This is a genomic window from Thioclava indica (genome assembly GCF_000714545.1).
GTDB lineage: Bacteria > Pseudomonadota > Alphaproteobacteria > Rhodobacterales > Rhodobacteraceae > Thioclava > Thioclava indica.
Map to the genome: position 1 here is coordinate 1 of NZ_AUNB01000022.1, position 49,957 is coordinate 49,957.

A 49,957-nucleotide genomic window follows, 5' to 3' on the forward strand; every position below is an offset into this window, starting at 1 on the left:
CAAGCCAAGGGCCGGATGAATTTGGCGTTTTGCCCAACAAGCCGCTGCAAATGCCCGAAAATCTTAGCCAGCTTCCGACCCCGACACCCGGCGGCAAGAATCTGACCGATCCGACCCCCGAGGCTGATGCCGTCGCCGCCCTTGGTGGCAATCGGAACAGGCTTGATTTGACGGGCACGGTGCCCGGCTCTGATCGCGCGCTGGTTTCGGCGGTCTCACGCTATGGCGCGCAGGCTGGCATTCGCAAGACGCTTGCCAGCGAAGATCTGGAGTATCGTAAGAAGCATGACGGTCGTTTGCTAGAGCGCCTGTTCAGTATTTCGGTCTATTACAAAGCCTATAAACCGATGGAACTGAACCAGACCGCAGAGCTTGAACGCTGGCGTCGCGCCGGGGCCCAGACCCCCGCAGCGCCGCCCTCGGGCGAGGCGCAGGAAAACAGCAAGTAATCCTGCGACGAAAGATCGGTGATCACGTCACCGTCAGCCCCTTTCATCGACGCGCATGTAAGCCTATCTTGTCACCAACTGTATTTGGTAAGGAGTTGGGCATTGCGCGCATTACTGGTCGCCCTGCTGTTCATGGCAGGACTGAGCCCGGCAATCGCCGGAAATGTCTCAACATTCGAGTTACCCAATGGCCTGAAGGCGGTCGTGATCGAGGATCATCGTGCCCCGGTCGTGGTGCATATGGTTTGGTACAAGGTCGGATCGGCTGACGAGCAGCGCGGTAAATCCGGCATCGCACATTACCTTGAACACCTTATGTTCAAGGGCACCGACACGATGGCGCCCGGCGAATTGTCAAAAACCGTCGCGGCGAATGGTGGCTCGGATAATGCCTTTACCAGCTATGACTACACCGCCTATTTCCAGCGCATCGCCGCAGATCGTCTGCCCTTGGTGATGAAGATGGAAGCGGACCGGATGCGCAACCTGCGGATCTCGCCCGATGACGCGAAAACCGAATTGCAGGTGATTCTCGAAGAACGCTCGCAGCGCACCGATTCCAACGCCAATGCGCTGTTTTCCGAACAGGAACGCGCCGCGCAATTCCTGAACTCGCCTTATGGAACGCCGGTGATTGGCTGGCGCAAAGAGATGGAAGGTCTGACGCGGCAGAACGCGCTGGATTGGTATCACGAGTTCTACGCCCCTAATAACGCGATCCTCGTGGTGGCTGGGGATGTGACACCTGACGAGGTCAAAACGCTGGCCGAGAAATATTACGGCCCGCTTAAGCCCACCGAAGACCTCAAACCTCGCGCCCGCCCGCAAGAGCCTCCGCAACGCGCTGCGCGCCATCTGACGTTCAAGGATGACCGGATCGCGCAGCCCTATCTGATGCGCTCGTATCTGGCCCCCGAACGCAATCCCGGCGATCAGAAAACGGCTGCTGCGCTGACCGTTCTGTCCGAGATTTTAGGCGGCAATCAGGCGACCTCGGTTTTGGGTCGCAAACTGATTTATGGCGATGGTACGGCGATCTATGCGTCCAGCTATTACGACGGAATGTCGATTGATCCGACGACGTTTAATATTTCTGTCATGCCCGCCAAAGACGTCACCCTGCCCGAGGCGGAAAAGGCACTGGACAACGCGCTGGCGCAATTCCTGAAAGACGGGATCGACCCTGATCAATTCGCCCGCATCAAAACGCAGGTCAAAGCCTCCGAGATTTATTCGCGCGACAATACCCAAGGTCTGGCGCGCCGTTATGGCGAGGCATTGGCATCGGGATTCAGCGTTCAGGATGTGGAAAACTGGCCCGATGTACTGACCTCGGTCACGGAGGCCGATGTCATGGCCGCCGCCAAAACCCTGTTCCAGGCGCGTGAATCGGTAACCGGCTACGCCGAGCCTGTCAGCGCCACCCCGACGCAAGCCTCGGCCCCGATTGCGCCGCCCGTCACGCAGGAGGTCACGCAATGATCCGCGCCGTTTTTACGCTTCCCGCACGGCTTGTGCTGGCGGGGCTGTTCGCCCTGATCCTCGCGCTGCCCGCGCGCGCGATCGAGATCCAGCAGGTCACCTCGCCCGGCGGGATCAAGGCTTGGCTGGTGGAAAACCACGACATTCCCTTCACTGCGCTCGATATCGCGTTCAAGGGCGGCGCCAGCCTTGACGCGCCGGACAAACGCGGCGCGATCAACCTGATGACCGCCACGCTTGAGGAAGGCGCGGGCCAAATGGACAGCCAGCAATTTGCCGAGGCGCAAGAGGCGCTGGCCGCCCAGTTTGGTTTCGATGTGGGCGACGATTCGCTGGATATCTCGGCGCGGATGCTGACCGAGAACCGTGATAAATCCGTCGACCTGCTGCGCTCCGCCTTGATCAATCCGCGCTTTGAGCAAACCGCGATTGATCGCGTGCGCGCGCAGGTATTGGCGATCATCGCCTCGGATCAGACCGATCCCAACGCAATCGCCGCCAAGACGATGCGCAAACTTGCCTTTGGCGATCACCCCTATGGCAGCTCGCTTAACGGCACGGTCGAGAGCGTTAAGGCGCTGACGCAGGAAGATATGTTTGACGCCAAAGACCGAGTGATGAGCCGCGATCACATGGTGGTTTCGGTGGTGGGCGATATCACCCCGGCCGAACTGGGCCCGATGCTGGATCATCTGCTGGGCGACTTGCCCGCCAAAGGTGCGCCGATGCCTGCTACGATCACGCCCGATCTGACAGGCGGAGTCACCACGGTCGATTTCGACAGCCCGCAATCGGTGGTGATCTTTGCGCAAAAGGGTATCGGGATGAGCGACCCTGATTTCTTTGCTGCCTATGTGCTGAACCAAATCCTTGGCGCGGGCGGGTTTTCCTCGCGGCTGATGGATGAGGTGCGCGAAAAACGCGGGCTGACCTATGGCATCGCCTCCTATCTGGTGGACAAGGATCTGGCCAAGACATGGCAGGGCAGCTTTGCCTCGGCCAACGGGAAGGTCGCGCAGGCGATTTCCGTGGTCAAAGAGCAATGGGCCAAAGCCGCGACCGGCAAGGTCACCGATAAAGAGCTGCAAGACGCCAAGACCTATCTGACCGGCGCCTATCCGCTGCGCTTTGATGGCAATGGCACGATTGCTGGGATCATGACGGGGATGCAGCTGAACGGGATGCCGATCAGCTATATCGACACACGCAACGACAAGGTGAACGCGGTGACCAAGGCCGACATCGCCCGCGTCGCCAAACGCATCCTTGACCCGTCTGCGCTGCGCTTCGTTGTGGTCGGTCGCCCCAGCGGGCTGAACTGAATTCGCTGGGGATAAGGCGCGCGAATCTGTTGGGTTGAGCCGCGCGCCATGCTATCTCTGGTGGTATGAACCAGCATAACCGCAATATAGGCGCGGCTGAGCGCCCCGTTATTCGCCAGCTTGATGACGCTGCCGCCAACCGCATTGCGGCGGGCGAGGTGGTCGAACGCCCCGCCAGCGCCGTCAAGGAACTGGTCGAGAACGCGCTGGATGCCGGAGCCTCGCGCATCGACGTCACCTATTGCGATGGTGGCAAAACGCTGATCCGCGTGTGCGACGATGGCTGCGGGATGACGGGCGATGATCTGCCTCTTGCGCTGTCACGCCACGCCACGTCGAAGATCGACGGCTCGGATCTGCTGAATATCCACACGTTCGGATTTCGCGGTGAGGCATTGCCCTCGCTTGGGGCAGTCGGACGGCTGACGATCACCTCGCGCCCAGACGGGTTTGACGCAGCACAAATCACCGTCACGGGCGGGGCCATCGGCCAAGTGAAACCCGCAGCACTTAATCAAGGCACGGTCGTTGAATTGCGCGATCTGTTCTACGCCACCCCCGCGCGGCTCAAATTCATGCGCACCGACCGCGCCGAGGCGCAGGCGATCTCGGATGTGATGAAGCGGTTGGCGATGGCCGAGCCCTATGTCAGCTTTACCCTCACCGATATTTCGGGCGATAAATCGCGTGAGATTTTCCGCGTTGATGGCGAGCAGGGAGAGCTGTTCGACGCGCTCGCAGCCCGCCTGTCGCGGGTGATCGGACGGTCGTTTTCCGACAATTCCGTGCGGATTGATGCCGAGCGCGAAGGCGTGCAGCTAACCGGCTATGCTGCGCTGCCAACCTATTCGCGCGGCGCGGCGGTGGAACAGTTCCTGTTCGTCAATGGCCGCCCGGTACGCGACAAACAACTGACCGGTGCCCTGCGCGCCGCCTATATGGATTTCCTCTCGCGCGAGCGTCACCCAGCCGCCTGCCTGTTCCTGACCTGCGATCCCGAGTGGGTCGATGTGAACGTGCACCCCGCCAAGGCCGAGGTGCGTTTCCGCGAGGCAGGCACCGTGCGCGGGCTGATCGTGACGGGGCTGCGCCACGCGCTTGCGCAGGCGGGCCATCGCGCGTCCTCAACCGTGGCCGATGCGACGCTGGGGGCGATGCGCCCCGAACCTGCCGCAGGTCAGCCGCCACGCATCTATCAGATGGATCGCCCAAGCCTGGGTGCCGCGCGCGCGTCCTATGACTGGCAGGCCCCCGCCTTTGCCGAAAGCGCCCCCGCGTTCGACTATGCGCCCTCTGCACGTGCCGAGGCCCCCGCCCCGCCAGAACCCGCGCTGACCGAGAAACCGCTCGGGGCCGCGCGCGCGCAGGTGCATGAAAACTACATCATCGCGCAGACCGAAACCGGCATCGTGATTGTCGATCAGCACGCCGCGCACGAACGCTTGGTCTATGAAAAGCTGAAACATCAGATGGCCGAAAACGGCGTGCCCGCACAGGCGCTGTTGATCCCCGAAATCGTTGAACTCTCGACCGGTGATGCCGCGCTATTGCTGGAACATGCCGACACGCTGACCCGGTTGGGCCTGGGCATCGAACCGTTCGGCGGCGCGGCAATTGCGGTGCGCGAAACCCCCGCTGTGCTGGGGGAAATCAACGCCGAGGCGCTGCTGCGCGATGTGCTGGATGAGCTGTCCGATCTTGGCGATAGCCAACTCGTGCAGGCGCGCATCGAGGCCGTTCTCTCGCGCATGGCCTGCCACGGTTCGATCCGCTCAGGCCGCCAGATGCGCGCAGATGAGATGAACGCGCTGCTGCGCCAGATGGAGGCCACGCCTCATTCCGGCCAATGCAACCACGGCCGCCCCACCTATGTAGAGCTGAAACTCAGCGACATCGAAAGACTGTTTGGCCGCACATGATCCAGATCGGAAATATCACGCTGGATCTGAACGATCCGCTTGTGCAAGGCCTGCTTGGGGCGGGCGCGCTGGTCTTGGTGCTGGCGTTTCTGTGGTTTTCCACGCGTCGCAATCTGGCCGAGGCAAACGCCGATCTGGCCGATGCGCTGCCCTATCGCGATGAGGCGCAAAACCTGCGTGAAGCGCTCGCCGCTTCCGAGGCCGCCGCCGAACGTCTGCATGAAGTCGAAACCGAACTGAACCGCACGCGGGACCAGCTAAACGCCGAATACCGCGCGCGCATCGCCAAATCCGAGGCCTATGACAGCCTGCAACGCGAACATCAGGCGCGGCTGGATGAATTACGCGGCATGAAAAAGGAAATCGAGGATCGGTTTTCGACCGTTGCCTCGGGCGTGTTGCAAAAGAACTCCGAGACGTTCCTGAGCCTCGTGAGCGAACGTTTCAAAGCGCATGAAAAGACCGCCCAAGACGAGTTGGACCGCCGCCGCGACGCCATCGAACATCTGGTCAAACCGCTGAACCTGCGCCTCAACGAGTTCGGCGAGCAGATCCAGTCGATCGAGAAAGCCCGCAACGAGGCTTACGGCGCGATCCACCAACAGGTGCGCGCGCTGGCCGAGGGGCAATCCTCGTTAGGCCAAGAAACCCGCAAACTGGTGCAGGCCCTGCGCGCGCCCAAAACGCGGGGCCGTTGGGGTGAGATGCAATTGCGTCAGGTTTTTGAAATGGCCGGCATGAGCGAAAATGTCGATTTTCATCTTGAGCATCACATGAATACCGACGAGGGCGCGCGCCGCCCTGATGCCATCGTGCATATTCCCGGCGGCAAAAGCATCGTCGTCGATGCGAAAACCCCGCTCGAGGCCTATCTCGACGCGCTGGAAGCCGCGACGCCAGAACTTCAGAACGCAGCACTCAACCGCCACGCCCAGCAGGTGCGCCAGCATGTGAAAATGCTCGCCTCCAAGGCCTATCAACAACAGATCGCCGAGACCCCGGATTTCGTCGTGATGTTCATCCCCGGCGAAACCTTTGTCGCCGCCGCCGCCGAGGCCGATCCGGGGCTGATCGAATATGCGTTCCAAAACAAGGTGTTGATCGCCAGCCCGACCACGCTGATGGCGCTGGTCAAGGCGATTGCCTATGGCTGGCAGCAAGAAAAAATGGCGAAAAACGCGGTCGAGGTGCAAAAGACAGCGCAGGATCTGTATGAGCGGATCAAGACTTTTGGCGGCCATATTGACTCTGTCGGGCGCGCGCTGACCCGCTCGGTGGATAGCTACAACAAGGCGGTCGGCTCGCTGGAAAGCCGCGTTCTGCCCTCGGCGCGCAAATTCGAGGCGATGGGCGTGGTGGCCGATGAGGGCCAGTTGGACACGCCCGCGCTGGTCGACAGCCAGCCCCGCCCCCTCTCTGCGCCCGCCTTCACACAGGAAGACTAAGCTTTGCCGCTTGCGAAATTCGCGCGGCGGGGCGAAAATACCCCAAATCGGAGGGACCATGCTCAACATCAGCACGGCAAAAATCGCGACTGTCATCCTGCGCGCGCGCAAATACGATGCGGATGTGCCCAGTTCGGGCCATGCCCGCGAGCTGCGTGCGTTCATCGCGGCGCTTAACGAGGACGAGCAAGCTGCCCTCACGGCGGTGATGTGGATCGGGCGCGAGACGTTTGACGCATCGGAACTCGACGAGGCGGTCAACACCGCCAAGGCCGAAGCCACCGTTCCCACCGAAGATTACCTGCTCGGGATCCCGATGCTGGCCGATTACCTTGAAGACGGTCTCAGCGCTTTGGGTGTCAGCCTCGAAGAGGCTCAGGAAGACATCGACCCCTCGGTCTGACTCCCCAGACGAATACCCGGAACGAAAAAAGCGGCCCCCGAAGGGACCGCTCAGGTTACGTGTCACACTGGGAGTGTTCGACGAATCTCGCTTTAGCCAACCAGGCGATAGCCACCTGATTCCGTCACCAGCAGGCGCGCATTCGAGGGATCGGGCTCGATCTTTTGACGCAGGCGGTAGATGTGGGTTTCCAGCGTGTGTGTCGTGACCCCCGCGTTATAGCCCCAGACTTCATGCAGCAGCACATCGCGCGGCACGACGCCATCGGTGGCGCGATAGAGGAACTTGAGGATATTCGTCTCTTTCTCGGTCAGACGGACCTTTTTATCCTTGTCGTCCACCAACATCTTCATAGCCGGTTTGAACGTATACGGACCAAGCTGGAAGACGGCATCTTCTGATTGTTCATGCGTGCGCAGCTGGGCGCGCAACCGGGCCAGCAGCACCGGGAATTTGAACGGTTTGGTGATATAATCATTGGCACCGGAATCGAGCCCAAGGATGGTATCGGCATCCGTATCGTGGCCCGTCAGCATCAAGATCGGGCATTTCACCCCATGCTTGCGAAGCTTCTTGCACAGTTCGCGACCGTCCGTATCGGGCAGCCCTACATCGAGCACAACCAGATCATACAGCGCCGATTTCGCCTTATCGACGGCATCGTGACCATTCTCGGCCTCAAAAACCTCAAAGTCATCGGTCGCGACCAATTGCTCGGCCAAAGCCTCACGCAGGTCGGTATCATCATCGACCAATAGAATTTTCTTTAACGATGCCATCTTCTTTGCCTCCGATTGCATTTGAGACATAGCTGTTACCCTCTCACGCATATGGCAAGGGTGGTGAAACCTATCTCACGCGCTCGTGTCGAATCGCGCTTGGTTATTTCAATTTGTTACAGTCAGGGCTATCTGAAGGACGATGAAACCAGAATTTACCCTTGGCCCCAGCCCGACCGAACGGCTCAACCGCGCCCGCGCCGATTTGCGCATGGGGGTGCCTGTTGTGCTGGACGGTTACGGGCTTGCGGTGGCAATCGAATCCCTCAGCCCTGAACGGCTGGCTGCGTTGGGCGCGCTCGGCCCGCTCACGCTGGTGCTGACAGCGCGGCGGGCGCAGACGCTTAAGGCGCGTGTCTATGACGAGGATATCGCGCGCATCGCGGTGCCCAAGGATGCGGATCTGGGCTGGCTGCGCGCGCTTGCCGACCCGGCGGATGATTTGCGCGTGCCGATGAAAGGGCCGCTGCAAGCCGAACGCGGGGGCGATCCCGGTTTTGCACGCGCCGCGATCCGGCTTGCGAAATCGGCGCAGCTTTTGCCCGCCGCCTTGATCGTCGCCTTGCCGCACAGCGCACCGCCAGACCTCACGACGATCACCGTGCAGGACGCGCTGCAAGCCGCCGACATTCCGCAAGCCTTCGGCCCCGTCTCTGCCGCGCGTGTGCCGCTGCGCGCCGCCGAGGCAGGCCGCTTGCATATCTTCCGCCCCGATGATGGCAGCGAAGAACATTACGCCATCGAGATCGGCCAACCTGACCGCAGCAAACCGGTGCTGGCGCGGCTCCATTCCGCCTGTTTCACCGGCGATGTGCTAGGCTCGCTGAAATGCGATTGCGGACCGCAGCTTGACGCGGCCTTGACCCGGATGGGGCATGAGGGCGCGGGCGTATTGCTGTATCTCAACCAAGAGGGGCGCGGCATCGGGCTGGCCAACAAGATGCGCGCCTATTCCTTGCAAGATCAGGGCTTCGACACGGTCGAGGCCAATCATCGCCTCGGCTTCGAAGATGACGAGCGCGATTTCCGCATCGGCGCGGCGCTGCTGAAAAAGCTCGGCTTCGGCGCGGTGCGGCTGCTGACCAACAACCCCGCCAAGGTGGCGATGTTGCAAGCCAATGGCATCGACGTGACCGAGCGCGTGCCGCTCAAGGTCGGGATGAGCCGTCACAACGCGGGCTACCTTGCGACCAAGGCGGCGAAATCGGGCCATATCCTGTGATGCGGCTAACGCCCTCGGGGCTGCTGTTTCGCGGCCGCCGCTTTCCGGTGCAAATCGGGCGCGGCGGGATCACGGCAGACAAACACGAGGGCGATGGCGCCACGCCCACCGGCACCCTGCATATCCTGCGCATGCTTTACCGCCCCGATCGCCTACCCGCGCCGCAAGACTGGGCCGAACCCATCGGGCCGCGCGATCTGTGGTGCGACGCGCCGGAACATCCCGCTTATAACCACGATGTGCGCGCGCCCTTCCCCGCCAGCCACGAGACCCTGCGCCGCGCCGATCCGCTTTATGACATCGTGCTGATCACCGACTGGAACTACCCAGATGCGCAACCCGGAAAAGGTTCGGCGATCTTCCTGCATCAGCGCCGCCGCGCGGGGTATCCCACGGCGGGTTGCCTTGCCTTTCGGCGCGATCACCTGATCTGGATCGCACAGCGCATCACGCCCGGCGAGGCGCTCGATATTCCCATTCATCTAGCCAAAAATACTCCGGGGTCCGGGGCAGCGCCCCGGTCCGCCCTGACCGTGCGCGATAAAGCCTAGGAATAGTCCCGCGCGCCGAAAATGGCTGACCCGACCCGCACATGGGTCGCCCCCGCCGCAATCGCGGCTTCGAAATCAGAACTCATGCCCATCGAAAGCTGATCCAGCCCGTTGCGCGCGGCCATCTTGGCCAGCATCGCGAAATGCGGGGCGGGGTCTTCGCCCTCGGGGGGGATGCACATCAGCCCCTTCACCGGCAGATCCAGCCTCTGCGCATCCGTGACGAATCGATCCAGATCATCGGGCAGCACGCCTGCCTTTTGCGGCTCGCATCCCGTATTGACCTGCACGAACAGATCGGGCGAGGCCCCGCGCGTTTGCGCCAGCCCGGCAAGCTTTTTCGCCAGCGAGGGGCGGTCGAGCGTGTGGATTGCCTCGAACAGCTCTACGGCGAGTTTGGCTTTGTTGCTTTGCAGCGGGCCGATCATATGCACCGCGCAGCCGGGGAATTCAGCGCGCCACTCGGGCCACTTGCCCTGCGCTTCTTGCACATAGTTTTCGCCGAACAGGCGATGGCCCGCGCGTAGCACGGCCTCGACCCGATCATCGGGCTGCACTTTGGACACCGCGATCAGCTGCACCGATCCGGGCGCGCGTCCGGCGCGGGTTTCGGCGGTTGCGATGCGGTCTTTGATCTCGGCCAATGCCATTTTGCGCCTCCATATATTGCGCGCAGAAAACACGCTTGGCGCGCAAAAGAAAAGAGCGGGCACAAGGCCCGCTCTTTCATTCGTTCTATCCGTAAGGATTAGAATGCGAATTTCACACCGAAGTCAGCAACGGTTTCTGCGTCGTAACCGTCCCCAACGCTACCGTAGCCGCGCTGGATGCTGCCCTTCAGGACTGCGCCACCGAGGTCATAGTCAGCGCCGATACCGAAAGCGGTGTCGGTGTCGTTGTCATCGGCATCGTTATTGGCAACATAAGCGCGGAACGTGGTCGCACCCATCGTGTAGCTACCGTAGCCGGTGATGGTTTTGCCCATGTCGAGCCCGGTGCTGTTAACACCTTCGTCGGCGTAGTTCAGGCCAACTTTGATCGCGTCGTTGACTTGGTAAGCAGCACCGATGAAGGCGATGTCGTTGCCGTCGATGCCCGAACCGTTCCAGGTACCAGCCGCAGCAACGGTGAGCGGGCCCGAAGCATATGCGAGGTACAGCGACGATTCTGCTGCCACATTAGCAGGCAGCGACGAAGCGGTTTGATCGGGGTTGATGTACGACAGCATACCGCTGAAAGCACCCATCGAGTACGAAGCCGAAACGCCCATGCGGTTGCTTTCAAGAGCCGAGTAAGCGCCGGTGTTGTAGGCGTAGAAAGTGGAGCGGATGTCGCCGTAGGACGAGTCAAGCAGACCGAGTTCCGAATCATAAACCAGCGGAGCCGAGTCAAGCGCGGTGTTTGCGTTGCCAACTTCCATACGGAAACCATTATAGGTCGCATACATCAGCGCAGCATTGCCACGGCTATTCGCATAACCATTGTCGTATTGGGCGCGAATGCGGCCACCGAAGGTCACGCCGCCATCGGTTTCCGTCGAAGCGTCAAGGTTGACGCGCATACGGGTGCTAACGGTGGTTTCCGAATTACCAGTACCAGCTTCGCTGTTGTACTGCAGACCAAAGCGGCCGTAGCCCGAAAGCGTCACATCAGCGGAAGCAAAGCCAGCCGAAAGCACAAGAGCGGTTGTCGCGAAGAGAACCTTTTTCATCGTTTTCCCTCATCTTCATTTAATCTAAAGGTAACCCCCAACTCCGGGGAAGTCCGAACTGGGTATGACGTTGTTTTCCTCTCAAGCGCCCTTCATTGCAACTCAAAGCGCGGGCCGCGCCGCAAACCCCCGCAGGATGGTGCAGACTTGTCACAGTCCTTTTTGCGCCCTGCATGGCCGTGTTTGGCTGGAAAACAGATAAGCACCGGAAAAACCTTGTCGCTCTGGGGGGCATAGGCTAGAGACGAGACAACCATCTTTAGTGAGCCGACAGGGACAGCGCCTCATGATCAGCAGACGTCTTTTGCACATCACCGCAGCTCTGGGTCTTAGCCTGGCACTTACCGCCTGCGGGGGCACCTCTAGCGGCAAGCTCTTTTCGGCAAGCCCGGAAGACGCCGCGAAGGCGAAACTGCCGACGAACGAGGTCAATGCGCGCAAGCAGACCAAGATTTGGGATCTGTTTAGCAACAAAGGTGACCCCAACATCACTGTCGAGGTGAACAAATACCTTTGGCAGGCATCGCTGGACGTGCTGAACTTCCTGCCCGTCCAAGAGGTCGATCCTTTCTCGGGCGTGATCGTGACGGGTTATGGCACGCCTCCGGGTGGTGGTCGTGCGTATATGGCGACTGTTTATGTGACCGATCCGGCGCTGGATGCGCGGTCGTTGAAAGTGTCGCTGCGCTCGCGCAGTGGTCCGGTCTCAGCCGATACGCAGCGCGCGGTCGAAGACGCGATCCTGACCCGCGCCCGCCAACTGCGGATTCGTGATTCGAAGCTGTAAGCAGCCTGCTTTCAGACATCCGGTTTTCAGTATCCCCCGCCCGAGCCTGTCTCTGGCGGGGATATTTATGTCCAGATGACGGCTGTGGCTGGACCTTGCCCCCGCGCGCGGTGTAGCAAGCCTGCGCAGAATATGACCGATGAGGGCCAAGATATGTCGCGCTACGAACCAAGCCAAAGCGAAGCGAAATGGCAAAAAGCCTGGGACGCCGCACAGCTATTCGCCGCGCGCCACGATCCGGCCCGCCCGAAATATTATGTGCTCGAGATGTTCCCCTACCCGTCCGGGCGCATCCACATGGGCCATGTGCGCAACTACACGATGGGCGATGTGGTCGCGCGCTATAAGATGGCGCAGGGGTTTTCGGTGCTGCATCCGATGGGCTGGGATGCGTTCGGGATGCCGGCTGAAAACGCCGCGATGGAACGCGGCGGCCACCCCAAGGATTGGACCTACGGCAATATCGCCGACATGAAGGACCAGATGCGCCCGCTTGGGTTCTCGCTGGACTGGACGCGCGAATTTGCCACTTGTGACCCGGAATATTACGGCCAGCAGCAGGCGATGTTTATCGACATGCTAAGCGCGGGTCTGGTCTATCGCAAGAATGCGGTGGTGAACTGGGATCCGGTCGATATGACCGTGCTGGCAAACGAGCAGGTGATCGACGGCAAGGGCTGGCGGTCTGGCGCGGCTGTTGAGCGGCGCGAGTTGACGCAATGGTTCTTCAAGATCTCGGATTACTCCGAGGAATTGCTGGATGCGCTGGATGGCCTAAAGGATTGGCCGGAAAAGGTGCGCCTGATGCAGGCCAACTGGATCGGCAAGTCGCGCGGTCTGCAATTTGCGTTTTCCACCAAGGGCGCGCCCGACGGGTTTGAGGCGTTGGAAGTTTACACAACGCGCCCCGACACGCTGCTGGGCGCAAGTTTCGCCGCGATCTCGCCCGATCATCCGCTGGCGAAGCATCTGGAACGTCACAATCCCGCGATTGCTGACTTTGTCGCGAAATGCCGGGCCGGTGGCACCACCGAAGAAGCCATCGAGACCGCCGAGAAGCTGGGGATGGATACCGGCATCACCGTGCGCCACCCGCTCAACACCGAGGTCGAGCTGCCCGTCTGGATCGCGAATTTCATCCTGATGGATTACGGCACCGGCGCGATTTTCGGCTGCCCCGCTCATGACGCGCGCGATTTCGAATTCGCGACGAAATACGAGTTGCCCATTGTTCCGGTGTTTGAACCGCTTGAGGGCGACTATCCCGCCGCCGAATTTGTGCCGCTGAAATCCGAGAAGGTCCGCTACATCCGCGGATTCGCGGGCGACGAGGTGCAGACAGGCGAGCAAGGCGTGGCCACCGCCATCGCAATTTGCGAAGAAAACGGCATTGGCCAAGGCGTGACCAAGTTCCGCCTGCGCGACTGGGGCCTGTCGCGCCAACGCTATTGGGGCTGCCCGATTCCCGTGGTGCATTGTGACACTTGCGGCGTCGTGCCCGAGAAGAAAGAAAACCTGCCCGTCGAGCTACCCTACGATCAGGACGGCGCGCCGATTGATTTCTCGATTCCCGGCAACCCGCTGGATCGCCACCCAAGCTGGCGCGACTGCCCCTGCCCGAACTGCGGCGCACCTGCGCAACGCGAAACCGACACGATGGATACGTTCGTCGATTCGTCGTGGTATTACGCCCGCTTCACCTCGCCGCACGCGGCCACGCCGACCGATCTGACCGAGGCCGCCTATTGGATGAATGTCGATCAATATATCGGCGGCATCGAGCACGCGATCCTGCACCTGCTCTACTCGCGCTTCTTCGCCCGCGCGATGGCAAAAACCGGCCATCTGCCCCCCGAGGCAATCGAGCCGTTCAACGCGCTGTTCACACAGGGCATGGTCACGCATGAGATTTACATGCGCGAAGAGATTGCTCAAATAATAAGCGAAGGCGACACGCAACTTGATCCGCCCAAGACAATCAAGCGCAACGTCTACTTCCTGCCGGAAGAGGTAAACAAGACTGAAAATGGTGCATTTGAAATAGCTACCGGCGCCCCAATCGAAGTCATCCCCCCAACGAAAATGTCGAAATCCAAAAAGAACGTCGTCGATCCGATGAATATCATCGCCGCGTTTGGGGCCGATACCGCGCGTTTCTTCGTGATGTCCGACAGCCCGCCCGAGCGCGACGTCGAGTGGACGGCAGCGGGCGCTGAGGCCACATCGAAATTCCTCAACCGCGTGCACCGAATCGCGGATGAGATCGCCAGCTCCGACGCGCCCGCCGATGCGGCCGAGGATGCGGCGCTGCTCAAGGCGGCGCATAAGGCGATTGACGAAGTGACCCGTTCCATCGAGGGCTTCACCTTTAACAAGGCAGTCGCGGCGCTTTACGCGCTTAGCAACACGCTGTCGAAATCCAAGGCAGGTGCAGGTGCGAAACGAGATGCCATGCGCCTGATGGCGCAGTTGATGGCCCCGATGGTGCCCCATCTGGCCGAAGATGTCTGGCAAATGCTGGACGGTGAGGGCTTTGTGATCGCGGCGCAATGGCCCGTGGCGGACCCTGCGCTTCTGGTCGAAGACAGCGTGACGCTGCCCATTCAGGTCAACGGCAAGCGGCGCTCGGAATTGACCGTGCCGAAAGATATGCCCAAGGAAGAGGTTGAAAAGCTGGCGCTGGCGGATGAACATGTCATCAAGGCGTTGGCGGGTGGTCAGCCCAAGAAACTCATCGTCGTGCCGGGGCGCATCGTCAATGTGGTCATCTAATCGCAGAACCTTTTTGCTCACCGGCGGCGCTTTGGCGTTGACCGGCTGCGGCTTCACCCCGGCTTATGGCCCGCAAGGGGGGGCGGCGGCGTTGCTGAACGGTGTCGCGCCGGATGCGCCCGACAGCCCGGATGCGTTCGCGCTGGTGACGCAACTGCAAGAACGTCTCGGCCCGGCCAATCCCAAGCGCTACCGGCTGAGCTACGCGATCCAGACGACCGTAACGGGCCAAGGGATTGCGACCGATGACACCACGACGCGCTATCAGCTTAGCGGCACGGTCGACTACACCTTGCGCGACGCGACCAGCGATGCGGTTTTGCTGACAGGGCGGGTGAATTCCTTTACCTCTTGGTCGGCGACCGGCACCATTGTTGCCAGCCAATCCGCTGAACGAGACGCCCATACCCGCCTGATGACCATTCTCGCCGATCAGATCGTGACCCGTTTGCTGGCACAAGCCTCGAGCCTGCCGCAATGAAACTGGCCGGGGCCGCTGCGGCGCGCTATTTCGCCAAGCCCGATCCCGACCGCGCTGGCCTGCTGATCTATGGAAGCGATGCGATGCGCGTGGCCTTGCGCCGCCAAGAGGTGATCGCCGCATTGGTCGGTCCGCAAGGCGAAGAGGAAATGCGCCTCACCCGGATCGCAGGGGCCGATCTGCGCAAAGCGCCGTCCCTGCTACTGGATGCCATCAAAGAGGTCGGTTTTTTCCCCGGCCTGCGCGTCGCCTTTCTCGAAGATGCGACCGAAACCATGTCGGATGCGATCACCACCGCACTGTCGCAATGGCGCGAAGGCGATGCGCGTATCGTTGTCACTGCAGGGTCGCTGAACGCGAAATCAAAGCTGCGCAAAGCGTTTGAGGCCCATTCCAGCGCCTATGCCATTGGAATTTACGACGATCCGCCCTCGCGCGAAGAAATCGAGGATATTCTGCACCGTGCCGGTCTGCGTGAAATCGGAACCGAGGCGATGACCGATCTCGTAGCGCTATCGCGCGCGCTTGATCCCGGCGATTTCCGCCAGACGGTCGAAAAAATCTCGCTGTATAAATATGGCGACGACACCGCGCTGACCCCGGCTGATGTTGCCGCCTGCGCGCCCTCATCCGTTGAGGCCGGCGTGGATGATGTGCTCGAAATCGTGGCCGAGGGGCGCGCGCCTGAACTTGGCCCGGTGATCCAGCGGCTCGAAAGTCAGGGCGTGCAACCGGTGCTGCTGGCAATCATGGCGCTGCGTCATTTTCGTGCGCTGCACGCGGCGGCCTCGGACCCGCAAGGCCCCGGCTCGGGCATCGCGCGCATCCGTCCGCCGATCTTTGGTCCGCGTCGCGACAAGATGCAGCGGCAGGCGCAAAGCTGGGGCATGTTCAAACTGGAAACCGCGCTGAAAGATCTGGTCGAGGCCGATCTGACCCTGCGCTCCGCCTCGCGCGCGCCGCAAATGGCGGTGATCGAACGCACGTTGATGCGGCTGGCAATGTTGGCGCGACGATGAAAACGGCGCTGGTCATTGGCGGCGGCCCTGCGGGCATGATGGCAGCCGAGGAATTGGCACGCGCCGGGGCCGATGTGACCCTGATCGAGGCGAAACCCACCCTCGCGCGCAAATTCCTGATGGCGGGAAAATCGGGGCTGAACCTGACCAAACAGGAACCGCTTGAGGCGTTCTTGTCGCAGTATTCGCACCCGCAAATCGCCGCCATCGCCCGCGCATTCGGTCCCGATCAGATGCAACAGTTCGCGCGCGATTTGAACGTCGATCTGTTCACCGGCTCAACGGGGCGTGTCTTTCCCAAGGCCATGAAAGCCTCACCGATGCTGCGCGCGTGGATTGCGCGGCTCACGGAACTGGGCGTCACCATCCGCACGCGCTGGCGCTGGCAAGGGTTCGACGGCGCGGCGCTGGTCTTTGACACGCCGGACGGTCGCAAGACCTTAACCCCCAACGTCACCGTGCTGGCGCTTGGCGGGGCGAGTTGGCCGCGCCTTGGATCAGACGGTGCATGGCGGGACTGGCTGATGGCAAAGGGCGTCACGGTCACGCCCTTCCAGCCCGCGAATATGGGGTTTCAGATCGCATGGTCCGATCACATGGCGCCGCATCTGGGCCAGCCCGTCAAAGGCGCGGCACTGATCACGCCCGCAGGTCGCTCACGCGGGGAGTTTGTGCTGTCAAAGCGCGGTATCGAAGGCGGCGGCATCTATCAGATCTCATCAGAGCTACGCGCCGGCGCGCCGCTGCATCTTGATCTCGCACCAGATATCGACGCAGATACCCTCGCCCAGCGCCTTGCAGCAATTCCGGCCAAGCAAAGCCTGTCCAACCGCCTGCGGCGCGGCGCCAAGCTTGACCCGGTCAAACTGGCGCTCGCGATGGAATGGGGCCGCCCCTTGCCAAGCGATCCGCAGGCGCTGGCCGCTCAGCTGAAATCGCTGCCCGTGCCGCTTGGCCCGCCGCGCCCCTTGGCCGAGGCGATCTCCAGCGCCGGTGGCATTGCGTGGAACAGCCTCAACGATGACCTGGAACTCTCCACCCTGCCCGGTCTTTTCGCCGCCGGAGAGATGCTGGATTGGGAGGCTCCGACCGGAGGCTACCTGCTCACCGCCTGCCTCGCCTCGGGGCGTCATGCCGGACGCGCTGCGGCGCGCCGCCTCTTGTCTTCCCCTGATTGAAATATCCCGGGGTGAATGGCCGCAGGCCAGAGGGGCAGCGCCCCTCCCCTTCACGTTTCGCCACCCGTCTGATCCAAAAGCGCGCGCAGGCCAGCGCGATATGTCGGGTAGCGCAAGGTGACGCCCAGATCGCGTTTGATCTTGTCGTTTCGCACCCGCTTGCTCTCGGCATAAAAGCTGCGCGCCATCGGCGATAAATCCGCCGTTTCGAAATCGACAGCGGGCGGCAGCGGCAAACCGAGTAACTCCGCCGCAAAACCGATCACGTCTTGCGGCGGGGCTGGATCATCGTCGCAGACGTTATAGACCGCCCCCGGATCGGGCCGATCAATCGAGGCCAAAAGCACCTGCGCAATATCCGCGACATGGATACGCGAAAACACCTGCCCCGGCTTGATGATCCGCCGCGCGCTCCCGTCGCGCACCTTCTCGAACGGGCCGCGACCGGGACCATAGATCCCCGCGAGGCGAAAGGTGTGTAGCGGCAGACAATGGGCAGCAGCAAGCGCGCCCCATGCCGCCTCGGCCTCGACCCGCGCCTGCCCGCGCTTGGTTGACGGGGTCAGCGGCGTTGCCTCATCCACCCAGCCGCCCGCGTGATCGCCATAGGCTCCGATGGTCGAAAGGTAACCCACCCAATCAAGCTGCGGCGCGGCCTGTGCGATTTGCGCACCCGCCGCCGCCAGCACCGGATCGCCCTGCGGCCCCGGCGCGACCGAGGTCAGCAGATGGCTCACACCCTCTAGCGGCAAGGTGCCGCCTTCCCAGATCACCGGCTCCACCCCTTGTGCGCGCAAGCGTTCGGCCTTGTCAGCCGAGCGCGTCGTGCCGATCACCCGCCAGCCACGCGCCAGCAACAGCGGTGCGAGGGCCTGCGCGCTATAGCCATGTCCGATGGAAAGAAGCGTGGGCATGTCCGCCCCCCTTTGCCGTTTTGTCATCTGACCTAGGTAGAGCTTGCGTGAACGTATCACAACGTCTCTTGAACCTTCGCGCGGGCAATGACAGGCTGGGACATGGAGCTTAACAACAAAATCAAATCTTGGCCCGAGGCTGCTGCGCGCTTGATTGCCGTTGCCGCCGGGCGTGAGCCTGCCGACCTTGTGATCAAGGGCGGCAAATGGGTGAATGTGCATTCGCGTGAGGTGCTTGAGGGCTACGATATTGCCGTCGCCGAGGGGCGCTTTGCCGCCATCGCACCGGATCTGTCATCTGCCATCGGACCCGACACCGAGGTGATCGAGGCAAACGGGCGCTACATGGTGCCGGGCCTGTGCGATGCGCATATGCATATCGAATCTGGCATGCTGACACCGGCAGAATTTGCCGCCGCCGTGATCCCGCATGGCACGACGAGCATGTTCACCGACCCCCATGAGATCGCCAATGTGCTCGGCCTTGAGGGCGTCAGGATGATGCATGACGAGGCGCTGATGCAGCCCGTCAATATCTTTACCCAGATGCCGTCCTGCGCGCCCTCGGCCCCGGGGTTAGAGACGACGGGTTTCGAAATCACCCCCGAGGATGTCGCCGCCGCGATGCAATGGCCCGGTATCGTGGGCTTGGGCGAGATGATGAATTTCCCCGGCGTGGTGGCGGGCGATCCCAAGATGCTGGCCGAGATCGCCGCGACGCAGAACTCCGGTAAAACGGTGGGCGGGCATTACGCCTCGCCCGATTTGGGGGCGGCGTTTCGTGCCTATGTCGCGGGCGGTCCGGCGGATGATCACGAAGGCACCTGCGAGGCCGATGCGATTGCACGGGTGCGTCAGGGGATGCGCTCGATGATGCGGCTGGGCTCGGCGTGGTATGACGTGGAAACGCAGATCACGGCAGTCACTGAAAAGGGGCTTGATCCGCGCAACTTCATCCTTTGCACCGACGATTGTCATTCCGGCACGCTGGTGCATGACGGGCATATGAACCGCGTGTTTCGTCATGCGGTCGATTGCGGGGCCGAGCCGCTGGTCGCGCTGCAAATGTGCACGATCAACACCGCCACCCATTTCGGGCTAGAGCGGGAACTCGGTAGCATCACGCCGGGTCGGCGCGCCGATCTAATCCTGACCTCGGATCTGGCAACCCTGCCGGTCGAGCATGTGATCGCGCGCGGTAAAACGGTGGCGAAAGATGGCAAGTTGCTGGTGGAGTGTCCGCATTATGACTGGCCCGACAGCGCGCGCAACACGGTGCATCTGGGCAAAACGCTGACCGCCAGCGATTTCGAGATCACCGCCCCCGAAGGCGCGAACTCTGTCACCGCCCGCGTGATCGGGGTGGTGGAAAACCAAGCCCCCACGAAGGCGCTGACGGCAGAGCTGGATGTGACGGACGGCCTGGCCCAGCCCGATGCCGCCAAAGACATTGCCCAGATCGCGCTGGTCGAGCGCCACCAAGGCACCGGCGGCGTGACCAACGGGTTCGTCTCGGGCTTTGGCTATAAGGGTCGCATGGCGATGGGGTCGACCGTCGCACATGACAGCCACCACATGATCGTCGTGGGCACCGACCGCGAGATGATGGCCGCCTGCGCCAACGCTTTGGGCGAGATGGGCGGTGGCATTTCGGTCTGGAAAGACGGCGCCGAAATCGCCGCCGTGCCGCTGCCAATCGCGGGGCTGATGTCGGATGACCCAGCCGCCACCGTGGCCGAGCGCGCCGGAAAAATGGTGCAGGCAATGGCCGATTGCGGCTGCACCCTGAACAACGCTTACATGCAACATTCGCTGCTCGCGCTTGTCGTGATCCCCGAAATCCGAATCTCGGATCTGGGACTGGTCGACGTGACGCGCTTTGAACTAACGGAACTCTTTACATGAATGAACCCCTGACGACACTCAGCCCGGACGCGCGCGATCCAGAGCAATTCACCGATGCGGCGGCAGCCGTGAAGCGCCTTGAAGACCTGTATGAAGAGGCCACTGCCTTTTTGCTGGAGAAGTTTAACGACACGCTGGAATCCGGACGCGCAACGGCCCGCTTTCGCGCCTTCTATCCCGAAGTGCGTATTACCGTGCCCTCGCATGTCAAAAGCGACAATCGGCTGAGCTTTGGCCATGTCGCGGTGCCCGGCGTCTATACCGCGACGCTGACCCGGCCTGATTTGTTTCGCAATTATCTGACTCAGCAACTGGGTCTGCTGATGCGCAATCATGGCGTGCCGGTGCAAGTTGGGCCTTCAAATACGCCGATGCCGGTGCATTTCGCCGTCGCCGCGCATCCCGATGTGACCGTGCCCCAAGAAGGGGTGTTGGATTTCAGCCTGCGCGATGTGTTCGACGTGCCCGATCTGGCCTCGATGAACGATGATATCGTGAATGGCATGGCCGACCCGAACCCCGATGGCTCGGGGCATCTAGCACCGTTCACTGCCCAGCGCGTGGATTATTCGCTGGCCCGGCTGTCGCATTACACCGCCACCCATGCCGAGCATTTCCAGAACCACGTTCTGTTCACCAACTACCAGTTTTACGTTGATGAGTTCGAGGATGTCGCCCGTCAAATGCTGGCCGATCCGAAATCGGGCTATTCCAGTTTTGTCGCACCCGGCAATCAGGAAATCACCGACCCGCAAGACCAGATCCCGGGCCTCGCGAAGCTGCCGCAAATGCCAACCTACCACCTCAAGCGGCCCGATGGGCAGGGGATCACGCTGGTCAATATCGGCGTTGGCCCGTCCAATGCCAAAACCGCAACCGATCATATCGCGGTGCTGCGCCCGCATGCTTGGCTGATGGTCGGGCACTGCGCGGGCTTGCGCAATTCCCAAAGCTTGGGCGATTTCGTGCTGGCCCATGCCTATCTGCGCGAAGATCACGTGCTGGACGACGACCTGCCCGTTTGGGTGCCGATCCCGGCTTTGGCCGAGGTGCAAGTCGCGCTGCAAGAGGCCGTGGCCGAAGTAACAAAGCTGGAGGGCTATGATCTGAAAAAGATCATGCGCACCGGCACTGTGGCCACCATCGACAACCGCAACTGGGAGCTGCGCGATCAATCCGGTCCGGTGCATCGTCTGAGCCAGTCGCGCGCCATCGCGCTGGACATGGAAAGCGCGACGATCGCGGCAAACGGGTTTCGTTTTCGCGTTCCCTACGGCACGCTGCTGTGCGTTTCCGACAAACCGCTGCATGGCGAATTGAAGCTGCCCGGCATGGCGACCGAGTTCTATCGCTCGCAAGTGTCCAACCATCTGTTGATCGGCATCCGGGCGATGGAAAAGCTGCGCCAAATGCCCCTTGAGCGCATTCACAGTCGCAAATTGCGAAGTTTTGAGGAAACCGCCTTCCTGTAACGCAGGAAAATCCATGAAATAAGGCGAAAAGGTCTTGCCTTGCTGACTGAAAACGTGTCGAACATTGCCGACCAACCGCGTGATGCGGACGAAATTGACCCCGGCCAAGCGGGGCGAAGAGAGGATTGAATATGTCGAAACCGATGACCAAGACCCAGCTTGTGGCTGCACTCGCCGAAGCAATGGACGCCGACAAGAAAACCGCGTCGGCCGCGCTGGACGCAATGACCGACGTGATCACGAAAGAAGTCGCAGCAGGCGGCGCCGTGACGCTTCCGGGCATTGGCAAAGTCTACTGCCGCGAGCGTCCCGAGCGTATGGTGCGCAACCCCGCCACCGGTGAGCAAATGCAAAAGCCCGCCGACAAGCAAGTCAAGGTTACCGTGGCCAAAGCGCTTAAAGACAGCGTCAACGCCTGATCCCCTCTCGCTTGACGAGGGACACACGACAGACAGGGCCGCTCGCGCAATGACGCAGGCGGCCCTTTTCATTTCCGGCATCACGCTTTGGGGGACGTATGGATCTGCGCGCAATTGGAATGGGGCTGGCCTTTGCCCTGATGTGGTCGTCGGCGTTCACATCGACCCATATCATTGTGGCTCAAGCACCGCCCCTTGCCTCGCTGTCGTTCCGCTTTCTGATCTCGGGTGTGCTGGGCATCGTGCTGGCCCTTGCGCTGGGACAAAGCTGGCGGCTAAGCCGGGCCCAATGGCGCGCCACAATCCTGTTCGGGATCTGCCAGAACGCGCTGTATCTGGGCTTTAACTGGGTCGCGATGACGACGGTTGCGGCCTCGGTTGCCGCGATCATCGCCTCGACGATGCCGCTGATCGTAGGCGCATTGGGCTGGATCGTCTTCCGCGAGCGTCTCTCGCCCTTGGGGCTATTCGGGCTGATCGCGGGGTTTGCAGGCGTCGCGATTATCATGGGCGCGCGGCTGCAAGGCGGGGTTGACCCGCATGGGCTGATGCTGTGTGTGTTCGGTGCGCTGGCCCTTGCGGTGGCGACGCTGACCGTGCGCGGGGCGAGTTCCGGCGGGGGCGGTGTGTTGATGGTTGTGGGCTTGCAGATGTTGATCGGCGCTGCGGTGTTGGCCGTGGCCTCGGGGCTGGCCGAGACGATCTCGGTCGATGTTACGCCCAAGCTTGCGACCGCTTTTATCTACACGATCCTAGTGCCGGGGCTTGCCGCGACCTGGATCTGGTTTCAACTGGTCGGGCGGATCGGTGCGGTGCGTGCGGCGACCTTCCACTTCCTCACGCCGGTCTTTGGCGTGGCGATTGCGGCGGTCGTTCTGGGGGAGTCACTGGACTGGCATGACGCGCTGGGTGTGGCGGTGATCGCCGGGGGTATTCTGGCTGTGCAGCTTTCCAAACAAAAGGTGGTGCGATGAACGGCTGGGGTGAATTTATACTAGCGGGTTTTGCGTTTCTCGCCTCGCATGCGATCCCGTCGATGCCGCGCCTCAAGGGTGCATTGGTCGCATCTCTGGGTGCGCGCGGCTGGACGATTGCGTTTTCCACACTCTCCACCGTGCTGCTGTTCTGGCTGATCTTTGCTGCCGGACGCGCACCCTATGTCGAACTGTGGCCGCAAGACACGTGGGCGCGCTGGCTGGTCAATTTCGCGATGCCTTTGGCGATTTTGCTGGGCAGTTACGGGGTGGGTGCGCCCAATCCCTTCGCCTTTGAAGGGCGCGCCAGCGGGTTTGATCCCGCCCGTCCCGGCGTCGCAGGGCTGACCCGCCAGCCGCTGCTTTGGGCGATCCTGCTTTGGGCGGGCGCACATCTGATTGCCAATGGCGATCTCGCCCATGTTATCTTGTTCGGAGCGTTCACGCTGTTCACCGGCGCAGGGATGCGCGCGCTTGAGGCCCGCAAGCGCCGTGTCTGGGGTGCCCGCGAATGGCAACGCCTCAGCGCGCACACCGCGTTGATCCCCTTCGCCGCGCTGCTGTCCGGGCGCTGGCGGCCCAAAGCCCTGCCCTCGCCGCTGCGCCTGATCGTGGCGGTGGTGGTGTGGGGCGCGCTCTATTACCTGCACGCCCCCGTCATCGGTGTCAGCCCGCAGCCCTAGCGCAGGGTCTGCAACAGCTCCACGGTGGCATAGCCATCGGGCGCAAGCCCCTTGGCCTTCTGATAGGCTACGATCGCCTTGGCGGTGTTCGGCCCGATCTTGCCATCGGTGCCATCGGTATCATAGCCCGCCGCCGTCAGCCGTTCCTGCAGCTCGATCTTCTGCGGCGCGCTCAACGGCTTGCCGGTGCGCGGCCAGTCCCGCACAAACGGCCCCTTGCCCTTGATGCGATCCGCCAGATGCCCAACGCCGATCACATAGCTGTCGGCGGCGTTGTAACGCGAGATCGCCCGGAAATTCCCGAAGATCATGAAGGCAGGCCCTTTCGCCCCCGCAGGCACGAGGATCGAGGCGGCACCGTAATTCGCAATCGATCCGCCCGTCGCCGAGCGCACGCCCATTGCGGCCCATTGCGCAGGCGACTTTTTGGTGCCCTTGCCGGTCAGCCCGTAGTTGAAGCCCGAGGGCAAGATGACCTCAACGCCCCAAGGCTGCCCCTTCGACCAGCCCGAGCGTGCCAAGTAAGCCGCAGTTGACGCCAGCGCATCGGTCGGGTCATTCGACCAGATGTCACGCTTGCCATCGCCGGTGAAATCAACGGCATAAATCTCATACGAGGTCGGGATGAACTGCGTATGACCCATCGCACCGGCCCAAGATCCGGTCATGTGGCGTTCATCGACATCGCCCGACTGGATGATCTTGAGCGCGGCAATCAGCTGCTTGGCAAAGAACTCACCGCGCCGCCCGTCATACGCCAGCGTGGCCAGCGCGGGGATGACTGCGGTGGTGCCACGATGGGCGCCATAGCGGCTTTCCATGCCCCAGATCGCGACGACGACCTCTTTATCGACGCCGTATTTCTTTTCGATGGCGTTCAACTGCGAGCCATATTGACTTAGCATCTGTTTGCCGTTTGCGACCCGCTCAGGCGAAACGGCGCTATCAAGGTAATCCCAGATCGACTTGGTGAATTCCGATTGGTAGCGGTCGCGCTCAATCACCTTGGGATTATAGCGCACATCTGCCATCGCGCGGTTCCACGTCGCCTCGCTGATACCATTCGCCATCGCGCGCGATTTGAACCCGCGAAGCCACGCCTCAAAGCGCGCCTCGGTCGCGGGATCGGTGGCGGGGATCGCATCAGCCACGGGCGTTGCCCCTTTGGCCATCGGTCGCGGCGAGGATTCGGGCGGGCCTGCGCAGGCCGCCAGCCCGGAAAACGCCACGAAACTCAGAGGGATAAGATAGGAAAGGTTTGCCATGTTCTGCCCGAATGTTTGCCATTTCGAAGCAGTCTAACAGGCGCAGGGCGCGTTTCAACGGAACTCGTCGCGCCGGGCGGTTTATTGCAAAGGCTTTTTCTCATCGCCGTAATAAGGTGTCATCTGCGCGACGATCACCGAGTTTTCGGCCAAAGCGCGATCCATCAATTCGCGTTCCTCATCGGGAATCTCATGGCCCTGCTCTTCGCGCTCGGCAATCGTGCCGTAGCCCGTCACATCCAGCGGCGCCAGATCGGCCTGCTTGAGGATCGCCACGGTCTCGCGCACCGCCTCGGCCTCATCCACGCCACTCGCATAGCATAGCAACCCCGCGCCAGACGCGCCCTTGGGCAAGCCATCATTGGGCGCGCGGCCGACCTCGACCAGCAGGGTATAAACCTGCTGGCGTGAGGGTTTCTTGGCGGGTTTTTCCGACTTATCGGTCATCAGTCACGCAGCAGATCATTGATGCCGGTTTTCGAACGGGTCTGGGCATCAACGCGCTTCACGATCACCGCGCAATACAGGTTGATCCCGTTTTTCGACGGCATCGTGCCCGACACGACCACCGAATAGGGCGGCACTTCGCCATAGGTCACATTGCCGGTTTCGCGATCCACGATCTTGGTCGACTGGCCAATATACACGCCCATGCCCAGAACCGAGCCCTCGCGGATGATGCAGCCTTCGACCACTTCCGAACGCGCGCCGATAAAGCAGTTATCCTCGATGATCGTGGGGCCGGCCTGCATCGGCTCCAACACGCCGCCGATGCCAACGCCGCCCGAGAGGTGCACGTTCTTACCGATCTGCGCGCAGGATCCGACCGTCACCCAAGTATCCACCATCGTGCCGGTATCGACATAAGCGCCAAGGTTAACGAAAGACGGCATCAGCACCGCGCCCGGCGCGATATAGGCCGAGCGGCGCACGACCGCGTTGGGCACCGCGCGGAAGCCCGCAGACTTCCACTGGCTTTCGTCCCAACCGGCGAATTTGCTGTCGACCTTGTCATACCAGCTGCTGCCCTGCGGGCCGCCCGACTGCATTTCCATGTCTTTCAGACGAAAGCCCAGCAGAACCGCCTTTTTCGCCCATTGATTGACATGCCAATTGCCGTCTTCCTGCTTTTCAGCGACACGCAACTCGCCGCTATCCAGCGCGTTCAGCGTGTCTTCAATCGCGTCGCGCGTCGCGCCTTTGGTCGTGGGCGTGATTGTGTCGCGGGCTTCCCAAGCGGCTTCGATAGCCGTTTCCAGCGCGGCGTTGGACATGTCGGTCTTCCTCTTTCAGGTGGCCTTTATCGAGATCACGCTATAGTTGGTCAAAGCCCAACGCGCAATGAGCAGGACACCCATGAAAGACGATCCGACGCACCCGTTCCGCCGCTCGCATGAAGATGCGAAGACCGCCAAAAGCATCCCCGACACCCCCCAGACCCGCGCACCCGCCTATCGGCTGGCCTATACGGATGTCGATTTCATGATGCGCGAAGAGTTGCGCCCCGTGCGTTTGCAGCTTGAACTGCTCAAACCGCAATTGATCATGGACGAGCGCGGCATCGAATCGACCATCGTGATGTTTGGCGGCGCACGCATTCCCGCGCCCGCAAACAAGGACAGCGCCAAGACGCCCTATCTCGCCGAGCTGTCGCATTACTACGAAGAGGCGCGGCTTTTCGCCAAGGCGATGACCCAGCGCTCGATGCAGGAATATGGCCGGGAATTCGTGATCTGCACCGGCGGCGGCCCCGGCGTGATGGAGGCGGGCAATCGCGGCGCTCATGAGGCGGGTGGCCAGTCCATCGGGCTTAACATTGTGCTGCCCCACGAACAGGCCCCCAATGAGTTCGTGACTCCCGATCTATCCTTCAACTTCCACTATTTCGCGATCCGCAAGATGCATTTCCTGATGCGCGCCAAGGCGATCTGCGTCTTTCCGGGCGGTTTCGGCACGCTGGACGAAATGTTCGAGGCGCTGACACTGATCCAGACGAAGCGGATGGCGAAGATCCCCTTCATCCTGTTTGGTCGTGACTTTTGGTGCGAGATCATCAACTGGGAGCGGTTGAAAGAGGCAGGCACGATCTCGCCCGAAGATCTGGACCTGGTGAGCTTTGTCGAAACCGCCGAGGAAGCCGTGGCTGTGATCGACGGTTGGGATTACGAAAACTGCTCCTGAGGCGGGGGCTTATAGCCCCGCCTCGGCCGCGATCTCGGCGCGCGACTTGCGCGACCGCTCGGTTGCGGATTTTAGCTGGCCACAGGCGGCCATGATATCCTCGCCGCGCGGGGTGCGGATCGGGCTGGCGTAACCGGCCTTGTAGATGATGTCGGCAAAGCTCTCGATGCGCTGATAGTCCGAGCGTTCATACGGCGCGCCGGGCCATTCGTTGAACGGGATCAGGTTGATCTTGGCGGGGATCCCCTTGATCAGCTTGACCAAGCGGTGCGCATCTTCGTCGCTGTCGTTAACCCCTTTGAGCATCACATATTCAAACGTGATCCGTTCGGAGTTGGACAGGCGGGGATATTCGCGCAGCGTATTCAGCAGCGTCTCGATGTTCCAACGCTTGTTGATCGGAACCAAGCGGTCGCGCACCTCGTCGGTGGTTGCATGGAAAGACACCGCCAGAAGGCAGCCGATTTCCTCGGCGGTTTTGGCAATCTCTGGCACCACACCTGACGTGGACAGCGTGATGCGACGGCGCGACAATGTCAGCCCCTCGTTATCCATCACGACCTGCATCGCGTCGCGCACGTTCTCGAAATTATACAGCGGCTCGCCCATGCCCATCAGCACGACATTACTGATCAAACGCGTCTCGTTCTTGGGGGTATTTTGCTCGGGCCACTCCCCCAGATCATCGCGTGCGACCATCACCTGACCGACGATTTCGCCCGCCGTCAGATTGCGCACAAGCTTTTGCGTGCCCGTGTGACAGAACGAACAGGTCAGCGTGCAACCGACCTGACTGGAAATGCATAGGGTGCCGCGCGAGTCTTCGGGGATATAAACCGCCTCGACCTCATGCCCGCCCGCGATGCGCAGCAGATATTTGCGCGTCCCGTCATTCGAGACCTGTTTCGTGACGATCTCGGGCAGAGTGATTTCAAACTTTTCCGCCAACATCGCACGGTAATCTTTGGCGAGATTGGTCATCAAAGCAAAGTCGCGCACGCCCCAATGATATATCCATTGCCAGATCTGCCCCAGCCGCATTTTCGCCTGCTTTTCGGGCGTTCCCGCTTCGATCAATGCATCGCGCAATTGCGCACGCGTTAAGCCGACAAGATTGATCTTGCCGCCCTCGGGCAATTTGCGCGGGATGGTGTGCACGTCTTGCGTGATCGGTGCGTTGGGCTGGGTCATGGCGCGTTTCCTTGAAATCAAGGGCCTCATATAGGGGATTCGTGCTCACGCGTGTAGCGGAAATCAAAAAAATAACGCCCCGACCAGCGGTCAGGGCGCATCGAACCGTTTCGCAACGCTTACTTACAGCGCGTCGCGGCCTCGTCTGTTGCAGCGGTAAAGCCCATCAACGAGAATGTATCTTTGGTCTGCGTGCCCCGGCCCGAACGACCGGTGAGTGTCACATCGCTACCCGCTTTAAGCGCGGCGATCACTTTGGCATCGTCAGCCGGCGATCCGGCCCACGCGCCTTCGCCATCGGTGAAGAGCGTGAATTTATTTCCACCCACATCCAGCTCGACGGTCGAACCCGACGCGAAAGGATATCCGCCACGGAACGAAATTTCGGGCGCTTTGCCGGGGCGATAGGTCACAAAAAGCAAGATGTCGCCACGGCGCACTTGCACGACTTTGCCCCCCTTGGTGTTAACCGTTTTCTTCGGCTTCGACACGCCCCAACACTCCTTGGGATTGTCGTCGACGAAGACACTCCAATCAGTCTCAGCCGCAACGCGGTTGGTGCTTTCCTGTGCAACCGCGCTATGCGTCACCCCAAACGTGAGCCCAATTACGGTCACGACCCGCAGACACATATTTTTCATGCTTACAGCCTCCAGCTGCCATTTGCCTCTACATCGCCCGGGCTGATCACCCTTTTCTTGCTGGCGGATGCGTTTTCCACTCGATAACACCTGTTTAACCGATAAATGCCTAGAGGGAAAACCCCTGGTTGGCGAGAAATCGCGCATAGGATGAGGAGTGTGAAGATGACAGCGGCACCGATGATCGAATTTTGGCGCGGAGGGATGCTGGAATCCTTTCACTCGGGTCACGCTGTCGTCTTTGGGCCCGACGGTATCGAAGCGGCTTGGGGCGATCCGGAAGCCGTGATTTTCCCCCGCTCCTCTGTGAAAATGATCCAAGCCTTGCCCTTGGTCGAGAGCGGTGCGGCGGACGCTGCGGGGTTGAGCGAACGCCAACTGGCCTTCGCCTGCGCCAGCCATTCCGGCGCGGCTTTGCATCGCGATGCGGCGGCCGAGTGGCTGTCAGGTTTGGGTATGCACGAGGAAGACCTGCGCTGTGGCGTCCACATGCCCTGGGACGCCGAGGAAAAGACGCGGCTTGTCTGTTCGCATGAAGCGCCCTGTCAGCTGCATAACAATTGTTCAGGCAAGCATGTCGGGTTTCTCACGCTGAACCGGCATTTACGCGGCGGCTCGGAATATGTCGAGGTGACGCATCCACTCCAGCAAACGATCAAAACGGTGTTTGAGGAAGTGACGGATGTGACCTCTCCCGGGTTCGGGATTGACGGTTGTTCCGCGCCAAATTTCGCAACGACTGTGACCGGATTGGCACGCGCGATGCAGCTATTCGCAGCCGCCAACCCCGAGGGTTCAACACGAGAACGCGCCGCCGCCCGCCTGACCCAAGCGATGGCGACCTTCCCTGAAATGGTTGCCAATGACGGGCGCGCCTGCACGGAATTGATGCGTGCAATGGGGGGCAAGGTGGCGGTGAAAACCGGTGCCGAAGCGGTGTATATTGCGATTCTACCCGAACAAAAGCGCGGCATCGCCCTCAAGATTGTGGATGGGGCGACGCGCGCCGCGGAAGCCGCAATTACGGCATTGCTGATCCGGCAGGGCGTATTGGATCGCAATCATCCGACTGTAGAAACTTGGCTCACCGGCGCGCAGAAAAACTGGCGCGGGATCGTGACTGGGGAAATCCGACTTGCGCCGGGATTTGGCTGATTGCTAGAGCAGCAGCGACAGGCTCCCGCTTGAAGTGTTTTGCAGCAATGTTAGGGCCGCATCGCCTGAGCTGATTGAGCTGGTCGTGCTGAGTTGCGAGCGCAGCAAAAAGTCGCGCGTGAGCTTTTCAAGCTTGTCGGTATTGCTGAATTGTGCCGGATCGGTGGAGCCATAAAGCTGCTTGGATTTGGCTGAATACATGCGCACTTGCGCGTCTACATCCAGCGAACCAACACTACTTGGTAGGCCAAGCGCGGTTTGAAAAACGCTACTCATCGTCGACGACCCGATAATGGTGTACCATTTTGTTGTCTCGGAATTGGTTTTGGCTGCGAGTTCGGGCAAATCGCGCTGCAACGCCAACGCAAGACGCATGTCATTGTCGCTATTCCCCACCGCAATTTCGAATTGCCGCGTTTCATATTGCGCCAAGATTTCGTCTGGGAAATCCGATAGCGTGGAGCGAGGGATAGTATAGTCGCCAAACCCGAAAGCTTGGGTCAACGCCAGATAGGTCTTGTCTGACAGCTTATTCGCAAGCGAGTCGGCATCGAGAGACCCTTCATCAAGAACTTTGCGAATGAAGAATTTATTGTCGATATCATCGTCCAAACCGAACGCGCCCAGAGCAACTGTCAAGAGCCGGCGGTCGTCCACCAGCTCTTGCGCAGTCGTTATTGAGCCGATCTTTTCGCGAAAATAATCTTCGTTGCCCTGAATATCGCTTGAGGCGGAAAACGCTGTTTGTTGCTTCTCCATCGTACGATTGAGAAAACTCCACCCGGCGAAGCCCGTGAACGGAACGATCGGCTGATAACTCATTGTGGATGAGCGGCTAGAAGCCGCGCCTCCCGTGGCAAAAGACTGCGCAGGAATTTCAACGCCTGATAGGTCTGCCCTTCCAGTACCGCGTGGCTGGCCGCGTTCAACTGCGCGCGACTGTCAAAATCGGTCAGCACGTGGCTTAACTGTTCGATGCCGCGCAGAAGCTGCATTTTGGCGTCCTCTGGCTCTGCGTCCCCCGATAACACGAGCTGCGCGATATAGCAGACGCGCCGCACCGGGGTATTCACCTCTTCAGGGTGGATCGCATCGCGCAGCCGCAGAATGTGCGCGTTGGGTGTCATGATCGCAAGCCGCGAGCGTCGCTCGCCATTTTCGATCACAGCGCCATTGATCAGCACCCGCTCTTTGGGAGCGAGTTTAAGTACGAGACCGCTCATGCCGCGCTCCCTTCTTGACGCAACCCGCGCATAATCGACGTGTTGATTTCGATCAAAATATCAACGGAGGCATCCCCTGCCAGCACTTTACGGCTATGCGTCTGCGTGAATTTATTGAGATAAAACAAACGCGCGCGCAGATCATTGGGCAATTCGTTTTCAGGATCGGCAACATCGGATGCAAGCACCGTCCAGAGCTTACGGTTGTCATAAACCGCAGTTGCAAGGGCTGGAAATTGCGTCTTTCCTGCTTCGGCGGCTTGTTTCAGCCGCCTTGTGATACGCGCAAACACTTCGAATTCGGTGCCACGCGCGGTACGCGCGGGTTGTTCGGGGTTTGCATAGGCCGTTTTGGCCAAAGTTGTAGCGAACACGGGAAATCCTTCCTGTGACTGAAGCCATCAGATCGCGGCTTTGCCGCGGCGAAAGGGGGCGCCGAATTCGGCGCCCCGATTTTTTATTAACGGAACAGCGACAGGATGTTCTGCGGTTGCTGGTTGGCAATTGACAGCGCCTGAATACCCAACTGCTGCTGGGTTTGAAGCGCTTGCAAACGTGCCGACGCCTCTTCCATATCGGCATCAACGAGCGAGCCGATACCGCTCGTCATCGCATCCGTTATCTTGCCCACAAAGGTGCTCTGGTTGTTCAGACGGGCAGCCGAAGCGCCCAAGGCAGCTGCACCATCCACAGCCGTCTGAATGTGAGTCTCAATCGCCGCAAGCGACGTGTTCGCAGCAGTCGCATCGGACACGTCGATGTTGGACAGGTCAAGATTCGCTTCGAAGTCAACCGATGCGACAGCGATGAACTTTGCGCTCACACTATTGTCGGCAGCACGATCAAGTGATGAGAGAACGTTGATACCTGCCGTTCCCTCCGTGTTCAGAAGGTTGGATCCGTTGAATTGCGAACCGCTAATGATTGATGTGACCTGACTCGTAAGCTGAGTCACCTCAGCCGTGAGTTTAGTGTGGTCAACATTCGTCCCCGTAGCCGATACGATTTTCTCCTTAACTTGCTGAAGAAGATCAGTGATCTGCTCTGCGCCGTCCACTGCAACGGCCACCGTCGATTCACCCAGTGCCAACGAATCCGAAATGGCATTGAAACCGCCGACATCCGATTCCATCACCTTAGAGATGGCCCAGATGGCCGCGTTGTCTTTTGCCCCGGCGATCGATTTGCCGGTCGAGATTTCCGACTGTGTGCCCGCCAGATTAGAGTTGATGCCTTTGAGAGTTTGCAGGGCAACCATGGCACTGCTGTTCGTCAGAATGCTGGACATATCATATTCCTAAATTTTTGGCGCTTTACGCCAGATTTTCCAAACCGTCTTTGAAACGGCGCTCATGTCATTCTGACCTTTGCGCAGCGATTTATCGCGACGCGCCATCACATGTGATGCAGGGACTAGATTGCACAACTTCCCCTAATGAATTGTTAAGGCCGGCGCTGTGGCCGGCCTTAAATCGATAGAATTTTCGTTAATGATTAATGGCTTATACACGATGCTCTAGCGAGCCATCGCCGCGCCGGATCGGTTTCATCTTTCCGGATTTATCATAAGCATTGAACCCTTTGGAGGCGCTTAGAATGGCTTTCAAACGCCGCTGCGCTGCGCGCACGCCCTGTAATGCGGCCCCCAGCAGGCGATGATTTTCGGCAGCGATGCCCTTTAACTCCGCAAGACGAGTCGGGTCAGACCCAGCCAACTCCGCGATCAAAATTTCCTTACGATTCGCCATCTCTATTAGGGTCGAAAAATCGCCCGCACGAATCGTATCTCTCTCAAGACGCAGCAAATCGATCAGCTCCGCCGTCTTGTCACTTTCAGTTTCGTACATTTTCATCCTCTCGCGCTTTCATCGCCTCAAAAATTGTTTCCGCCAAACCGATTCCACCTGCCTCGGCCATAAGTTGCGACTGCTCCTGACGCAGGAATGAGGCAAATTGCTCTTCGCCCACGCCCCCGCTGAACGCGCCCTCCATCTCTCCAAGACCGGCGTGTTTCAGCATCTCGGCCAGAAAATTCGCCTCAAGTTTGGTCGCAGCCGCGCGCATCGCCTCCTCGTGTTTTGTCTGAGAGAGCTGTGGCGCACCACTGAGTGGGATCGACGGTGTCGGGGTCATGGATTGCTCCAATTGATGCGAATTTTTTTGAATGTGCCATGTCGGGGTAAAGAATCAGTAACTCTCTGCTGACATGTTGAGATAGCCGCAGACAGAAAGTCGTGAGGATCATGATTCCAATTGCCACCAAAGACATGCTGACAGTGAAAGCCGCGCCGTCGAATCGAGATGTCAGCGTGGCATTGACGCAAACGGCCTCGCCCGAAATGCATTTCTCTCTCGAGTTTGAACTGAGAGGATCAACGCCAGGCGGGCGGCAAGGTCAGTCGGCAAACGCGGTGGAACACCATGCGGCTGGCACGGCCAGTGACATTGGGGGTGCGCTCAATTCTACAGAGCAACGCATTCACGCATTTGCTCAGGCATCGAATTCAACTTCCGCAGAGGAAAGCGATCTGTCGTCCCAAGATTGGGACTCCTTCACGGGCAAGCTAAGTTCCGACGATACGTCATTGCAGGATCCAGCCGCCCAGATGCCGCTAGAGCATACATTGTCCAACCTTGCACCGCATACTGGCGAGGGTGACGTAGCAGACGCCACGCAAACGCAATCGCTACGTCAGATGCCACCACACGATCCGGCTCAAACGACCTTCCCGCTTACCAACGTGGAAACGTCCACGTCTCACCCAAGCCCCCCTGCAATAATGCTAGCGCGTGCGGCAGTACCGTTCGAAACAGCATATTCCTCAATATCCACCGCGAGCGCATGGCCTGCTGAAGGTAGAACGACACACAATAACGAGGCTACCGGGCAGCAAGGCGCGCTAGAGACGGCTCATCCAGCCATTCAACAGTCGGGGAAAGCGATCACGTCGCTCGACCCGGAACAAACTGTCGGGCGCCAGCGGCAGCAGACGGCGGTGGGTGACCTCTTAGAGGCTCAAGCCGTAGGAACCAAACCCGAATCGACGACAAACGGGGGAGCGGTTACGCAAACACCGCTGAATACGATGCCCAATCACGCCGACAGCTCGACTCTCGGAAATGGCGCTGCCTCTGAGGCGCGGCTTGAGCAGAGCGTTTCACAGAAGCAGCTTTTATCGGGTGATCTTACGTCAGCCATTCAGAACCTACCCTCTAATAGCCTTGGCTTGCCGGGTGATCGGATGGTCGTGGCGGCGGAGCAACCGCCTATCGCCAATTTAACGCCGCCGGCCGCTGCCACCCTTAGCACGCAAACGCCGAAAGCCGAGCAACGCACCGCATCCTTGCCGCATGACACGCGCCACGTCATCGCTCACGCCGCGACGATCCAGCCTAATTCGGACGGGTCAAATGTGAACGCGGCTCAGGCACTTGGCGCGCACATACTGACGAGCCAGACCGATCACGGCACAACCACACAACCTGCGCCACAGCAGGGTGCCACGCCGCAATCTGATTCTGCGCCCCAGAGCGGGCTGACGAGCACACCAGTTCAGGTGAGCGCCATACGCAAAGTTGAAAGCGGGCCGATGAATGCGGTGTTTCTTGGATCACAATCGGGGCCAGAATCCGGCGACACCTCGATGCTTGAACCTACCCTGTCTCGTGATTTCTCTACGGCTGGTGAAACGCGTTCAGACGCACGGCTAGATCGACTTGCCACGTCATCTCCGCAGGCTTCTGGTTCGGATTTTCAGATGAGTACGACGGCCCCGCAAGCGGCGAGCACAATGCTATACAGCAATCCGCAAGCAGCCCTGAATCTCGCGGCGCGCATTCAAAATGACGAGGCTGGATTTGATCCGGGAGATGACATTTCCACCGATGCCGCAGTCGCGGCCCATGCCAGCACAGCAGCGCGTAGCGAGGCGCTGGGAAACATCGGTTCGACCGCCGCCACCATCGCCCAATCCGTCAGTCGTCAAATTGCGACTACAGTCGTTCAGATGGCCGATCAACCCGTAGAGATCGCGCTGTCTCCCGAAGAGTTGGGTAAGGTTCGTCTGGTTTTGCATGCATCAGAACACGGCATGGTCGTGACGGTGCAGGCTGAGCGACCCGAGACGCTTGATCTCATGCGGCGCAATATCGGTATGCTGGCAACCGACATGCGCGATCTGGGCTATAGCGAGCTGAGTTTCAGCTTCAGCGATCACCCCCAACAGCATTCCGGTCAGGCCGGATCAGACACCACGGCGCAGAGTCTCAATAGGGACGGACATCGCAACCTCGAGACCGCCGCACCCATTCTCACCCCGCCAAAGACCCCGCATGACGCAAATGCCTCCGGGCTTGATCTGCGCATCTAGGAGACCGCTATGACCACTATTTCCTCTCTCGCCGCGACCACGACAACCACAGCCCAAGCGAGCACCAGTTCAAATTCGGAAATCAGCGGCGATTTCGAAACGTTTCTGACGATGCTGACTGCGCAGTTGAAAAACCAAGATCCTTTGAATCCGGTTGATAGCACCGATTACGCCACGCAATTGGCGACGTTTTCGGGGGTCGAGCAGCAGGTGAAAACCAACGATCTGTTGCAAACACTCGCCGCGCAACTCGGGGCTTCGGGTATGTCGGAATTGGCGGGATGGGTCGGGATGGAGGCACGCACAGAAGCGCCTGCCTGGTTTGATGGAAGCACGCCCGTGACGCTGGCCCCCGCCCCCGTGCACGGCGCGGATCAGACTGTGCTGGTTGTGACAGATGCCAACGGCAACGCCGTTTCACGCGAAGCCATCTCGCCAACCAATGAGCAGCTATCGTGGGCGGGGCAGGACAGCTCTGGCGGCACGCTTCCAGAGGGACTCTATTCGTTCAGCCTCGAAAGCTACAATAGCGGAACCTTGATCGACACCAGCACGGTCGAAACCTATGGCCGCATCACCGAGGCGCAAGGCAGCGCAGATGGCACGCAACTGATCCTAAGGGGCGGTGCGGTGATCGCAACCAGCGCCGTAAACGCCCTGCGCGAGGGTTAAAGAAGATCGCCCAAAATCACCCCGATCATGACAAGCCCTATCGCGCCGGCCCCCAGCAAGACATAGGGCCAACGGCGCGGGGTCGGTGGTGTGACAGCCGGTTCGGTTTGCCTGCGCAAACTCGCCTTGAGCAGATCGGGCAGTTCCGGCCCAAAGCGCGCAAGCACCTGAACCGTGCGGCGCAAATCGCGCAGCGCCGCGCGTGGCCCAAGGTTTTCGCGGATATACTTCTCGACAACGGGATGGGCCACTTCCCACATATTGATGCTCGGATGAAGCGACCGCGCCACGCCCTCAACCACAACCATCGTGCGCTGTAGCAAGATCAATTCGGTGCGGGTTTGCATCCCGAACCGCTCGGTTACCTCGAACAGATAAGCAAGCAGCCGCGCCATCGAGATATGCCCGGCATCCATCCCAAAGATCGGCTCGCCTACCGCGCGCAACGCCAGCGCGAAATCATCAACACTCTGATCGGCGGACACATACCCCGCCTCGAAATGAACCTCGGCGACACGGCGATAGTCGCGCTGGATGAAGCCCATCAGAATCTCGGCATAGACCCGGCGCGTGTATTCGTCGATCTGCCCCATGATGCCGAAATCATAAGCCAGAATATCGCCATTCGCGGCAACCTTGAGATTGCCGTGGTGCATATCCGCATGGAAGTACCCGTCGCGCAGCGCGTGGCTGAGAAACAGCTGCAACACATGTTCGCCCAGCGCTTGCGTGTCATGCCCGGCGGCGATCAGCCCCTCGCGATCCCCCATTGGCAGGCCTTCAGCCCAGTCCAGAACCATCACGCGCTTGGCCGAGAGATGCCAGATCGGCTGGGGCACTTTGAACCCCGGATCGCCTTTGGTATTAGCCCCGAATTGCGATGCAGCCGAGGCTTCAAGCCGTAAATCCAGCTCCCCCATCACGACCGATTCGAAATGCTTGATCACCTCGGTCGGGCGCAAGCGGCGCGATGATGGCGAAAGCCGCTCGATCATGGTGGCGACGAAATAAAACGCATCAATATCGCGAGTGAACGCGCGTTCGATCCCCGGGCGCAGCACTTTTACCGCGACCTGTTCCCCCGTATCGGCGCGGCGCGCAGAATGGACCTGCGCAATCGACGCCGCGGCAACAGGCTCGGAAAACTCCATGAACAATTCGTCAGCGGGCGCCCCCAGCTCTTCGGCGACCATCCGTTTCGCAATCGCACTGCCAAAGGGCGGCAGCTTGTCTTGCAGCACCCGCAATTGATCGGCCAGTTCTTCGCCCACAACATCAGGGCGCGTCGATAGAATCTGCCCGAATTTAATATAAGCGGGGCCAAGCGCCGTAATCGCCCGCGTCACCGGCGGCAGGGATTCGTCGCCCTTATAGCCAAGCCACGCAAACGGCCAGCTGATGCCATAGGCCAAGGCACGCAACCGGGGCGGCGCGTCCATCGCCTCAAGCGCCTGATGCATCGCCCGCGAACGCACGAATGTCGCGCCGGTGCGAATCAAGCGCCAGATATTATGCGGTCCGCGCATTTATAACTTCCAACCGGAATGCAGCGCCGCGATCCCAAGCGAGAGATTGCGATAGCTGACATTGCCGAAGCCAGCGGCGCGGATCATCGTCGCAAAGCTTTGCTGATCGGGGAAATTGCGGATCGATTCGACAAGATACTGATAGCTGTCACGATCCCCGGCCACGATCTCGCCCATCTTGGGAATGATGTTGAACGAATACAAATCATAGGCCTTCTGCATCATTTCATTCGGGATCTGACTGAATTCCAGCACCATCAGCCGCCCGCCCGGACGCAGCACGCGATACGCCTCGGCCAAGGCATCTGCGATGCGGGTCACATTTCGAATCCCGAAGGAAATCGTGTAAACATCAAAGCTATTATCAGCGAAGGGCAGCGCCATCGCATCGCCCACCACCCAATCAAGACTGTCGGCCATGCTCTCGGCCTCGGCGCGTTTGCGTCCTTCGATCAGCATTGGCTCGGTCATGTCGCAAACGGTGGCATGGGCCTGACCTGCGCGCTTCAAGAACCGAAACGCCACATCGCCTGTTCCGCCAGCAACATCAAGCAGTTGCTGGCCCGGACGTGGTGCCAGCCAATCCATCATCGCGTCTTTCCAAACGCGGTGAATTCCAACGCTCATCAGATCGTTCATAATGTCGTATTTCGAGGCCACACGCGAGAAAACGCCATGAACCATCCCGGCTTTGGCATCCTCATCCACCGTCTGAAAACCGAAATGCGTCGTCTTGAAGGTGTCTGCGCTCATGTTTTCGCTCTCAAGCCCTTGCCGATCCTGAATTCTCCCCCTTCTTATAAGAGCCCTTCCGGCCATTACAATGCGACAGGAGTGAACAATGCCCGAACTGCCCGAGGTCGAAACGGTGCGACGCGGCCTTGCACCGGCGATGGAAGGTGCGCGGATCGAGCGGGCCGAGGTCAATCGCCCCGATCTGCGCTGGCCTTTGCCCGAGCGGATGGCAGAGCGGTTAACAGGCGTTACGGTCGAACGGTTGCGGCGACGATCCAAGTATATCCTCGCCGATCTTGATACGGGTGAGAGCCTGCTGATTCATCTGGGCATGTCGGGGCGGATGATGGTGTCGGGCGTGATGTTGGGTGAGTTTCACCTCGATCATCCCGCGCCACTGAAACATGATCATGTCGTGCTGCATATGGAGGGCGGCGCACGTGTGACGTTTAACGATGCCCGCCGTTTTGGCGCGATGGATCTGGTGCGCACGGATCGTGAAGCGGCGCATTGGCTGCTGGCCGGGTTGGGGCCGGAACCTTTTGGCAATGACTTTCACGAGGAGTATCTGGTCGAGGCACTTAAACGGCGCGCAACGCCGATCAAATCCGCGCTGCTCGATCAGCATGTCGTGGCGGGGCTGGGCAATATTTATGTTTGCGAGGTGCTGCATCGCGCCGGAATTGACCCCCGCCGACAAGCGAAACGCATTTCCAATCAACGCATTGCCAGTCTTGTGCCGATCATTCGCGACGTTCTCAGCGAGGCGATCGAGGCAGGCGGATCGAGCCTGCGCGATCATCGTCAGGCAGATGGCGAACTGGGATATTTTCAACACAGCTTTCATGTCTATGACCGTGAAGATGCCCCTTGCCAGCATTGCGCCACACCAATCCGGCGCATCGTACAGGCCGGACGTTCCAGCTTTTTTTGCCCGCAATGCCAAAAGTGACGTCACGCGTTGGCGCAAACAAGGTGCTTGATCTGGTCTTCTCACCTGATAGGACTCTCGTTCAAAGTTAAGGAAAGGCAAGACCGAATGGCCTACCAGACCCTGATCGTCGAGATTGAGGATTACGTTGCCCTGATCCGGCTTAACCGCCCGGATGCGCTGAATGCGTTGAACGCCCAATTGTTGGGAGAACTGGCAGATGCGCTGAAATCGGCGGATCAAAATGACAAGGTGCGCTGCATCGTCATTACCGGCTCGGACAAAGCGTTTGCCGCTGGCGCTGACATCAAAGAGATGTCGGAAAAAAGCTATGTGGACATGTTCACGTCTGACTATTTCGGCCCCGAATCCGAGGCCATCACCCGCACACGCAAGCCGATCATCGCTGCGGTGTCGGGCTATGCGCTTGGCGGCGGATGCGAATTGGCACTGATGTGCGATTTCATCATCTGTTCCGAAAGCGCGAAATTCGGCCAGCCCGAAATCAACCTCGGCGTCATCGCCGGGATTGGTGGCACGCAGCGCCTGACGCGCGTTGTGGGTAAGGCGAAGGCGATGGATATGCACCTCACCGGGCGCTTCATGGATGCGGCCGAAGCCGAGCGCTCGGGGCTGGTCAGCCGCGTTGCGCCCAACGCCAAGCTGATCCCCGAAGCAATGGCCGCCGCGAAAAAGATCGGCGAGAAATCCATGCTCGCCACTGCCGCCGCGAAAGAGTCGGTGAACCGTTCGTATGAAACGACACTGCGCGAGGGCATTTTGTTCGAGCGCCGCTTGTTCCACGGGCTGTTTGCAACCGAGGACCAGAAAGAGGGCATGGCAGCCTTCCTTGAAAAGCGCGAGCCGCAGTTTCGCGACAAGTAAGCTGCGCGGCGCAGCAATATGACGATGCAGACGGGGCTTCGGCCTCGTTTCGCATTTTCAGGGCTTTCCTTTGCACCCCTTTTGCCTTAGAGACGCCGCTTACATGCGCGTGGAGCCCGCTCAGGCTAGAATCAACTAGGTTCGCTGGAACCCGGGCTGTCGTGCAATTTTGATATTTGAACAGACCCGGAAAGTGGAAGAACACCATGGCAAACACGCCCCAGTCCAAAAAACGCGCCCGTCAGAACGAGCGCCGTCAAGACGTCAACAAAGCGCGCCGTTCGCGCATCCGCACCTACCTGCGTAAAGTCGAAGAAGCGATCGCTTCGGGCGATCAGGAAGCCGCAACCACCGCGTTGCGCGCCGCCCAGCCCGAATTGATGCGTGGCGTCACTAAAGGCGTCGTTCACAAGAATACCGCTTCGCGTAAAATGTCGCGTCTCGCGTCGCGCGTGAAAGCGCTTTCGGCCTAATTCGCAAAAAGCGATTAGAACATTAGAAATCTGGGCGCCGCTTTGGCGCCCTTTTTCATTTTCACAACATTTTCATACGCTTGCAGCATCAGTGTTGCCTTTTTGCGCAGCCTTGTCAGATTCGTTTTCGGAAATCCGCCGTCAAGAGAAAAGGTCAGTTGCCTGCGCGCTCACCAAGTTGCTAGTTTCACCAAGCGATTCACGTCGCCTTGGGGGACATAACGTATTCTTCTGCTAACGAGGGCGGTAATAAGTCTGCCGTTTCAATAAAGTAACGCCGTAACCTCGGTCAGGAAAAATACGATTCCGATTCTATAGGGCCTTTGCCCTTTGGCTTCGGCAGTTAGTGCTGCCACCGACTTTTGTCGGGCGGTCAGCTATGTCCCGTTGCGTGGTTAAGGCGGCTGCCATCCGCTTTGACCGTTCTCCGCCCAAGGTGACACGCGTCGCAACTGATGTGTGTATTTGATGGGCGGGATCATGACGGACGAAACCTGGGGGCAGGTCTGCAATCAGCTTCAAAAGGCTGTTGGACAAAATAATTACACGACTTGGATCGCACCGTTGGAGCCTGCGGGCCTGACCGACGGAATCGCGTCTTTTCACGCGCCGACGAAATTCATGCGGGACTGGGTGTCGCGCAATTTTGCCGAACCGATCCTGCGCGAGCTGCGCCACGCTGGCGTAACCGTAGAGCGCATCGAGATTCTGGTGCATAAGCATCGCCCGGCCAATTCGGCCCCGGCGCCGGCCCCGGTGCGTTCCAACGCACCCGCAATGCGCAAACCTGCCAATGCGGGTGACGCCTCCCTGCCCAGCGCGCCTCTTGATGGCCGCTTCACCTTTGACAGCTTTGTCGTCGGCAAGCCCAACGAGCTGGCCCATGCCGCCGCTAAACGCGTTGCCGAAGGTGGTCCCGTAAGCTTCAACCCGCTGTTCCTTTATGGTGGCGTTGGCTTGGGGAAAACGCACCTGATGCATGCAATCGCGCATGATCTGCACCAGCAGCGTCCCGACCTGCGCGTGCTGTATCTTTCCGCCGAGCAATTCATGTATCGCTTCGTGCAAGCCTTGCGCGACAAGCAGATCATGGATTTCAAAGAGATGTTCCGCTCGATCGACGTTTTGATGGTCGATGACGTGCAATTCATCGCGGGCAAAGAAAGCACCCAAGAAGAATTTTTCCATACGTTCAACGCGTTGGTCGATCAAGGAAAGCAGATTGTGATTTCCGCAGATCGCGCGCCCGGTGAGATCAAGGATCTTGAGGAACGCATCAAGTCGCGCCTGTCCTGTGGTCTTGTGGTTGATCTGCATCCGACCGATTACGAACTGCGCCTTGGCATCTTGCAAACCAAAACCGAAAATTACCGCGTCGAGTATCCGGGGCTGCAAATCGCGCCCGGCGTGCTGGAGTTCCTCGCCCATCGCATCACCTCGAATGTGCGCATTCTCGAAGGGGCGCTGACGCGTTTGTTTGCGTACGCATCGCTGATCGGGCGCGAGATTTCTCTCGATCTGGCGCAGGAATGTCTCAAAGATCAGCTGCGCCAATCCGAGCGCAAGGTCACGGTCGAGGAAATCCTGCGTAAAGTGGCCGAGCATTACAATATTCGCCTCTCCGATTTGGTCGGGCCCAAGCGCCTGCGTGCCATTGCGCGTCCGCGTCAGGTGGCGATGTTCCTGTCAAAATCGCTGACCACGCGGTCGTTGCCCGATATCGGGCGTCGGTTTGGCGGTCGCGATCACACCACGATCATGCACGGCATTCGCAAAATCGAAGAGCTACGTGCGTCCGATTCGCAACTTGCCGAAGATATCGACATGCTTCGTCGCCTTCTTGAAAGCTGAAACGGCCACACGGGCTTGACCCTTGGTGCAAAGCAACAGAATGTCTCGGAAAATCTATTGTGCCGGCGCGGTGAGGTGCTACGTTGCCTTCCCCGGACACTCATGAGGGATCGACATGAAATTCAGCATCGAACGCGCTGTGCTTCTCAAAGCCGTTTCGCAGGCCCAATCTGTGGTCGAACGCCGCAACACGATCCCGATCTTGGCGAACGTCCTGATCGAGGCCGAAGGCGACACCGTGCAGTTTCGCGCGACTGACTTGGATATCGAGGTCGTCGATAAGGCGCCTGCCAAGGTTGAACAGGCGGGTGCTACGACCGTTTCGGCGCTGATGCTGCATGAAATCGTGCGCAAACTGCCCGATGGTGCGCTCGTGGCGATTGCCGATGATCCCGCCGCCGGACGCCTTAGCGTGCAAGCGGGACGGTCAAGCTTTAACCTCGCCACGCTGCCCAAAGAAGACTTTCCCGTCATGGCAAGTTCGGAATATGCGGCGAATTTCGCGGCCAAGGCCGGGGTGCTCAAACGCCTGTTCGACAAATCGAAATTTGCGATATCGACCGAAGAGACACGCTATTACCTCAACGGCGTCTATATGCATGTGGCCACTGGCGAAGACGGCCAGGTGCTGCGCTGCGTGGCGACCGATGGCCACCGTCTGGCGCGCATCGATGCAGGTCTGCCCGATGGCGCATCGGATATGCCCGGTGTCATTGTGCCGCGCAAAACGGTGAACGAGCTGCGCAAGTTGCTCGATGATGACGATCAGGAGATCGCGGTCTCGGTGTCTGAAACCAAGGTCCGCTTTGCAACGCCTGCGATCACGCTGACCTCAAAGGTCATCGACGGCACCTTCCCCGACTACACGCGCGTCATTCCCGTGGGCAATACCCGCCAGTTGGAAGTCGATGCCAAGGAATTTGCCAAAGCGGTGGATCGTGTGGCGACGGTGTCGTCGGAACGCTCGCGCGCGGTGAAGCTGTCGCTTGAAGCCGACAAGCTGGTTTTGTCGGTGAACGCGCCTGATGCGGGTGCCGCCGAGGAAGAGCTGGTCGTGGCCTATAATGACGAGCCGCTCGAAATCGGGTTCAACGCGAAATACCTGCAGGAGATTGCCGATCAGGTGGATCGTGAAAACGCTGTTTTCCTGTTCAATTCCTCGGGCGATCCGACCTTGATGCGCGAAGGCGGCGATACGTCGGCAGTTTACGTCGTCATGCCGATGCGCGTGTAACGCCTGCCGGATGCCTCCGGCGGGAGTATTTTTAGCCAGATGAAAGAATGCGATGCTGCGTGAGCTGACAATCTTGCAGTTCCGCTCGCATCGGCGCGCCGAGATTGCTTTTGATGGGCGGCCCGTGGCGATTTACGGGGCAAACGGGGCAGGCAAGACCAACATTCTTGAGGCGGTATCGCTATTTTCGCCCGGCCGAGGTCTGCGACGCGCAACTGCGGATGAGTTGATGCGCCGCGATGAGGCGGTGGGCTGGAAGCTGCGCGCGCGCACCGAATCCCATGAAATCGAAACCTCTGCCCTGCCCGGTGAGCCGCGGCGCGTTGAAATTGACGCCAAAGCCGCGCCGCAAATCGCACTGGCGCAGATTTTGCGGGTTCTGTGGCTGGTGCCTTCGATGGATCGGCTTTGGATCGAAGGGGCCGAGGGGCGGCGGCGGTTTCTGGATCGCATGGTGATGAGTTTCACTCCGACCCATGCCGAAGCCACGCTGACCTATGAAAAAGCGATGCGCGAACGCAACCGGCTGCTGAAAGACATGGTGCGCGATCCGGCGTGGTATCACGCGCTTGAGGCGCAAATGGCCGACGCAAGCGCCACCATTCGCGCCAATCGTGCAGAGGCGTTGAGTCGGATCGCAGCGGCGCAAGACGGTGCGGCAACGGCCTTTCCAGCGGCGAGTCTGATGCTTGAAAATCAAGGCCCCGAGGATCTTGCCGCAGCGCTAGATGCCAATCGCGCGCGTGATATGGCGGCGGGACGCACGCTTGAGGGGCCGCATCGCGCCGATTTACTCGCCATTTACGCCGAAAAGAATGCCCCCGCCTCGCTCTGTTCGACTGGCGAGCAGAAGGCACTGCTGATTTCGCTGATCCTCGCCAATGCGCGTGCGCTGTCGGGCGAGGCGGTGGTACTGTTGCTGGATGAGGTCGCAGCCCATCTGGACGCGGCACGGCGCGCGGCGCTTTATGACGAAATCTGCGCGCTTGATGCGCAAGTAATGATGACGGGAACGGGCGCGGAGCTGTTCGACAGTCTTGGCGCGCGCGGGCAGTTTCTAGAGGTGAGCGAGGGTCCGCAGGGTTCACAGGTGGTAGAGGGCACGACATGAGCTATCCGGCGCAGCGCGTCACGCTTATCACCTTGGGCGTGCAAGATTTGAACCGTGCTAAAGCGTTTTACACGGCGCTTGGCTGGCAGCCTGCAGAAGACCAAGAGAGTGCCGTATTCTATCAGTTAAACGGTTTGGTTTTAGGTCTGTTTGATCGGGTTGCATTGGCGGAAGATCAGGGGCGCGCCGGGGCAGCACTTGGCACGGGCGCGATGACTTTGGCGCAGAATTTCGACACGCAGGAAGATGTGGACGCAGCGTTTGAGCAAGCGCTCGCCGCAGGCGCCACGGCGCTCAAACGCCCCGAGAAGGTGTTTTGGGGCGGCTATTCCGGCTATTTTGCCGATCCCGACGGCCATGTCTGGGAACTCGCGCACAATCCCTTCTGGCCCTTGGCCGATGACGGAGGCCTGACCCTGCCATGACGCTCACCTTGGCGCAGATCGCGCTGTATTCCGGCGCGCTTCTCGTGCTGTTCCTAACCCCCGGCCCGGTCTGGCTGGCGCTATTGGCGCGCGGCATGTCGGGTGGGTTTGCGGCGGCATGGCCGCTCGCGCTTGGTGTCACCGTCGGCGATATGATCTGGCCTGCATTGGCGATACTTGGCGTGTCGTGGCTGGTGCAGGAATTTAGCTATTTCCTGATCGTGCTGCGCTGGGTCGCGGTGGCTGTGTTTGTCGGCATGGGATATCTGCTGATCCGGCATGCTGATCACAAAATCAGCTCGGACAGTCGCCTGACACGGCCCGGCAAATGGGCGGGGTTCGTTGCGGGTCTGATCGTGATTATCGGCAACCCAAAAGCGATCTTGTTTTACATGGGCATCCTGCCGGGCTTCTTTCCGATCGCCACCATGACCTGGGTCGATATCGTGCTGGTCAGCCTGATTTCTGCGATTGTTCCGCTGACAGGAAACCTGATCCTTGCGGGCTTTGTCGACCGCATCCGCAGCATTGTTGCAAGCCGGGGCAAGATGGCGCGGCTCAACCGGATCGCGGGCGGGTTGATGATCTTTGTGGGGCTTCTCATTGCGGTGACCTGAACACGCTAAATCTTGTGTCTCAGGCGTGACATTGCCCCGCCCATCCCCTATAAAATCCACAGATAAATAAGGACGAGCGGGCATGGCCGAGAATACTCCGAACACGAGCGCTTATGGCGCTGATTCTATCAAAGTTCTCAGAGGCTTGGAGGCGGTTCGCAAACGTCCCGGCATGTATATCGGCGACACGGATGACGGCTCGGGGCTGCATCACATGGTCTATGAGGTCGTCGATAATGGCATCGACGAGGCTCTGGCCGGTCACGCCGACTATGTTCACGTAAAAATTCACGCCGATAGTTCGGTTTCCGTGCGCGATAACGGGCGCGGTATTCCGGTCGGAATTCACACCGAAGAAGGCGTCTCGGCGGCCGAGGTCATCATGACCCAGCTGCATGCGGGCGGCAAATTCAACAACACCGATGATGACGGCAACGCCTATAAAGTCTCGGGCGGTTTGCACGGGGTTGGCGTGTCGGTCGTGAACGCATTGTCGGACTGGCTTGAGCTGACAGTCTGGCGCGATGGCAAGATCCACAAAGCGCGGTTCGAGCATGGCGAATGCGTCGAGCATGTGCATGTCGTGGGCGATGCGCCGGGCGAAAAGGGCACGGAGGTGCGCTTTTATGCGTCCAACAAAGAAACCGATCCCGAGGGCACGTTCTCGAACCTCGATTACAGTTTTGCGACGCTTGAAAAGCGCCTGCGTGAGCTGGCTTTCCTCAATTCCGGTGTGCGCATCATCATCGAAGACGACCGCCCCGCCGAGCCGGTGCATGTCGAACTGCACTATGACGGTGGCGTGCGCGAGTTCGTGAAATATCTCGACCGTTCCAAAACCGCTGTGATGCCCGAGCCGATCTATATGGTCGGCGAGGTGCGCGGCATCGGTGTTGAGGTCGCGCTGTGGTGGAATGACAGCTACCATGAAACGGTGCTGCCCTTTACCAACAATATCCCCCAGCGCGATGGCGGCACGCATATGGCGGGTCTGCGCGCGGCCCTGACCCGCACAATCACGAAATATGCGCAGGAAAGCGGCATCGCGAAACGCGAAAAAGTCGATTTCACCGGCGATGACGCGCGCGAAGGGCTGACCTGCGTGCTATCCGTCAAAGCGCCCGATCCGAAATTCTCCAGCCAGACCAAGGACAAGTTGGTGAGTTCCGAGGTTCGTCCTGCGGTTGAAAACCTGGTGAACCAGAAGCTCTCGGAATGGTTTGAGGAAAACCCGAACGAGGCCAAGCAGATCGTCGGCAAGATTGTCGAAGCCGCTTTGGCGCGCGAGGCCGCCCGCAAAGCGCGTGAGTTGACCCGTCGCAAGACGGCGATGGATGTCGCCTCGCTGCCCGGCAAACTTGCCGATTGTCAGGAAAAAGACCCCGCGCTCTCCGAAGTCTTCCTCGTCGAGGGGGATTCCGCAGGGGGATCGGCCAAGCAGGGACGCGAGCGAAAAAATCAGGCGGTTCTGCCGTTGCGTGGTAAGATCCTGAACGTCGAGCGCGCGCGCTTTGACCGGATGTTGTCATCGGATCAGATCGGCACCCTGATCACCGCGCTCGGCACCGGAATTGGCCGCGATGAGTTCAACATCGACAAGCTGCGCTACCACAAGATTGTCATCATGACCGATGCTGACGTGGACGGCGCCCACATCCGCACCCTGCTGCTGACCTTCTTCTTCCGCCAGATGCCAGAGCTGATCGAACGCGGCTATCTCTATATCGCGCAACCGCCGCTCTATAAGGTCGCGCGTGGCAAATCCGAGGTTTACCTCAAGGATCAGACCGCGCTGGAAGATTATCTGATTGATCAAGGCGTCGATGGCGCGATCTTGCGGCTCAATACCGGCGAGGAAATCTCGGGGCAGGATTTGCGGCGCGTGGTCGAAGAGGCGCGCGTGATCAAGCGCATCCTTGGCGCGTTTCCCACCCACTACCAGCGCCACATTCTGGAGCAAGCCGCCATCGCGGGTGCCATGTTGCCCGGCAAGATCGACTCGGACGCCCAAGGTGTCGCCGACGCGGTGGCCAAGCGTCTGGATCTGGTCGCGTTGGAATATGAACGCGGCTGGCAAGGCCGCCCAACGCAGGATCATGGCATTCGCCTGACTCGCGTGTTGCGCGGTGTCGAAGAGGTGCGCACGCTTGACGGGGCCATCCTGCGCTCGGGCGAGTCGCGTCGTCTGGGCCAACACACCGAGACGATGACCGACGTTTACGACCGCCCCGCCACGCTGATGCGCAAAGAGCGTGGGATTTTGATCCACGGACCGCTCGAGCTGCTCGACGCGATCCTGAAAGAGGGCGAAAAGGGTCTGTCCCTGCAGCGCTACAAAGGCTTGGGCGAAATGAACCCCGAGCAGCTTTGGGAAACCACGCTTGATCCGTCTGCGCGCACGCTCTTGCAGGTCCGCGTCGAAGATGTGACCGAGGCCGAGGACATCTTCTCGAAGCTGATGGGAGACGTTGTCGAACCCCGCCGCGAGTTCATCCAGCAAAACGCGCTGTCAGTCGCAAACCTCGATTTCTGATTCTCTGTAGGGCAGCGCATAATGCTTCGCGCTGCCCATAAGTTTTCGCAAAACGCCCATAAGGCTTCGTTTTCGCGGTTTGGGCCTACAAGGCGAACGCGAGAGATTCTCGGCCTCTGGTCACTCTTTTTTGAAGGGTTTCAGGCCCAGTTTCGGTTCCCGAACAAAAGGTGTGCTTGACCCAAGGAGGACCGTCTGATTGGGGCTGACTCTGTCCGAGGCTCGATCGGCAGTTTTTGATCGCGGCGCGACAAAAAGGGCGGGGAAACGGAAGTTCGCTGCGAAGTCTACGGACGGCCGCTTTGGGGCCGAGAGGACACTGGCAGCTTTTGTTCCCAATCGCCAAAAGCGGGCTTGGTCACCCGACTCTCACTCGGTGTCAGCGCGCTGTTTAGTGCCGCAGCCAATTCGGGGACAGAGTGATAGGTCCCTGAATCGAATCCGACGATCTTGCCCTGCTCCTACTTCGGAGAGCGCCCCGCCCCGAGCCTCAGTCCAGCTTGCGACGAACGGACGTGACCGCTTGGGCTTCGGCCGCCGCTGTGACGCGCCGCTCCAGATCATACGCCTCGGCGACGCCGAGCGCCACCAATCGGCCCAGCGTCCGATCGATCCGCGCGCGCTCCGGATGCGCTGGCTCGAGCAACCCCGGGTCTTCGACAGCGCACGCTTCGAACCATTGCACAACTTGTCGGCCGACGCCTGCCGCGATCCACAGCTCCGGTGACATCGTGCGAACGAACCAAGCCTCGACCGCCTCAAGCAGGAAACCTACATGGCGCGAGCGCGGCGCGACGAGCAGCAGGTTCATGGTGCAGCGCGCCACGAACACCGTTTGACCCCCGGGCAACATCGGGCGGAGCACCGGCAGGAACGGATCTACCCGGTCGAACAAAGCCGGCGAGAGATAGCTGTGCGTCCCATTGAACATACAATAGGTGTTGAACAGCATCTTCGCGATGACGCCAGCGCTTTCATGATCGATGTGAGCTTCGGCCGGGTTGCGAGCGCTCTTCCACCGGCTAAGTGAACCGCCCCGAGTTTACCGGAG

49 protein-coding genes are annotated in these 49,957 nt (G+C 60.0%); 31 read left to right on the forward strand and 18 right to left on the reverse strand.

The genetic code is table 11. From position 1 onward, the window contains the following. From DT23_RS08255 to DT23_RS08280, 6 genes are all read left to right on the forward strand, one after another. Window positions 1-449 (forward strand): DUF3035 domain-containing protein (locus DT23_RS08255; RefSeq protein WP_038130360.1); only part of this gene is annotated, 449 nt, incomplete at its 5' end. Between the two features lie 132 nt (window positions 450-581). After that, window positions 582-1,931, forward strand: a complete 1,350-nt coding sequence (locus tag DT23_RS08260) for a M16 family metallopeptidase (RefSeq protein WP_051697144.1) — start codon at window positions 582-584, stop codon at window positions 1,929-1,931. Beyond that, on the forward strand, window positions 1,928-3,253 hold the full coding sequence (locus DT23_RS08265; protein ID WP_038130363.1) for a M16 family metallopeptidase: 1,326 nt from the start codon (window positions 1,928-1,930) through the stop codon (window positions 3,251-3,253). The genes DT23_RS08260 and DT23_RS08265 overlap by 4 nt, the downstream gene beginning before the upstream one ends. Before the next feature lie 65 nt (window positions 3,254-3,318). Continuing rightward, entirely contained in the window at window positions 3,319-5,172 is a 1,854-nt protein-coding gene (mutL, locus tag DT23_RS08270) for a DNA mismatch repair endonuclease MutL (protein WP_038130364.1), read from the forward strand. Beyond that, complete coding sequence (locus DT23_RS08275) at window positions 5,169-6,617, forward strand: DNA recombination protein RmuC (protein WP_051697145.1); 1,449 nt, start codon at window positions 5,169-5,171, stop codon at window positions 6,615-6,617. The genes mutL and DT23_RS08275 overlap by 4 nt, the downstream gene beginning before the upstream one ends. Window positions 6,618-6,675: 58 nt before the next feature. Continuing rightward, window positions 6,676-7,020, forward strand: coding sequence for a DUF3775 domain-containing protein (locus tag DT23_RS08280; RefSeq protein WP_038130366.1), 345 nt, complete (start codon window positions 6,676-6,678; stop codon window positions 7,018-7,020). 92 nt (window positions 7,021-7,112) lie between these two features. On the opposite strand, the gene DT23_RS08285 is transcribed toward DT23_RS08280, so the two are convergent. Next, entirely contained in the window at window positions 7,113-7,799 is a 687-nt protein-coding gene (locus DT23_RS08285; protein ID WP_038130434.1) for a response regulator transcription factor, read from the reverse strand. A gap of 142 nt (window positions 7,800-7,941) precedes the next feature. On the opposite strand from DT23_RS08285, the gene ribA reads away from it, so the two are divergent. Continuing rightward, window positions 7,942-9,021 (forward strand): GTP cyclohydrolase II, encoded by a 1,080-nt coding sequence (ribA, locus tag DT23_RS08290; protein ID WP_038130368.1) that lies wholly within the window; start codon window positions 7,942-7,944, stop codon window positions 9,019-9,021. Beyond that, window positions 9,021-9,572: a L,D-transpeptidase family protein gene (locus tag DT23_RS08295; protein WP_038130369.1), complete on the forward strand. Its 552-nt coding sequence runs from the start codon at window positions 9,021-9,023 to the stop codon at window positions 9,570-9,572. The genes ribA and DT23_RS08295 overlap by 1 nt, the downstream gene beginning before the upstream one ends. Here the strand turns inward: DT23_RS08295 and DT23_RS08300 are convergent. Together DT23_RS08300 and DT23_RS18530 are read right to left on the reverse strand one after the other, a co-directional pair. Beyond that, window positions 9,569-10,222, reverse strand: coding sequence for a YggS family pyridoxal phosphate-dependent enzyme (locus tag DT23_RS08300; protein ID WP_038130371.1), 654 nt, complete (start codon window positions 10,220-10,222; stop codon window positions 9,569-9,571). The genes DT23_RS08295 and DT23_RS08300 overlap by 4 nt on opposite strands. A 98-nt stretch (window positions 10,223-10,320) precedes the next feature. Further along, a complete protein-coding gene (locus tag DT23_RS18530; RefSeq protein ID WP_051697146.1) occupies window positions 10,321-11,283 on the reverse strand; it encodes a porin in 963 nt (320 codons plus the stop codon). A gap of 286 nt (window positions 11,284-11,569) precedes the next feature. Between DT23_RS18530 and DT23_RS08310 the strand changes: the two genes are divergently transcribed. The 5 genes from DT23_RS08310 to DT23_RS08330 all read left to right on the forward strand — a co-directional run bounded on the left by DT23_RS08310 (window position 11,570) and on the right by DT23_RS08330 (window position 17,520). Further along, on the forward strand, window positions 11,570-12,070 hold the full coding sequence (locus tag DT23_RS08310; protein ID WP_051697147.1) for a DUF3576 domain-containing protein: 501 nt from the start codon (window positions 11,570-11,572) through the stop codon (window positions 12,068-12,070). Between the two features lie 153 nt (window positions 12,071-12,223). Continuing rightward, the gene (gene leuS, locus DT23_RS08315; RefSeq protein WP_038130439.1) at window positions 12,224-14,842 is read left to right on the forward strand and encodes a leucine--tRNA ligase; all 2,619 of its coding nucleotides are present in this window, start codon (window positions 12,224-12,226) and stop codon (window positions 14,840-14,842) included. After that, window positions 14,829-15,323: an LPS assembly lipoprotein LptE gene (gene lptE / locus DT23_RS08320; RefSeq protein ID WP_038130373.1), complete on the forward strand. Its 495-nt coding sequence runs from the start codon at window positions 14,829-14,831 to the stop codon at window positions 15,321-15,323. The genes leuS and lptE overlap by 14 nt, the downstream gene beginning before the upstream one ends. Further along, the gene (gene holA, locus DT23_RS08325; RefSeq protein WP_038130374.1) at window positions 15,320-16,342 is read left to right on the forward strand and encodes a DNA polymerase III subunit delta; all 1,023 of its coding nucleotides are present in this window, start codon (window positions 15,320-15,322) and stop codon (window positions 16,340-16,342) included. The genes lptE and holA overlap by 4 nt, the downstream gene beginning before the upstream one ends. After that, window positions 16,339-17,520: a TIGR03862 family flavoprotein gene (locus tag DT23_RS08330; protein WP_038130376.1), complete on the forward strand. Its 1,182-nt coding sequence runs from the start codon at window positions 16,339-16,341 to the stop codon at window positions 17,518-17,520. The genes holA and DT23_RS08330 overlap by 4 nt, the downstream gene beginning before the upstream one ends. A 50-nt stretch (window positions 17,521-17,570) precedes the next feature. On the opposite strand, the gene DT23_RS08335 is transcribed toward DT23_RS08330, so the two are convergent. Next, the gene (locus tag DT23_RS08335; RefSeq protein WP_038130378.1) at window positions 17,571-18,434 is read right to left on the reverse strand and encodes an SDR family oxidoreductase; all 864 of its coding nucleotides are present in this window, start codon (window positions 18,432-18,434) and stop codon (window positions 17,571-17,573) included. A 102-nt stretch (window positions 18,435-18,536) separates the two neighbouring features. On the opposite strand from DT23_RS08335, the gene ade reads away from it, so the two are divergent. From ade to DT23_RS08360, 5 genes are all read left to right on the forward strand, one after another. Next, a complete protein-coding gene (gene ade / locus DT23_RS08340; RefSeq protein ID WP_038130380.1) occupies window positions 18,537-20,339 on the forward strand; it encodes an adenine deaminase in 1,803 nt (600 codons plus the stop codon). After that, window positions 20,336-21,811, forward strand: a complete 1,476-nt coding sequence (locus DT23_RS08345; RefSeq protein ID WP_038130383.1) for an AMP nucleosidase — start codon at window positions 20,336-20,338, stop codon at window positions 21,809-21,811. Before ade ends, DT23_RS08345 begins: the two co-directional genes overlap by 4 nt. Before the next feature lie 131 nt (window positions 21,812-21,942). Further along, window positions 21,943-22,230, forward strand: a complete 288-nt coding sequence (locus tag DT23_RS08350) for an HU family DNA-binding protein (RefSeq protein WP_038130385.1) — start codon at window positions 21,943-21,945, stop codon at window positions 22,228-22,230. Window positions 22,231-22,328: 98 nt separating this feature from the next. Next, on the forward strand, window positions 22,329-23,204 hold the full coding sequence (locus DT23_RS08355; RefSeq protein ID WP_038130387.1) for a DMT family transporter: 876 nt from the start codon (window positions 22,329-22,331) through the stop codon (window positions 23,202-23,204). Continuing rightward, complete coding sequence (locus DT23_RS08360; RefSeq protein WP_038130389.1) at window positions 23,201-23,887, forward strand: NnrU family protein; 687 nt, start codon at window positions 23,201-23,203, stop codon at window positions 23,885-23,887. Before DT23_RS08355 ends, DT23_RS08360 begins: the two co-directional genes overlap by 4 nt. On the opposite strand, the gene DT23_RS08365 is transcribed toward DT23_RS08360, so the two are convergent. The 3 genes from DT23_RS08365 to dapD form a co-directional block, all read right to left on the reverse strand. After that, on the reverse strand, window positions 23,884-25,152 hold the full coding sequence (locus DT23_RS08365; protein WP_038130390.1) for a lytic murein transglycosylase: 1,269 nt from the start codon (window positions 25,150-25,152) through the stop codon (window positions 23,884-23,886). The two genes, DT23_RS08360 and DT23_RS08365, sit on opposite strands and share 4 nt — an antisense overlap. Before the next feature lie 81 nt (window positions 25,153-25,233). After that, window positions 25,234-25,599, reverse strand: a complete 366-nt coding sequence (locus DT23_RS08370; RefSeq protein WP_038130391.1) for a hypothetical protein — start codon at window positions 25,597-25,599, stop codon at window positions 25,234-25,236. After that, a complete protein-coding gene (gene dapD / locus DT23_RS08375) occupies window positions 25,599-26,426 on the reverse strand; it encodes a 2,3,4,5-tetrahydropyridine-2,6-dicarboxylate N-succinyltransferase (protein WP_038130393.1) in 828 nt (275 codons plus the stop codon). Before dapD ends, DT23_RS08370 begins: the two co-directional genes overlap by 1 nt. An 82-nt stretch (window positions 26,427-26,508) precedes the next feature. On the opposite strand from dapD, the gene DT23_RS08380 reads away from it, so the two are divergent. Further along, window positions 26,509-27,333 carry an LOG family protein gene (locus DT23_RS08380; protein WP_038130395.1) on the forward strand — a complete coding sequence of 275 codons (825 nt, stop codon included), beginning with the start codon at window positions 26,509-26,511 and terminating at the stop codon, window positions 27,331-27,333. 9 nt (window positions 27,334-27,342) lie between these two features. Here DT23_RS08380 and rlmN read toward each other — a convergent pair whose 3' ends face one another. Both rlmN and DT23_RS08390 read right to left on the reverse strand, forming a co-directional pair. Then, complete coding sequence (gene rlmN / locus DT23_RS08385; protein WP_038130398.1) at window positions 27,343-28,524, reverse strand: dual-specificity RNA methyltransferase RlmN; 1,182 nt, start codon at window positions 28,522-28,524, stop codon at window positions 27,343-27,345. Between the two features lie 119 nt (window positions 28,525-28,643). Continuing rightward, window positions 28,644-29,156, reverse strand: a complete 513-nt coding sequence (locus DT23_RS08390) for an invasion associated locus B family protein (protein WP_051697149.1) — start codon at window positions 29,154-29,156, stop codon at window positions 28,644-28,646. Window positions 29,157-29,330: 174 nt separating this feature from the next. Here DT23_RS08390 and DT23_RS08395 point away from each other — a divergent pair, with 174 nt between their 5' ends. After that, window positions 29,331-30,320, forward strand: coding sequence for an asparaginase (locus DT23_RS08395; protein ID WP_038130399.1), 990 nt, complete (start codon window positions 29,331-29,333; stop codon window positions 30,318-30,320). A gap of 3 nt (window positions 30,321-30,323) precedes the next feature. On the opposite strand, the gene DT23_RS08400 is transcribed toward DT23_RS08395, so the two are convergent. From DT23_RS08400 to DT23_RS08425, 6 genes are all read right to left on the reverse strand, one after another. Further along, the gene (locus tag DT23_RS08400; RefSeq protein ID WP_038130401.1) at window positions 30,324-31,142 is read right to left on the reverse strand and encodes a DUF1217 domain-containing protein; all 819 of its coding nucleotides are present in this window, start codon (window positions 31,140-31,142) and stop codon (window positions 30,324-30,326) included. After that, window positions 31,139-31,543 (reverse strand): flagellar biosynthesis repressor FlbT, encoded by a 405-nt coding sequence (gene flbT, locus DT23_RS08405; RefSeq protein WP_038130403.1) that lies wholly within the window; start codon window positions 31,541-31,543, stop codon window positions 31,139-31,141. Before flbT ends, DT23_RS08400 begins: the two co-directional genes overlap by 4 nt. Continuing rightward, entirely contained in the window at window positions 31,540-31,917 is a 378-nt protein-coding gene (gene flaF, locus DT23_RS08410; protein WP_038130405.1) for a flagellar biosynthesis regulator FlaF, read from the reverse strand. The genes flbT and flaF overlap by 4 nt, the downstream gene beginning before the upstream one ends. Window positions 31,918-32,003: 86 nt before the next feature. Continuing rightward, complete coding sequence (locus tag DT23_RS08415) at window positions 32,004-32,831, reverse strand: flagellin N-terminal helical domain-containing protein (protein WP_038130407.1); 828 nt, start codon at window positions 32,829-32,831, stop codon at window positions 32,004-32,006. A 214-nt stretch (window positions 32,832-33,045) separates the two neighbouring features. After that, entirely contained in the window at window positions 33,046-33,396 is a 351-nt protein-coding gene (locus DT23_RS08420; protein WP_156023891.1) for a hypothetical protein, read from the reverse strand. After that, window positions 33,377-33,676 carry a rod-binding protein gene (locus DT23_RS08425; RefSeq protein WP_038130411.1) on the reverse strand — a complete coding sequence of 100 codons (300 nt, stop codon included), beginning with the start codon at window positions 33,674-33,676 and terminating at the stop codon, window positions 33,377-33,379. The genes DT23_RS08420 and DT23_RS08425 overlap by 20 nt, the downstream gene beginning before the upstream one ends. A gap of 110 nt (window positions 33,677-33,786) precedes the next feature. Here DT23_RS08425 and DT23_RS18975 point away from each other — a divergent pair, with 110 nt between their 5' ends. Together DT23_RS18975 and DT23_RS08435 are read left to right on the forward strand one after the other, a co-directional pair. Beyond that, entirely contained in the window at window positions 33,787-35,913 is a 2,127-nt protein-coding gene (locus tag DT23_RS18975; RefSeq protein WP_081847011.1) for a flagellar hook-length control protein FliK, read from the forward strand. A gap of 9 nt (window positions 35,914-35,922) precedes the next feature. Beyond that, on the forward strand, window positions 35,923-36,585 hold the full coding sequence (locus DT23_RS08435) for a flagellar hook capping FlgD N-terminal domain-containing protein (RefSeq protein WP_038130413.1): 663 nt from the start codon (window positions 35,923-35,925) through the stop codon (window positions 36,583-36,585). Here DT23_RS08435 and ubiB read toward each other — a convergent pair. Both ubiB and ubiE read right to left on the reverse strand, forming a co-directional pair. After that, on the reverse strand, window positions 36,582-38,111 hold the full coding sequence (gene ubiB, locus DT23_RS08440) for a 2-polyprenylphenol 6-hydroxylase (protein ID WP_038130416.1): 1,530 nt from the start codon (window positions 38,109-38,111) through the stop codon (window positions 36,582-36,584). The two genes, DT23_RS08435 and ubiB, sit on opposite strands and share 4 nt — an antisense overlap. Next, window positions 38,112-38,864, reverse strand: a complete 753-nt coding sequence (ubiE, locus tag DT23_RS08445) for a bifunctional demethylmenaquinone methyltransferase/2-methoxy-6-polyprenyl-1,4-benzoquinol methylase UbiE (RefSeq protein WP_038130418.1) — start codon at window positions 38,862-38,864, stop codon at window positions 38,112-38,114. A gap of 88 nt (window positions 38,865-38,952) precedes the next feature. Here ubiE and mutM point away from each other — a divergent pair, with 88 nt between their 5' ends. The 9 genes from mutM (at window position 38,953) to gyrB (ending at window position 48,906) form a co-directional block, all read left to right on the forward strand. Further along, window positions 38,953-39,798, forward strand: a complete 846-nt coding sequence (gene mutM / locus DT23_RS08450) for a bifunctional DNA-formamidopyrimidine glycosylase/DNA-(apurinic or apyrimidinic site) lyase (protein ID WP_038130419.1) — start codon at window positions 38,953-38,955, stop codon at window positions 39,796-39,798. Window positions 39,799-39,885: 87 nt separating this feature from the next. Further along, on the forward strand, window positions 39,886-40,662 hold the full coding sequence (locus tag DT23_RS08455; protein WP_038130420.1) for an enoyl-CoA hydratase: 777 nt from the start codon (window positions 39,886-39,888) through the stop codon (window positions 40,660-40,662). Between the two features lie 206 nt (window positions 40,663-40,868). Continuing rightward, complete coding sequence (gene rpsT, locus DT23_RS08460; RefSeq protein WP_038130422.1) at window positions 40,869-41,135, forward strand: 30S ribosomal protein S20; 267 nt, start codon at window positions 40,869-40,871, stop codon at window positions 41,133-41,135. A 480-nt stretch (window positions 41,136-41,615) separates the two neighbouring features. Continuing rightward, the gene (gene dnaA, locus DT23_RS08465) at window positions 41,616-42,986 is read left to right on the forward strand and encodes a chromosomal replication initiator protein DnaA (protein ID WP_038130443.1); all 1,371 of its coding nucleotides are present in this window, start codon (window positions 41,616-41,618) and stop codon (window positions 42,984-42,986) included. 115 nt (window positions 42,987-43,101) lie between these two features. Beyond that, window positions 43,102-44,220: a DNA polymerase III subunit beta gene (gene dnaN / locus DT23_RS08470; RefSeq protein ID WP_038130423.1), complete on the forward strand. Its 1,119-nt coding sequence runs from the start codon at window positions 43,102-43,104 to the stop codon at window positions 44,218-44,220. A 52-nt stretch (window positions 44,221-44,272) separates the two neighbouring features. Then, window positions 44,273-45,331 carry a DNA replication/repair protein RecF gene (gene recF / locus DT23_RS08475; protein ID WP_038130425.1) on the forward strand — a complete coding sequence of 353 codons (1,059 nt, stop codon included), beginning with the start codon at window positions 44,273-44,275 and terminating at the stop codon, window positions 45,329-45,331. Then, the gene (locus DT23_RS08480) at window positions 45,328-45,756 is read left to right on the forward strand and encodes a VOC family protein (protein ID WP_038130426.1); all 429 of its coding nucleotides are present in this window, start codon (window positions 45,328-45,330) and stop codon (window positions 45,754-45,756) included. The genes recF and DT23_RS08480 overlap by 4 nt, the downstream gene beginning before the upstream one ends. After that, window positions 45,753-46,373: a LysE family translocator gene (locus DT23_RS08485; RefSeq protein WP_038130427.1), complete on the forward strand. Its 621-nt coding sequence runs from the start codon at window positions 45,753-45,755 to the stop codon at window positions 46,371-46,373. The genes DT23_RS08480 and DT23_RS08485 overlap by 4 nt, the downstream gene beginning before the upstream one ends. 82 nt (window positions 46,374-46,455) lie before the next feature. Then, a complete protein-coding gene (gene gyrB / locus DT23_RS08490; protein ID WP_038130429.1) occupies window positions 46,456-48,906 on the forward strand; it encodes a DNA topoisomerase (ATP-hydrolyzing) subunit B in 2,451 nt (816 codons plus the stop codon). A 490-nt stretch (window positions 48,907-49,396) separates the two neighbouring features. On the opposite strand, the gene DT23_RS08495 is transcribed toward gyrB, so the two are convergent. Next, entirely contained in the window at window positions 49,397-49,858 is a 462-nt protein-coding gene (locus DT23_RS08495; RefSeq protein WP_038130430.1) for a hypothetical protein, read from the reverse strand. Window positions 49,859-49,957 lie beyond the last annotated feature (99 nt).

Excerpts from the sequence above, each read along its gene's own strand:
- DT23_RS08380 (WP_038130395.1), top strand. The coding sequence starts at position 26,509 with ATGAAAGACGATCCGACGCACCCGTTCCGCCGCTCGCATGAAGATGCG.
- DT23_RS08260 (WP_051697144.1), top strand. The coding sequence starts at position 582 with ATGGCAGGACTGAGCCCGGCAATCGCCGGAAATGTCTCAACATTCGAG.
- recF (WP_038130425.1), top strand. The coding sequence starts at position 44,273 with ATGCTGCGTGAGCTGACAATCTTGCAGTTCCGCTCGCATCGGCGCGCC.
- DT23_RS08350 (WP_038130385.1), top strand. The coding sequence starts at position 21,943 with ATGTCGAAACCGATGACCAAGACCCAGCTTGTGGCTGCACTCGCCGAA.
- mutM (WP_038130419.1), top strand. The coding sequence starts at position 38,953 with ATGCCCGAACTGCCCGAGGTCGAAACGGTGCGACGCGGCCTTGCACCG.
- DT23_RS08370 (WP_038130391.1), bottom strand. The coding sequence starts at position 25,599 with ATGACCGATAAGTCGGAAAAACCCGCCAAGAAACCCTCACGCCAGCAG.
- DT23_RS18530 (WP_051697146.1), bottom strand. The coding sequence starts at position 11,283 with ATGAAAAAGGTTCTCTTCGCGACAACCGCTCTTGTGCTTTCGGCTGGC.
- DT23_RS08295 (WP_038130369.1), top strand. The coding sequence starts at position 9,021 with ATGCGGCTAACGCCCTCGGGGCTGCTGTTTCGCGGCCGCCGCTTTCCG.
- DT23_RS08265 (WP_038130363.1), top strand. The coding sequence starts at position 1,928 with ATGATCCGCGCCGTTTTTACGCTTCCCGCACGGCTTGTGCTGGCGGGG.
- ubiB (WP_038130416.1), bottom strand. The coding sequence starts at position 38,111 with ATGCGCGGACCGCATAATATCTGGCGCTTGATTCGCACCGGCGCGACA.
- dnaN (WP_038130423.1), top strand. The coding sequence starts at position 43,102 with ATGAAATTCAGCATCGAACGCGCTGTGCTTCTCAAAGCCGTTTCGCAG.
- gyrB (WP_038130429.1), top strand. The coding sequence starts at position 46,456 with ATGGCCGAGAATACTCCGAACACGAGCGCTTATGGCGCTGATTCTATC.
- DT23_RS08345 (WP_038130383.1), top strand. The coding sequence starts at position 20,336 with ATGAATGAACCCCTGACGACACTCAGCCCGGACGCGCGCGATCCAGAG.
- rpsT (WP_038130422.1), top strand. The coding sequence starts at position 40,869 with ATGGCAAACACGCCCCAGTCCAAAAAACGCGCCCGTCAGAACGAGCGC.
- DT23_RS08365 (WP_038130390.1), bottom strand. The coding sequence starts at position 25,152 with ATGGCAAACCTTTCCTATCTTATCCCTCTGAGTTTCGTGGCGTTTTCC.
- DT23_RS08310 (WP_051697147.1), top strand. The coding sequence starts at position 11,570 with ATGATCAGCAGACGTCTTTTGCACATCACCGCAGCTCTGGGTCTTAGC.
- flbT (WP_038130403.1), bottom strand. The coding sequence starts at position 31,543 with ATGAGCGGTCTCGTACTTAAACTCGCTCCCAAAGAGCGGGTGCTGATC.
- DT23_RS08330 (WP_038130376.1), top strand. The coding sequence starts at position 16,339 with ATGAAAACGGCGCTGGTCATTGGCGGCGGCCCTGCGGGCATGATGGCA.
- DT23_RS08400 (WP_038130401.1), bottom strand. The coding sequence starts at position 31,142 with ATGAGTTATCAGCCGATCGTTCCGTTCACGGGCTTCGCCGGGTGGAGT.
- ribA (WP_038130368.1), top strand. The coding sequence starts at position 7,942 with ATGAAACCAGAATTTACCCTTGGCCCCAGCCCGACCGAACGGCTCAAC.
- holA (WP_038130374.1), top strand. The coding sequence starts at position 15,320 with ATGAAACTGGCCGGGGCCGCTGCGGCGCGCTATTTCGCCAAGCCCGAT.
- DT23_RS08485 (WP_038130427.1), top strand. The coding sequence starts at position 45,753 with ATGACGCTCACCTTGGCGCAGATCGCGCTGTATTCCGGCGCGCTTCTC.
- DT23_RS08285 (WP_038130434.1), bottom strand. The coding sequence starts at position 7,799 with ATGGCATCGTTAAAGAAAATTCTATTGGTCGATGATGATACCGACCTG.
- ubiE (WP_038130418.1), bottom strand. The coding sequence starts at position 38,864 with ATGAGCGCAGACACCTTCAAGACGACGCATTTCGGTTTTCAGACGGTG.
- DT23_RS08300 (WP_038130371.1), bottom strand. The coding sequence starts at position 10,222 with ATGGCATTGGCCGAGATCAAAGACCGCATCGCAACCGCCGAAACCCGC.
- DT23_RS08275 (WP_051697145.1), top strand. The coding sequence starts at position 5,169 with ATGATCCAGATCGGAAATATCACGCTGGATCTGAACGATCCGCTTGTG.
- DT23_RS08455 (WP_038130420.1), top strand. The coding sequence starts at position 39,886 with ATGGCCTACCAGACCCTGATCGTCGAGATTGAGGATTACGTTGCCCTG.
- DT23_RS08390 (WP_051697149.1), bottom strand. The coding sequence starts at position 29,156 with ATGTGTCTGCGGGTCGTGACCGTAATTGGGCTCACGTTTGGGGTGACG.
- dnaA (WP_038130443.1), top strand. The coding sequence starts at position 41,616 with ATGACGGACGAAACCTGGGGGCAGGTCTGCAATCAGCTTCAAAAGGCT.
- DT23_RS08425 (WP_038130411.1), bottom strand. The coding sequence starts at position 33,676 with ATGACCCCGACACCGTCGATCCCACTCAGTGGTGCGCCACAGCTCTCT.
- DT23_RS08420 (WP_156023891.1), bottom strand. The coding sequence starts at position 33,396 with ATGAAAATGTACGAAACTGAAAGTGACAAGACGGCGGAGCTGATCGAT.
- DT23_RS18975 (WP_081847011.1), top strand. The coding sequence starts at position 33,787 with ATGATTCCAATTGCCACCAAAGACATGCTGACAGTGAAAGCCGCGCCG.
- ade (WP_038130380.1), top strand. The coding sequence starts at position 18,537 with ATGGAGCTTAACAACAAAATCAAATCTTGGCCCGAGGCTGCTGCGCGC.
- DT23_RS08280 (WP_038130366.1), top strand. The coding sequence starts at position 6,676 with ATGCTCAACATCAGCACGGCAAAAATCGCGACTGTCATCCTGCGCGCG.
- dapD (WP_038130393.1), bottom strand. The coding sequence starts at position 26,426 with ATGTCCAACGCCGCGCTGGAAACGGCTATCGAAGCCGCTTGGGAAGCC.
- DT23_RS08360 (WP_038130389.1), top strand. The coding sequence starts at position 23,201 with ATGAACGGCTGGGGTGAATTTATACTAGCGGGTTTTGCGTTTCTCGCC.
- DT23_RS08435 (WP_038130413.1), top strand. The coding sequence starts at position 35,923 with ATGACCACTATTTCCTCTCTCGCCGCGACCACGACAACCACAGCCCAA.
- DT23_RS08355 (WP_038130387.1), top strand. The coding sequence starts at position 22,329 with ATGGATCTGCGCGCAATTGGAATGGGGCTGGCCTTTGCCCTGATGTGG.
- DT23_RS08415 (WP_038130407.1), bottom strand. The coding sequence starts at position 32,831 with ATGTCCAGCATTCTGACGAACAGCAGTGCCATGGTTGCCCTGCAAACT.
- DT23_RS08395 (WP_038130399.1), top strand. The coding sequence starts at position 29,331 with ATGACAGCGGCACCGATGATCGAATTTTGGCGCGGAGGGATGCTGGAA.
- DT23_RS08480 (WP_038130426.1), top strand. The coding sequence starts at position 45,328 with ATGAGCTATCCGGCGCAGCGCGTCACGCTTATCACCTTGGGCGTGCAA.
- mutL (WP_038130364.1), top strand. The coding sequence starts at position 3,319 with ATGAACCAGCATAACCGCAATATAGGCGCGGCTGAGCGCCCCGTTATT.
- rlmN (WP_038130398.1), bottom strand. The coding sequence starts at position 28,524 with ATGACCCAGCCCAACGCACCGATCACGCAAGACGTGCACACCATCCCG.
- leuS (WP_038130439.1), top strand. The coding sequence starts at position 12,224 with ATGTCGCGCTACGAACCAAGCCAAAGCGAAGCGAAATGGCAAAAAGCC.
- DT23_RS08335 (WP_038130378.1), bottom strand. The coding sequence starts at position 18,434 with ATGCCCACGCTTCTTTCCATCGGACATGGCTATAGCGCGCAGGCCCTC.
- lptE (WP_038130373.1), top strand. The coding sequence starts at position 14,829 with ATGTGGTCATCTAATCGCAGAACCTTTTTGCTCACCGGCGGCGCTTTG.
- DT23_RS08495 (WP_038130430.1), bottom strand. The coding sequence starts at position 49,858 with ATGCTGTTCAACACCTATTGTATGTTCAATGGGACGCACAGCTATCTC.